35 protein-coding genes and 1 pseudogene are annotated in these 40,388 nt (G+C 68.2%); 24 read left to right on the plus strand and 12 right to left on the minus strand.

Annotated features, from left to right (window positions below; all coding sequences use genetic code 11):
* Window positions 1-283: 283 nt before the first annotated feature.
* Window positions 284-823 carry a DinB family protein gene (locus AB4089_RS21430; RefSeq protein ID WP_441411290.1) on the plus strand — a complete coding sequence of 180 codons (540 nt, stop codon included), beginning with the start codon at window positions 284-286 and terminating at the stop codon, window positions 821-823.
* Window positions 824-1,035: 212 nt separating this feature from the next.
* Here the strand turns inward: AB4089_RS21430 and AB4089_RS21435 are convergent, their stop codons facing one another.
* The 3 genes from AB4089_RS21435 to AB4089_RS21445 form a co-directional block, all read right to left on the minus strand.
* Window positions 1,036-2,754, minus strand: coding sequence for a thiamine pyrophosphate-dependent enzyme (locus AB4089_RS21435; protein ID WP_441411291.1), 1,719 nt, complete (start codon window positions 2,752-2,754; stop codon window positions 1,036-1,038).
* Between the two features lie 230 nt (window positions 2,755-2,984).
* Window positions 2,985-4,604, minus strand: coding sequence for a PucR family transcriptional regulator (locus AB4089_RS21440; protein ID WP_441411292.1), 1,620 nt, complete (start codon window positions 4,602-4,604; stop codon window positions 2,985-2,987).
* Window positions 4,605-4,928: 324 nt separating this feature from the next.
* Complete coding sequence (locus tag AB4089_RS21445; protein WP_441411293.1) at window positions 4,929-5,798, minus strand: hypothetical protein; 870 nt, start codon at window positions 5,796-5,798, stop codon at window positions 4,929-4,931.
* Between the two features lie 219 nt (window positions 5,799-6,017).
* On the opposite strand from AB4089_RS21445, the gene AB4089_RS21450 reads away from it, so the two are divergent.
* Together AB4089_RS21450 and AB4089_RS21455 are read left to right on the plus strand one after the other, a co-directional pair.
* Window positions 6,018-7,430: an MFS transporter gene (locus tag AB4089_RS21450; protein WP_441411294.1), complete on the plus strand. Its 1,413-nt coding sequence runs from the start codon at window positions 6,018-6,020 to the stop codon at window positions 7,428-7,430.
* Window positions 7,431-7,554: 124 nt separating this feature from the next.
* A complete protein-coding gene (locus AB4089_RS21455) occupies window positions 7,555-8,517 on the plus strand; it encodes an MBL fold metallo-hydrolase (protein WP_441411295.1) in 963 nt (320 codons plus the stop codon).
* A gap of 152 nt (window positions 8,518-8,669) precedes the next feature.
* Here AB4089_RS21455 and AB4089_RS21460 read toward each other — a convergent pair whose 3' ends face one another.
* Window positions 8,670-8,903: a hypothetical protein gene (locus tag AB4089_RS21460; RefSeq protein ID WP_441411296.1), complete on the minus strand. Its 234-nt coding sequence runs from the start codon at window positions 8,901-8,903 to the stop codon at window positions 8,670-8,672.
* Between the two features lie 260 nt (window positions 8,904-9,163).
* On the opposite strand from AB4089_RS21460, the gene AB4089_RS21465 reads away from it, so the two are divergent.
* On the plus strand, window positions 9,164-9,757 hold the full coding sequence (locus AB4089_RS21465; RefSeq protein ID WP_441411297.1) for a J-domain-containing protein: 594 nt from the start codon (window positions 9,164-9,166) through the stop codon (window positions 9,755-9,757).
* 41 nt (window positions 9,758-9,798) lie between these two features.
* Here AB4089_RS21465 and AB4089_RS21470 read toward each other — a convergent pair whose 3' ends face one another.
* Window positions 9,799-10,830, minus strand: coding sequence for a LacI family DNA-binding transcriptional regulator (locus AB4089_RS21470; protein WP_441411298.1), 1,032 nt, complete (start codon window positions 10,828-10,830; stop codon window positions 9,799-9,801).
* A 130-nt stretch (window positions 10,831-10,960) separates the two neighbouring features.
* On the opposite strand from AB4089_RS21470, the gene AB4089_RS21475 reads away from it, so the two are divergent.
* The 3 genes from AB4089_RS21475 to AB4089_RS21485 all read left to right on the plus strand — a co-directional run bounded on the left by AB4089_RS21475 (window position 10,961) and on the right by AB4089_RS21485 (window position 14,188).
* Window positions 10,961-12,154 (plus strand): Gfo/Idh/MocA family protein, encoded by a 1,194-nt coding sequence (locus tag AB4089_RS21475; protein ID WP_441411299.1) that lies wholly within the window; start codon window positions 10,961-10,963, stop codon window positions 12,152-12,154.
* A 1-nt stretch (window position 12,155) separates the two neighbouring features.
* Window positions 12,156-13,151, plus strand: coding sequence for a Gfo/Idh/MocA family oxidoreductase (locus AB4089_RS21480; protein WP_441411300.1), 996 nt, complete (start codon window positions 12,156-12,158; stop codon window positions 13,149-13,151).
* A gap of 140 nt (window positions 13,152-13,291) precedes the next feature.
* Window positions 13,292-14,188: an SDR family oxidoreductase gene (locus tag AB4089_RS21485; protein WP_441411301.1), complete on the plus strand. Its 897-nt coding sequence runs from the start codon at window positions 13,292-13,294 to the stop codon at window positions 14,186-14,188.
* Window positions 14,189-14,339: 151 nt separating this feature from the next.
* Here AB4089_RS21485 and arfB read toward each other — a convergent pair whose 3' ends face one another.
* Complete coding sequence (gene arfB / locus AB4089_RS21490; RefSeq protein WP_441411302.1) at window positions 14,340-14,762, minus strand: alternative ribosome rescue aminoacyl-tRNA hydrolase ArfB; 423 nt, start codon at window positions 14,760-14,762, stop codon at window positions 14,340-14,342.
* Window positions 14,763-15,109: 347 nt separating this feature from the next.
* Here arfB and AB4089_RS21495 point away from each other — a divergent pair, with 347 nt between their 5' ends.
* The gene (locus AB4089_RS21495) at window positions 15,110-15,781 is read left to right on the plus strand and encodes a DUF4386 family protein (protein ID WP_441411321.1); all 672 of its coding nucleotides are present in this window, start codon (window positions 15,110-15,112) and stop codon (window positions 15,779-15,781) included.
* On the opposite strand, the gene AB4089_RS21500 is transcribed toward AB4089_RS21495, so the two are convergent.
* The 3 genes from AB4089_RS21500 to AB4089_RS21510 are packed head-to-tail and all read right to left on the minus strand — an operon-like array spanning window position 15,778 to window position 19,248.
* Window positions 15,778-16,740: an aldose 1-epimerase family protein gene (locus AB4089_RS21500; protein WP_441411303.1), complete on the minus strand. Its 963-nt coding sequence runs from the start codon at window positions 16,738-16,740 to the stop codon at window positions 15,778-15,780. The genes AB4089_RS21495 and AB4089_RS21500 overlap by 4 nt on opposite strands.
* A 2-nt stretch (window positions 16,741-16,742) precedes the next feature.
* Window positions 16,743-17,981 carry an ROK family transcriptional regulator gene (locus tag AB4089_RS21505; protein ID WP_441411304.1) on the minus strand — a complete coding sequence of 413 codons (1,239 nt, stop codon included), beginning with the start codon at window positions 17,979-17,981 and terminating at the stop codon, window positions 16,743-16,745.
* Window positions 17,982-17,991: 10 nt separating this feature from the next.
* Entirely contained in the window at window positions 17,992-19,248 is a 1,257-nt protein-coding gene (locus AB4089_RS21510) for an FAD-binding protein (protein ID WP_441411322.1), read from the minus strand.
* 280 nt (window positions 19,249-19,528) lie between these two features.
* Between AB4089_RS21510 and xylA the strand changes: the two genes are divergently transcribed.
* The 3 genes from xylA to AB4089_RS21525 are packed head-to-tail and all read left to right on the plus strand — an operon-like array spanning window position 19,529 to window position 23,409.
* Window positions 19,529-20,719 carry a xylose isomerase gene (xylA, locus tag AB4089_RS21515; RefSeq protein WP_441411305.1) on the plus strand — a complete coding sequence of 397 codons (1,191 nt, stop codon included), beginning with the start codon at window positions 19,529-19,531 and terminating at the stop codon, window positions 20,717-20,719.
* Window positions 20,720-20,738: 19 nt separating this feature from the next.
* A complete protein-coding gene (locus AB4089_RS21520; protein WP_441411306.1) occupies window positions 20,739-22,286 on the plus strand; it encodes a xylulokinase in 1,548 nt (515 codons plus the stop codon).
* Window positions 22,270-23,409 carry a Gfo/Idh/MocA family protein gene (locus AB4089_RS21525; RefSeq protein ID WP_441411307.1) on the plus strand — a complete coding sequence of 380 codons (1,140 nt, stop codon included), beginning with the start codon at window positions 22,270-22,272 and terminating at the stop codon, window positions 23,407-23,409. Before AB4089_RS21520 ends, AB4089_RS21525 begins: the two co-directional genes overlap by 17 nt.
* Here AB4089_RS21525 and AB4089_RS21530 read toward each other — a convergent pair.
* Entirely contained in the window at window positions 23,406-24,476 is a 1,071-nt protein-coding gene (locus tag AB4089_RS21530; RefSeq protein WP_441411323.1) for a LacI family DNA-binding transcriptional regulator, read from the minus strand. The genes AB4089_RS21525 and AB4089_RS21530 overlap by 4 nt on opposite strands.
* A gap of 282 nt (window positions 24,477-24,758) precedes the next feature.
* Here AB4089_RS21530 and AB4089_RS21535 point away from each other — a divergent pair, with 282 nt between their 5' ends.
* From AB4089_RS21535 to AB4089_RS21565, 7 genes are read left to right on the plus strand one after another with little or no spacing between them, the layout of a single operon-like run.
* Entirely contained in the window at window positions 24,759-26,078 is a 1,320-nt protein-coding gene (locus AB4089_RS21535; RefSeq protein WP_441411308.1) for an extracellular solute-binding protein, read from the plus strand.
* 4 nt (window positions 26,079-26,082) lie between these two features.
* Window positions 26,083-26,985, plus strand: a complete 903-nt coding sequence (locus AB4089_RS21540) for a carbohydrate ABC transporter permease (protein WP_441411309.1) — start codon at window positions 26,083-26,085, stop codon at window positions 26,983-26,985.
* On the plus strand, window positions 26,985-27,887 hold the full coding sequence (locus AB4089_RS21545; protein ID WP_441411310.1) for a carbohydrate ABC transporter permease: 903 nt from the start codon (window positions 26,985-26,987) through the stop codon (window positions 27,885-27,887). Before AB4089_RS21540 ends, AB4089_RS21545 begins: the two co-directional genes overlap by 1 nt.
* Window positions 27,888-27,899: 12 nt before the next feature.
* On the plus strand, window positions 27,900-29,096 hold the full coding sequence (locus tag AB4089_RS21550; protein WP_441411311.1) for a Gfo/Idh/MocA family protein: 1,197 nt from the start codon (window positions 27,900-27,902) through the stop codon (window positions 29,094-29,096).
* A gap of 11 nt (window positions 29,097-29,107) precedes the next feature.
* Complete coding sequence (locus AB4089_RS21555) at window positions 29,108-30,112, plus strand: sugar phosphate isomerase/epimerase family protein (RefSeq protein WP_441411312.1); 1,005 nt, start codon at window positions 29,108-29,110, stop codon at window positions 30,110-30,112.
* A 40-nt stretch (window positions 30,113-30,152) separates the two neighbouring features.
* Window positions 30,153-30,854, plus strand: coding sequence for a ThuA domain-containing protein (locus tag AB4089_RS21560; protein ID WP_441411313.1), 702 nt, complete (start codon window positions 30,153-30,155; stop codon window positions 30,852-30,854).
* Window positions 30,855-30,886: 32 nt separating this feature from the next.
* Window positions 30,887-32,014 carry a Gfo/Idh/MocA family protein gene (locus AB4089_RS21565; protein WP_441411324.1) on the plus strand — a complete coding sequence of 376 codons (1,128 nt, stop codon included), beginning with the start codon at window positions 30,887-30,889 and terminating at the stop codon, window positions 32,012-32,014.
* On the opposite strand, the gene AB4089_RS21570 is transcribed toward AB4089_RS21565, so the two are convergent.
* Entirely contained in the window at window positions 31,991-32,836 is an 846-nt protein-coding gene (locus AB4089_RS21570; protein WP_441411314.1) for a FadR/GntR family transcriptional regulator, read from the minus strand. The two genes, AB4089_RS21565 and AB4089_RS21570, sit on opposite strands and share 24 nt — an antisense overlap.
* A gap of 213 nt (window positions 32,837-33,049) precedes the next feature.
* Here AB4089_RS21570 and AB4089_RS21575 point away from each other — a divergent pair, with 213 nt between their 5' ends.
* The 6 genes from AB4089_RS21575 to AB4089_RS21600 all read left to right on the plus strand — a co-directional run bounded on the left by AB4089_RS21575 (window position 33,050) and on the right by AB4089_RS21600 (window position 39,370).
* Window positions 33,050-34,423, plus strand: a complete 1,374-nt coding sequence (locus tag AB4089_RS21575; protein ID WP_441411315.1) for an MFS transporter — start codon at window positions 33,050-33,052, stop codon at window positions 34,421-34,423.
* A gap of 99 nt (window positions 34,424-34,522) precedes the next feature.
* A complete protein-coding gene (locus tag AB4089_RS21580; RefSeq protein WP_441411316.1) occupies window positions 34,523-36,313 on the plus strand; it encodes a dihydroxyacetone kinase family protein in 1,791 nt (596 codons plus the stop codon).
* Window positions 36,310-36,780 (plus strand): ribose-5-phosphate isomerase, encoded by a 471-nt coding sequence (locus AB4089_RS21585; protein ID WP_441411317.1) that lies wholly within the window; start codon window positions 36,310-36,312, stop codon window positions 36,778-36,780. The genes AB4089_RS21580 and AB4089_RS21585 overlap by 4 nt, the downstream gene beginning before the upstream one ends.
* Complete coding sequence (locus AB4089_RS21590) at window positions 36,764-37,636, plus strand: triose-phosphate isomerase family protein (RefSeq protein ID WP_441411318.1); 873 nt, start codon at window positions 36,764-36,766, stop codon at window positions 37,634-37,636. Before AB4089_RS21585 ends, AB4089_RS21590 begins: the two co-directional genes overlap by 17 nt.
* Window positions 37,633-38,505, plus strand: coding sequence for a TIM barrel protein (locus AB4089_RS21595; RefSeq protein ID WP_441411319.1), 873 nt, complete (start codon window positions 37,633-37,635; stop codon window positions 38,503-38,505). Before AB4089_RS21590 ends, AB4089_RS21595 begins: the two co-directional genes overlap by 4 nt.
* A gap of 1 nt (window position 38,506) precedes the next feature.
* Window positions 38,507-39,370 (plus strand): phosphogluconate dehydrogenase C-terminal domain-containing protein, encoded by an 864-nt coding sequence (locus AB4089_RS21600; protein WP_441411320.1) that lies wholly within the window; start codon window positions 38,507-38,509, stop codon window positions 39,368-39,370.
* A 123-nt stretch (window positions 39,371-39,493) separates the two neighbouring features.
* Here the strand turns inward: AB4089_RS21600 and AB4089_RS21605 are convergent.
* Window positions 39,494-40,168: pseudogene (locus AB4089_RS21605) on the minus strand (NADPH-dependent F420 reductase); the annotation flags it as partial.
* Window positions 40,169-40,388: the final 220 nt, after the last annotated feature.

Below are 40,388 nucleotides of genomic sequence, written 5' to 3' on the forward strand. Positions count from 1 at the left end.
TCATCCAGAATCGCGTGCTTCTGGTCGGTAGTGAAGTGCTTCCGGTTCGAAACACGAACAGGCATAACGAAATCCATGATGGACCTTCCCCCGCACTGCACCGGCTCCAGCAACAGGGAACCTGTCACACAACAGCCTGACACACAGGGCTTTTCCGGCGACGCGGAGAGTTTCCGGCGAGTTCGATGCCGAAGCGGGTGGGGCAGGCCGCGGACGGGAGGACAAGTGGACTAGCTCGGCGCGCCACGAGGCCGAGGAAAGCCGCGCCGCTAGACTCACGCGCATGACAATTGTGGACGATCAGGGCCGCCCCGAGCCTCCCCTTGCAGCCGACGAAGCCGCGACCCTCCTGGGTTTCCTGGACTTTCAGCGGGCCACGCTGGCGTGGAAGAGCGCCGGGCTGGACGCGGCCGGGCTCGGGGCGACCACGGCTGCCTCATCGATGACGCTGGGCGGACTGCTGAAGCACATGGCCTATGTGGAGAGCGAGTGGTTTTCCCGTTCCCTGCACGCACGGGATCGGGAGGCGCCGTTCGACACCGTGGACTGGAAGGCCACCCCGGACTGGGAGTGGGACTCCGCGGCGGAGGACACCCCGGACCAGCTGCGCACCCTGTGGCAGGACGCCGTGGACCGGTCCCGGGCCAGTGTCGCGGAGGCACTGGCGGAGGGCGGCCTCGACCAGCTGGCTAGGCGCCCGTGGCCAGATGGCTCAGCGCCGAGCCTGCGCTGGATCGTGTGCCACATGATCGAGGAGTACGCCCGGCACAACGGCCACGCCGACCTCCTCCGCGAAGCAGTGGACGGCCAGAGGGGCGAGTAGGTTCCGCCCGGATCTTGCCGGGGAGCGCCGCCGCCTGAGGACGGCCGCCCGCGCGCCGCTGGCGAAGTAGAGCTGAGGACCGCTGGCGAAGGACGGCGGACGACGACGGCGGGAGGCTCCCGCCGTCGTCGAAGTCGCCGGAAGCGTGCCGGCTCGCCGTCATGTTCCGGCGATCCCGCAGGATTCCGGCGACTTCGGGGCGGGCCGCGCCCCTAGTAGGCCTTGACCCGCTGTTCGACGACGAGGTGGATCAGGGCGAACACCCGGTCCCGGTCAATGGCGGCCAACGCTGCCTCGAGGGCGGCCGGCACGTCCTGGTCCTGGGTGACGGTGATGCCGAAGCCGCCGAAGGCCTGTGCCATCAGGCCGAAGTCGGGGTTCTTCAGCTGCGTGCCCGATACCCGGTCCGGGTAGTGCCGCTCCTGGTGGGTGCGGATGGTGCCGTATTCCTGGTTGTCCATCACGATGATCAGCGGCGTCGCCCCGTACTGCGCGGCCGTGGCGAGCTCCTGGCCGTTCATCAGGAATTCCCCGTCGCCGGCGATGGTGACCACCCGGCGTTCCGGGCTGGCCAGCGAGGCGGCAATGGCCGAGGGCACCGAGTAACCCATGGAGCCGTTCCGGGCACTGATCATCGAGGCGTAGCGCCGGGTGGGGAAGTACCGGTGCGCCCAATTGGTGTGTTCACCGGCCCCGAAGGTCACCAGCGCGTCCTCCGGCAGCAGCGGAACCAGGTTCGCCATCAGGGTGTCCATCTTCGCGGGCCCGTTGCCGGGGGCCGACGGCGGCAGGCTGGCGAAGGACTGCTGCTCGGCGCGCATCCGGGCCGTCCACGCCTTCCATTCCTCCTTGACCGGGAGGTCGATGTTGACCAGGTCCCGGACGAAGGCCTCCGGCTTGGCCAGGATCTGGCGGGAGACCGGGCCGGAGCGGCCGCGCAGCGAGGGATCGATGGTGACCAGGAAGTTCTTCTTGTTCCAGTCCTGCCGGCAGAGAAAGCCGTCCGTGATCACGTCCCCCGGGACCGTCCCGACGAAGACGAGCAGGTCGGTTTCCTCCAGGAGGTCATAGGTGGGGCGGGGCCGGCCGTAGCCGATCGGCCCCACGTAGCTGGGGGAGTCGAAGGAGACCGTCCCCTGCGTGCGCCATTCCGCCGCGGCCGGGATGTTGTGCTTTTCGAGCCACCCGGTGAGCTCCGAGGCCGCTTCCTGGTTCCAGTCGTTCCCGCCGGTGACAAAGAGCGGCTTCTTGGACTGCGCCAGGGCTTCGGTCAGGGCACCGGCATCGGTGCTGCTCATGCCGCCCGCCGCCACCGGGATGGCCGGGTGCAGGGCCGGATCAATCTCGACCCGGATGATGTCCTCCGGCAGGCCCACCACCACAGGGCCGGGACGGCCGCTCATGGCCGCGAACATTGCCTCCGCCACGATTTCGGAGGCCCGCTCGGGATGGTCCAGGACCATCACGCGCTTGGCTCCGGTGTCGAACCACGCCTTGATGTCGAACTCCTGGAACGCCTCGCGGTCACGGTGCGCGAACGGAATCAGTCCGACAAAGAGCAGCATGGGCGTGGAATCCTGCCATGCGGTGTGCAGGCCCACGTGTGCGTTCGCCGCCCCGGGGCCGCGGGTGACCATGGCGACGCCGGGGCGCTGGTTCAGCTTGCCGTCGGCCTCGGCCATGTAGGCGGCGCCGCCCTCGTGCCGGCAGACCACGGTCTCGATCTCAGAGCCGTGCAGCCCGTCGAGGACGTCCAGGAAGCTTTCCCCCGGCACAACGAAGGTGCGCTCGACCCCGTGCGCCACGAGCGAATCGACAATCACGTGGCCCGCGGACTTGAGGGTCCTGCCGAGGGCAGGGGTTCCCGGAACGGTGGCCGGAGCCTGGTTGAGAAGGTCGCCGTCGAACGGCTGCGTGTCAGTTACGGTCATGGTGGATGTGGACTCCGTTGTCATCACTACTGTTTCTGGTGGTTGGAATGGGGCAGTTCCGCCGGTGCGGCGGAGGGTATTTGAGAAGGGCGACCGGGCCCGGACCCCGGGGCTGGGCCGGGCTGCCTAGTCCGTTTCCGGTCCGGTGCAGAAGAAGCAGCCGTCCTCGCAGCCGTCTGCGGTCTGGCTTTCCGACGGCGGGGTGAGGGTGCTCGGTGGGTTTCGGCGGGTCATCGGGCTTCCAGTTCCTTGATGGGGGCGGGTTTCGTGGTTCGGAGGGAGTCGGTCCACTCCTGCACATGCAGGTGCGCGACCAGTGAATGGCGGGGATTGCCGAAGTCCAGTCCGGTGATCCGGCTGGCCTTGCCGATCCTGTAGTAGACGGTGTTCTTATGCAGCTGCATCCGCTTGGCGCAATCGGCCACGTCCAGGGAGGCGTCAAAGAATGCGCGGAGGGTCTCGGCCAGTTCCGCGTCGTCGCGGAGCAGGGCCCAGAGGCTGCGATGCCGGAAGGCCGCCGTCGTAAAGTTCTCCACGGCGTCGTGGAAGAGGATCTCGGCTTCGAAGTCGTCCACGGTGGCCACCGAGGCCCCGGCGGAGCGGCGCATGCAGCCCAGCAGTGCTTCGGATATTCCGGTCACGGAATGGATCGAGACCAGATCAGGAACCGTGGGTCCGACGGCGGCGTAGGGACTGATGCCGAGGTGCTTGCCGGCGTCTTTGACGATTGCCTCGGCCAGGCTCCGCAGCCCGGCCCCTGCGTTGGCGGACTGGAGCCCTGGAAGGATCACTGCGGTGTCGCCGTGAAACTGTCCCACAATGGCCGAGGGCTTGTAGGCGGCCGCATGGATGGACGCGAGGTTGGCCAGCTCGCCGTGTTTGAGCGCGGCATCGTCCATTTGGGCTTCGGCGGCCGACAAGCCAATCAGGATCAGGGCCGCGGGACGGTCTGCGGGGATCTTCTCGCTGTGCGCGCTCGCCGCTGCTTCCGCCGGACCCGACAACAGCCGCGCAATCCGGTCCTCGCGCATATGCACAGACTGCTGGTTCCGGTACCGGATCAGCTCGGCGGACGCCCGTGCGGCGGAGCCGGTGAGCACGTAGTCGACGTCGTCGCCGAAGCCGGCACCGGTTTCCTGAAGCCAGATGTAGCCCATGATGCGCTCGCCGGCGAACAGGCTGATGGCGACCCGCTCCCGCAGTCCGTCCTGGGGCCGGGCGGGAACCCGGACCGGCAGGCGAGTGCGATGCAACTCGCGGTAGGCGCCGAGGTCCTTGAGTAGGAGTTCGTACTTGCGCGGACCCCGCCGCGCCAGGATCGAGGCCTTGCGGAGCTCGTCGATGGCGTTGGTGACCGTGGAGTACGCAAGGACCTTGTTGGCGGCGTCCTCGATCACCACGTGGCTGGAGGTCAGCCGGGCAGTGGTCTGGGCGATGGCGAAGAGGTCTTCTTCGAGCAGGGTCAGGACTTCGCTCTGGTAGCTGCGCGGCTGGATCCGGTCCTTGGCGATGGACAGCAGCCGGTCCCAGTCAGCCGCCGGGTCCACCAGCAGCAGCCCGGTCCCGGCGGCGCGAAGCAGCTCTTCGGCCTCGGCCAGTTCCTCCTGGCTGCCCTTGACGGCCAGGACCAGGGGAGGGTTTTTGAGGAGCCGCCGCACTGCCGGCAAGGCAGAGCGTCCGCGGACGCCAATCAGCAGGACGAACGCGGACCCGCCGTCGGAGGTCTCGTCGTCGGCGTCAACGATCAGGAAGCGTTCGATCGCCGCGTCCGTGCGGTCCGGCCGGAGAATAAGGCTGGCGAAACCGAGCGGGAGATCCGCGAGGATGTCATCCACTGTAGCTGCGGCCATGGGCTTCCTTCTGACATCGGCACCCGCCCGGACTCCACTGTCCGGACACCCCATGCTATCCAGCGCCCACCGCCAAAAATATGGAAAAGCTCCTAAGTTACGCGGCCCGTTTTAGGTCTGCGGACCAAGGCACGCCGGCCCCCAAGTGCGCGCTACGTGGCGGCGAGCCGGCACCTTGAGTTCGACAACAGCGCCGCGGCCGCCGACGTCACCGTGTTTGCCGCGGCACTGGCGGCGGACGAAACCCCATCCATTGCTCCATAAGTGCCGTTATGGCTCCTCAAAAGGGCGTCTGCGGAGCAATCGATGGGGTCTTTGCCGGGGTCAGGAGCTTTCGATATCCCCGGGCGGTTCCTGCCAGGGCTCCGGGCCGGGGCCTGGACTGGGGCTGGCCCCGTCCAGGAGTTGCTGCTCGCCGCGCACCACCTGGTTGATGTAGAGGGTGAGGAAGTCCGCCTCGGTGCGGTAGTTGGCAGGGTCGGCCAGGGGCATCGTTGCCTGGACAAACAAGGTCCCGTTCTTGGCCGCCACGCGGAGGAAGTGGGCAGGGGGTCGACCCTTGAGGAAGATGGTGGCGATCACGGCGTAGCTTTGGTCAGCCTCGGTAAACGCCGAGGCCCGCTGGTAGGTCGCCGTGAACGTACCGTTCTCCATCGTCAGTCTGGCGGGGGAACAGTCCGGCAGTTTCCTCACGGAGGAGAACGCCAGCGCGAGCACCGCATCACGGTCCGCGGTCACCGCGACGAACACCGGCTCGGCGTCGGTTCCGCTGAAAGTCCCTGCCGCCGGCAATTCCCCGGACATCAGCATGGCCCACGCCAGCACTCCCGAGCACTTGGCCGGGCTCACCTGCGCCGACCCCGCGCCGAAGTGCAGGGATTGGTTTTCGTCCCATAACGGACCGCCGGTCAGGACCTCGCCGGTAACTCCGCCGGGCCCTGCCACGACGCCGGCCAGGGACTCCACCTCAGCCTGGGAGAACAGGCGGGCCGCTTTCGCGGGAGCCGACGGTGGGCTGCCGCCGTCCGGGGCCGCGGCGTCCCGGCTGGCTTCAATACCGGCGGCCGGCCCGGGCGACGCCGGCATGGACCGTGCGAAGGGACCACCGGCAGGCGAGAACGGAGCGCACGCAGTGAGCAGGCCCAGCGCGAGCACCGCCGCCCACGGGCGGCGACGTTTGTTTCCGAGTGCCATCGTGGTTCCCCCAACCTCGACCTGATGTGAGCACATCCTATGCCGCCGCGGCGGAACAGTCGCCAACACCACCCCATCCATTGCTCCATAGGTGCCGTTTTGGCCGGTCAGAACGGCACCTTTGGAGCAATCGACGGGGTTTTGGCGGTGCCGGTCAACAGGGGTACTGACAGTCACTCCCGGGCCGTCGCGGTCGCGCTTAGCCTAGAGGACGTGGGCGTGGCCAGTGGGCCGACGCCCACGCCCACGCCCAAGCCCACGCCGACGCCTGCGCCGACGCCACGTCTGCGGTGCGGCGACGCCGAGGGCGGGCATTTAGCACTCGGGACCGGCACGGGCACCACCTCCGGCACCGGCGACCTGACAGGAGACCACTACATGCACACGCGTCAGCGGCGAACGGGCGCTCCCAGCGCGGCCGGCCATCCCAGGGAAACAACGCGGGCCGTGCGGCGGCCGCGCCTGCTGGTATCGTCGGCGGCCCTGCTCTGGGGGCTGCAGTTCGCCTTCCTCAACCCTGCGCTGGCGCTCCTGCTGGTGGCGCTCTATGACGCAACCCCGGCAGATGTGGGGTGGGTCCTTGCCGTGTACAACGCCGGCGGATTCGTCGCGGCCCTGCTGGTGCCGGCCTATGCCGACCGCGTGAACAACTATCTGCGGCCACTCCTGGTCTGCGCCGCCCTGACCCTCGCCCTCGCCGGCGTGCTCGCCGGAACCACCTCGCTGCCGGTCGCCGTCGTCGGCCTGGTCGCCCTCGGCGGCCCGGCGGGAGTCGGTGTGTCGCTGCTCTTCGCGCACCTCAAGCATTCCGGTGCACCCCAATCGGACGTCATGAAGACCCGTGCCGTGGTCTCGGTCGCCTGGGTGGCCGGGCCGCCGCTGGCGACGCTTATTATGGGCACGCTCGGCAACCGGGCCATCCTGCTCGCCCTCGCCGCTGTGGCCCTGCTCAACATCGGCACGACGGCCGCCATGCTCCGCCGGAGACCGCCCGCGGACGGCGCCCCGCCAACCGCGACCAGCCACGACGACGGTCCGGCGCTGTCCCGGGCGGGCGTCGCCGCCGTCGTCCTCGCCTTCATCGCCCTGCAGGCAAGCAACAGCGCCGCGGTGTCGATCATGGGGCTGTTCGTGACTGGCCGGCTCGGGCTCGACGTCCTCTGGGCCGGCGTTRCCCTCGGCGTCTCTGCGGCCCTGGAGATTCCCGCACTGCTCCTGATTGGCAGGCTGAGCGCCCGTTTCTCCAGCCAGGCGCTGATCACCTCAGGCTGTGTAGCCGGGATTGCGTACTACACCGCCATGGCCTTCGTCGCGGACCCCATCGGCCTCATCGCCCTCCAGATCCTCAATGCGTGGTTCTTTGCGATTGTCGCCGGGATAGGCCTGACCCTGTTCCAGCAGATCATTCCCCGGCCGGGGCTGGCCTCGGGCCTGTTTGTGAACACCCGGCGCGTCGGCGCGATCGTGTCCGGCCCCATCATCGCCTTCGGATCGATGACAGCGCTCGGATACCAGGGAGTCTTCGCGGCCTGCGCCGGGCTCGCCGTCGTGGCCCTGGCAGCCATTTTGCTGACGCCGAGGTTGAAGCCCGCCGTTCCGGATCCGGACCGAGCCCGGAGCATGGCCGCCTAGGCGGGGTACGGCGCGTGGCGTGCACCGCCGACGTCGGGACCGGTCATCATGGAGTGTTGGTGCGTCGTAGCGGAACCCGACTTCCGCCGCACCCCCACTAATGCCACCGCACACAGGAGAACGCATGGACACGCCCCCGGAGCTGATCGACTTCACGACGGGAAGCCCACGTTCCGCCGATCTGGACGTGGCGTGGATCCACGGATCAGAGTCCGCAAAGCACAATACCGACCCGGACATCCAGGTCCATGCCTGCGACGAGCACACGTTCATCCTGCGCCAGAACATGGCCGTCAACTACGAGGCGCCGTTCATGTTCCTGCTGTTCGGCAACGACCGGGCCGTGCTCATCGACACCGGCGCCACCGCGTCCGCGGACTTCTTCCCCCTGCGCCGCGTTGTCGACGGCCTGGTGGACCGGTGGCTGGCCGCTCATCCCCGCGACGAATACCGGCTCCTGGTCCTCCATACGCATCCGCACGGGGACCATGTTGCCGGTGACGCCCAGTTCGCCGGCCGGCCCGACACCGTTCTGGTGGACGCGGGCCGGGAGAGCGCATGGGAATACTTCGGGTTTTCCGGCGACGGCGACGGCAGCAGCGACGACGACGGCGGCGGCGGCAGCAGCGGCGACGGCGGCGGCAGCAGCGACGACGGCGGCGGCGCCGCCGTTCAGACGGCGCACGTGGATCTGGGCGGACGCGTCCTGGAATGCTGGCCCAGCCCGGGGCACCACAATGCGGCGGTCACGTTCTACGATCCCCACACCGGGTTCCTGCTCACCGGAGACACGGTCTATCCCGGCCGGCTGTACATCCAGGACTGGTCCGCGTTTAGCCGCACCATCTGCCGGCTGATCCGGTTCAGTGGCATGCACCCCGTCACGCAGATCCTGGGCTGCCACATCGAAATGTCGAGGGAGCCCGGCGTCGACTATCCGATCTTCACCACCTACCAGCCCGAGGAACCACCACTGCAGATGACAGTGGACCAGCTCCGGGAGATCCGCCGGGCCATCGACGAAGTGGGCGGCCGTCCCGGCCGGCACGTGTTCCCCGGCTTCGTCCTCTGCATCGAAGGGGACTGAACCGGCCAGCCCACTCGGCGGGCAGTCCCTCGGCGAGTGGGCACTTCGCGGCAATGTTCGTGACAAACATTGCCGCGAAGTGCCATCTCGGCCAGACGCCGGGGGGGCCGCCGGAATCCTTGCGCAAACCTGCGGTTGCGGTGCGCTGCTGCCTAGCGCAGTGCGGCGTTTTCCGCGTCCTCGGGCTCGACGAAATTGCATGAGCCAGGGTGGCGCACGGGCAACGTGCAGGTGCGCCCGGTGGGCAGGTGGACGTTGCCGCACCATCCCGCCATGGCCACGTCTTCGCGGACATGTGTGACGTGCGTGCTGCCCTGATCCTGCGGCGCTTCCTCGCGGCTGGTGGGTTGGGGGCTTCCGGACGCACTCTGGTTTTGGCTGTTCACGGCTGCAACTCCTCGGGACCTGCTGTGCAGAAGGGATGGGAAGGATGCTTAGTTTTATCCGAAGCCACCAGCTTCGCACGGGTGGGTTAACACCGAGTTACGGGCATGTAAGGATCTGCCCAGCCTGGGCGCGGGACCCAGTGCGGGAACCCTGAGCGAAATCTCCGGGCAGGCCTTTTGCCACCACCGGGCCGTTACTCATACTGGAAAGGCAGATCCGCGATTCCGGGCGAGGACGGTGGTGGCTGATGAGCAGCGGCGTGAGTGGTTCCAGCAGTGCGTTCCGGCGCCGGGTGGAGCGTGCCGCGGAACTCCGGGCGGTGCGGGCCTCGGGCAGCACTGCCCAGGAGAATGACGCGGTCCACGCCGCCGAGGAGGAACTCCGGCAAAAGCGCGCCAGGATCGACGACGCCGCCAAGGCCGAATACCTGATCCGCGACGCCATGGCACAGGGCAAGTTCGACAACCTCAAGTACGCCGGCAAACCCATTCCGGGCCTGGGCGAGGCGTATGACCCGGACTGGTGGGTCAAGGGCCTGATCCAGCGGGAGAACATCTCCGGCCTGGGCCCGAAAGCGATCCTGCTCCGCACCGAGGACGCCGAGCTGGATGCCCGGCTCGACGCCCAGTTCAGCGAAAAGCAGGTGCGCGAGATCGTGGCGGACTTCAACGCCCGGGTCATCGACGCCCGGCGGCAGCTCCAGGGCGGGCCGCCCGTGGTCACCAAGACGCGCGACGTCGACGTCGAACTGGACCGCTGGCGGGGGCGCCGGGCTGCCGCGGCCGCCGCTGCCCCGCCCGAGCCGGCACCGAAGCAGTCTTGGTGGCGGCAGCTTTGGAGCGGGACGGGTTAAGCGATGGCGGGCTAAATGCCGGCCGGCGAAGTGACGGCGGGTTAAGCGCCGGCCGGGGCGTGCCCGCTGGAGCCGCGCACCACCAGTTGCGTCGGAACGAGGTGCAGACGCTGCGGAAGATCCCTGTGTTCCCGCCGTTCCAGGATGAATCTGCCCGCTTGCAGGCCCACGGCGAAGTTGCCGTTGTCCACTGAGGTCAGGGACAGGTGGCGGATCCGGGCGAGATACGTGTTGTCGTAGCCGACCAGCGAGAGATCGCCCGGCACGGACAGGCCCTGGTCGGCGGCGGCCGAGAGCGCGCCGATGCAGGCGAGGTCGTTGAAGGCAAAGATCGCGGTGGGCCGCTGCGGTCCCGCGAGCAGGCGGCGCGCGGCGTCGTACCCGCTTTCCTCACTCATTCCGCCGGCCACCACCCACGGGGCAAGCCCGGCGTTCCGCATCGCATCCTCGTAGCCTTCGCGCCGCAGCCGGCCGATCTCGCCGGGACCCTGAAGGTGGGCGACGCGCCGGTGGCCAAGGGCAATGAGGTGCTCGGCGGCCTGGCGGGCGCCGGAGACGTCGTCGTCCACCACGATGTCGGCGCCGGGCAGCGCGGGCTCCCGGGTGCCGGCCAGGACCACCGGCACGCTGGCGATGGCGGCCTCCAGGGCCGCCTCTTCCGGGGTGGTGCCGACGACGACGAGGCCGTCGATGCGCTGCTCGAGCAGGGTGTCCACGGAGCGGCGGCCCACCCGGTGGTCGGTGTAGGAATCGACGAGGACGGGGGAGACGCCCGCCGCGTGCAGCGTCGCGCTCAGGCCCTCGAGGAGTTCGACAAACCAGGGATTCCGGAGGTCGTTCAGCAGCACGCCGACGGTCCCGCTGCGCGGGCTGGACAGCCCGCGGGCCAGCTGGTTGGGCTTGTAGTCGAGTTCGGCCATCGCGTCCAGGACGGCCTGGCGGCGTCCGGCGCCGACGTTGGAGGACCCGCCAAGCACCAGGGAAACGAGGGACTTGGACACTCCGGCGCGCTCGGCGACGTCGCGGATTGTGGGCCGGCGGGGCGGTGGGCCGGGGGCCGGCGGGTGGTTCATGACGCTCCTCCTGTGGATGCCGTCCCAGCATAAGGGGTTGACGAGGGATCCCGACACCGTCCATTATGGACCGGTCCAAGTCTTTGTCCAAGTAGTCATCCAAGCAGATGTCCAGCAGTGAGGAATAGTTATGAGTGCACCAAAGTCCGGGCGGCTCATCGCCGGGATGGTCGGCGGCGGCGCGGGCGCCGACATCGGCAAGACGCATCGGTACGCGATGCGGCTGGACGGGCAGTTCGAGCTCCTGGCCGGCGTGTTCGGCCGGGACCGCGGCCGCTCGGCCGCCCTCGCCGCGGAATTAGGCATTCCGGAAGACCGCGCCTACGCCAGCTACGGCGAGATGGCGCGGGCCGAGACAGCCCGCGGGGATGGCGTCGACGTCGTGGCCGTAGCCACCCCCAACGACAGCCACTTTGAGATCGCCCGCGCCTTCCTGGAAGCCGGGATCTCGGTGGTCTGCGAAAAACCCCTGACGCAGGATTCCGCCACCGCCGCGGAACTGGTGCGGATCGCCGCTGAGCACGACGCCGTGCTCGCCGTCCCGCACTGCTACTCCGCCTACGCCATGGTCCGGCACGCGGCCCGGCTGGTGCGCGACGGCCGGCTCGGCGCGGTCACGTTTGTCGACGTCGAACACGCCTCCGGCTGGGCCGCGACGCCGCTGGAACTGCTGGGGCACAAGCAGGCGTCCTGGCGCACCGATCCCGACGTCGCCGGCTTCCCCAGCGTGGTAGGTGACCTCGGCACCCACGCCTACCACCTGCTGCGCTACATCACCGGGCTCGACGCCGAGCGGCTCTCCGCACGGCTGAAAACCCTCGTGCCCCAGCGCCGCGTCTTCGACCACGCCACGGTGGAAATGGACCTCTCCGGCGGCGTCCCGGCACGGCTGTGGGCCAGCATGGCCGCCACCGGCCACAACCACGGCCTGCGCATCCGGGTCTTCGGCGAAAAGGGCAGCCTCGAGTGGCAGCACGAGGACCCGCACCACCTCACGCTGCAGGACCTCGACGGCACCACCACCATCCTCACCCAGGGGCTCAGCACGCTCTCCGAGGACGCCACACGCCTCACCCGGGTGGGCCTGGGCCACCCCGAGGGCTTCCTCGAGGCCTTCGCCAACTTCTATGTCGACCTCGCCGAGGTGCTCCTCGCCCGCCGCGACGGCACAAGACTCTCGCCCCGCGAACTGAGCTTCCCCACCGGCCGCGACGGCCTAATCGGCGTCCAGTTCGTCGAAGCGGTGGCCGCCTCGCACACCAACGACGCCGGCTGGATCACGCCGAAGTCGGCCCTCTACGAACTCCACGAGACAGGACGCTGACATGCTGCGCTTCGCCCTCCTTGGGGCCGGTTTCATCGGCTCCGTCCACGCCGCCAACCTCGCCGCCCATCCCGGCGTCGACTTTTCCCGGGTCTATGACATCGACCAAAACCGGGCCAAGACCCTGGCCTACACGCACGGAGCCCGCGCCGCCGCGGACCTGGACGAGGTGTTCGATCCCGAACACATTGACGCGGTGTTCATCGCCTCCTCAACTGACACCCACGCCCAGCACCTGGTCCGCGCCGCCGACGCCGGTCTGGCCGTGCTGTGCGAAAAACCGATTGACCTGGACCTTGACCGGGCCCGAGAGGCGGCCGCCCACGCCGCCGGGCGCGCCGTGCCGGTCATGGTCGACTTCAACCGCCGCTTCGACCGCGACTATGCCGAACTCAAGCGGATCATCGACGCCGGCGGGATCGGCGACGTCGAACTCCTCCAGCTCACCACCCGCGGGCCGTCCATCCCGCCGCTGTCCTACATCGCCACCTCCGGCGGCCAGATGCGGGACCAGACCGTGCACTTCTTCGACCTCGCCCGCTGGCTTACCGGGCTGGACCCGGTGGAAGTCTTCGCTGTGGGATCCGCCCTGGCCGATCCCCGCCTGGCCGAGTACGACGACGTGGACACCTCCGCGGTCACGCTGCGGCTGCCCACCGGGGCGCTGGTCCAGATCGACAGCGCCCGGCGCACGGGCTACGGCTACGACGAGCGGATCGAGGTCATGGGTTCCGCCGGCCTGGTCGAGGCCGGCCGCCGCCGCACCGGAGCCGTGTCACGCTACAGCGCCGGCCAGGTGGTGGACGACGGGCTGCACCCCGGGTGGTTCGAGCGCGTCCAGCCCACCTACGCGGCGGCCCTGGACCACTTCGTTGCCGCGGTAGCGGGCGGAACTGCCCTGGCGCCGTCGCTCGATGACGGGCTCAGGGCCCAGGCCATCGCGGAGGCCGCCACACGCTCCCTGCGCACGGGCCGGTCCGAGCCGATCGAGTATTAGGACCGTCTTCGCACGGCGGGACCGGCGTGGCCGGCTCCGCCGTGCTCACCGATCAAAGGCTGCCCCCTAGCTTCTTCGGCGGCACGGACTACCCTGCTCTTAGCTGGGTCTTTCCGCGAAGAGAGTAGCTAGGAGCACCAATGTCTGAACAGGAACCTGTCCTGGTGGTCGGCGCAACGGGACATCTCGGCGGCCAGGTGGTCGACCGGCTTCTCGCCAACGGCAAGAAAGTGCGCGCGCTCGTCCGCCCGGCCTCGGACGCAGGAAAACTCCAGGCCAAAGGCGTCGAGATAGCCCGCGGCGACATGCTCGACCTCGAATCGCTCGTCTCCGCCATGACCGGCACCGCCGCGGTCATCACGACGGCGGCCGGCTACACCGGGAAGAACAAGAACGCCCACGAGATCGACACGCGTGGCAACACCAATCTCGCCCTCGCCGCCAGCAAAGCCGGGGTGCCGCGCTTCGTGCTCACCAGCATCCTCACCAGTGACCAGACACCCGGCGTGCCGCATTTCTGGCACAAGAAGCTCACCGAGGACAAACTCGAAGAACTCGGGGTCCCCTTCGTCGCGCTGCGGCCGGGAGCATTTTTCGACCAGGTCGCCCTGATGGGCGGTGACCCGTTCGAGAAGGGCCGCATCATCTGGCTCGGCTCCAAAAACGTCCCGCTGACGTTCGTGCTGGCCAGCGACCTCGCGGCTTACCTCGCCGCGGCCGTCGACGCGCACGTCGCCGATGGGGAGCGCATCGATATCGGCTGGACTCGCCCGATCAGCATGCGGGAAGGCGCCGCCCTGGCGTCCAAACGGGCGGACAAGAAGATCAGGGTCCTGTCCATGCCCGCCGGAGTGCTTCGCACCGTGGGCAAGGTTGCGGGAAAGTCCGCCCCGCTCATGAGCGACATGGGAGCCATGGCGGCCTGGTTCGATACCGGACGCTACGTGGCGAATACGAGCCGCCAGGCAGAGGTTTTCGGTCCCGTGCCAACCCCGGAAGACGCCATCGCCCGCTTCGCAGCCCGGCTGGGCCACTGAGGAGCGACGCCCTGGTGGTGCCCACCGACGCCGCGCCCGGACAGGAGACGCCCGGATCAGGGACGACGGCGGAGGGAGGCCCCGCCGTCGTCGTCGTCCAACGCGCCTTCCGGTGACCGGATGCGGGCCCGCCCAAAATTTCTGGGCGGCGCTACTCGGCGATGGGCCGCTGCCGTTGCCGCTTCGTCGCCGACCGCTGTTCCTTGGCGGCGAGGCGCCGGCGGTTCGAGCCCCGGGTGGGCTTGGTAGGCCGGCGTGGGGCGGCTCCGGGACCAAGGCCTTCTGCCACGAGGTCCGCGAGCTTGGCCAGGGCGAGCTCGCGGTTCCGTAGCTGGGAACGCCGCTCCGAGGCGGTCACGGTGATCACCCCGGCGATCAGGCGTGGTCCGAGGCGGGCGATCAGCATCAGCCGCTGGCTCTCCGAAAGAACCGCCGAGCTGGCCACGTTCCACGAGAGCTCGGCCCGGCTGTCCGTGGTGTTGACGTGCTGGCCGCCCGGCCCGGACGAACGCGAGAACCGCCAGCCGAGTTCCGACGCGGGAATCGTGAGCGCGGGCGATACCTCCAAGTCCATGCACCAAGCGTTGCACGATTTTGGCGCGCACGGCCGAAGTCGCCGGAAAGCTGCCCGTTCGCCGGAAAATTCCGGCGAATTCGCAGGTTTCCGGCGACTTCGCCGGGCTCGAGGCTCAGGGCTCAGGGCTCGAGGCTCAGGGCACGGGGCGGCAGACCATGGCTTCGCGGGCACGACCGGCGTAGCCTGCGCATAGGCGCACGCATCGCGCCCTGCACGCCAGCACGAAGCAGGCGATTCCCACGGAAAAGTTTGGCACAGCAGACAGTCCGAGCCCGCGGCCGGCGGCGTCGGACGAACCAGGGCGCCTGCCGCCGTCGCGCGGGCCGCTGCGCCTCGCGGCCACGCTGGCGTTTGCCGGCTTCGCGGTGTCCGTCGTCGCCGGGCTGCTCCATGCCGACACGGCCAATGCCAACGACCACGCGGCGACGTTCGCCGAATACGCCCGCAGCGGCATCTGGACCGCCGTCCACCTGGGCCAGTTCGCCGGCATGACGCTGCTCATCTCAGGGCTGCTGGTCCTGCTGGTGGTCCTGAAAGCGCCGGACGGCGCCATGGCCTGGACGGCCCGCTTCGGCGCCGTGGCGGCCGTCGTCGCGCTGGCCCTGTATGCAGCGCTCCAAGCCGTGGACGGGGTTGCCCTCAAGCACGCCGTAGACGCCTGGGCCGCCGCCGCGGAACCGGAGAAAACCGCCCGGTTCGCGACCGCCGAGGGCATCCGCTGGCTGGAGTGGGGCATGCGCAGCTACCAGAGCTTCGTGCTGGGCGCGGCCCTGCTCCTGACCGGCACCGTGGTTGTCGGGGCGCGACGCGTCGCCCGGCTGATCGGCTACCTCATGGCGCTCTCCGGACTGGCGTACCTTGCCCAGGGCTGGATCATCGGTGCCGAAGGCTTCTCCCCGGCCAACACCATCCCGACACTTGCCGGGATTGTCCTGATCCTTGTGTGGACCCTGTGGCTTCTGGCCAGCGCATGGTTCGGCGGGGGTGCGAACCGGGGCCTCCGGATCCGGGCTTAGGACTGCTGGTAGCGGATACCCCAGCTGAGGTGCCACGTCTCGCCGGGGCCCAGCCAGCGCAGCCCCTCGCCGCTGTTGAGGGCATTGGCCGGAGCCGTCATCGGTTCCACGGCGACGGCAGTGACGAGGCCGCCGCTGTCGCCGGGGAAGATCCGGGTGGTGAAGGACTGCACATAGCCAAAGGACGCATCCATGAACAGCTGCACCTGGCGGCCGTCCGGGGCTTCGAGATAGTGCCGCGAGCTGCCATCCGGTTCCCGGCGGACGTCGCCCCACGCGTCATCGAGGTCGACGGCGCCGACGCGTTGCCCTGCCCGGAAGTCATGCCGGGTCCCGCCGACGGCTGTGGTGGCGCCGGTCGGGTTCAGCCGTTCGTCGACTTCGATGTGCGTGTCGGCATTGATGAACAGTTTCAGGTCTTCGGTCGGGACGGTGCCCAGCTTGAGGAAGGGATGGGCACCGACGGCGACCGGGGCGGACCGGCTGCCCGTATTGGTCAGGCCGTGCGTGACGAGGAGCCCGTCTACGGTGAGCTGGTAGCGGACCGTTGTCCCGAGTTCAAAAGGGTAGCCCGGTGCGGGGGTGACATCGGCGGCCAGCGTGATGCTGTCCGCCGTCCGGCCCGCGACGCTGTACGCGGCACCGGACAGCAGACCGTGCAGGGCGTTGCCGTTGGCCGGTTCCGTGATCGCCAACTGCTGCGGGGCGCCGTCGTGGGTCCACTTTCCGCCCGCCACGCGGTTGGGCCACGGCACCAGGACCCAGCCCGCGCACGACGGCGGTGCGGACGCGGCAGGGTAATCCTGCAGGAGGGCGACGCCGTCGACCTCCAGGGCGCGCAGGCTCGCGGCGATTTCCGTCACGACCGCTCGTTGGCGGCGGCCGCCCAGCGCTGCCAGAAGTTCGTAGTGCTCGCCCATGGGCGAGATGACCTGCTTCTGCACTGCTTGGTTCTGCATGGTCAGCCTGTCTGTGACGCGGGTGCGTGTCCGGGTGATGGCGCGGTGGCGGTTCCGATGCCCGCGGGATCGGCAAGGAATTGTGCGAAGGCCAGCTCCGCGGCTCCGATCATCATCAGATTCGAACCGAGCGCCGCCCGGTAGATCTTGACCTGGCCCGCGGGGCCGTCCAGGGCCTGGGAGAGCAGCGCTTGGTTCAACGACGTCGGGGCGAGCGCATGCAGCGTCCCCAGGAAACCGCCCAGGACGATGGCCTCCGGGTTGAAAATGTTCACGGCATTGCGGAGCGCGATGCCCAGATACAGAAGCTGGCGCGCCACTTCGTCGTCCACCCTGGCGGTGTTGCTGCTGGCCAGCGCCTCTTCGAGGTCGGCGGCGTCGCCGCTGCCCAAGCCGGCCAGTTCGCGGAGCCGGGACTGGGACACTTCGGTTTCCAGGCAGCCCGTGGCGCCGCAGTGGCACGTGGTGCCTCCGGAGCGGACAAAGGTGTGGCCGAGTTCCCCGGCGTAGCCGGACGCGCCCCTGAGCAGTTGCCCGTCGGAGATGATCCCGCCGCCAATGCCGCTGGCGCCGCCGTTGAGGTAGATCAGGTTCCCCTGCCCGGCGCCGGCCCCGAAAATCATCTCGGCCTCGGCGCCCAGGGAGGCGTCGTTGGCGGCCTGGCACGGGTAACCCGTGGCCTCACCCAGCATCCGGGCGACCGGTTCATTGCGCCAGCCCAGATGCGGTGCATGCCGCACGACGCCGTCGTCGCGGTTAACCAGCCCGGGCACGGCCATGCCGATGCCGGTGATCCGGTAGGAGGCATCCAATTCGGAGCGCATCCCGGCGATCACAGCCGAGGCGATGTTCACCGCTTCCCGGGCGCTGGGGATCCGTTCGGTTGGGAAGCGGATCTTCTTTTGCACTTTCCCGCCGAGGCTGACCAGGCCGATGGTGACGGCGTCGATTTCCGGATTGACGGCCAGCGCCGCAACCGACGGGCTGGGATGGACCTCCGGACTGGGCCGGCCCACCTGCCCCTCACCGGCCGGCGCCGTTTCATAGACCAGGCCCAGGGCCACGAGCTGGCCGATCAGCGTGCCGACAGTCGAGCGGTTCAGCCCCGTCTGCCGCGTCAGCTGGGCGCGGCTGAGGACGCCGTGGTGATGGACAAGGGAGGTCAGCAGCGACAAATTATTGCGGCGCGACGGGTCCGGCTCGCTGGCAGCGGCGGAAACGGGGGTACGTGGAGGCATCATCGTGACACTATCAGCGGCCGAACACCGTGCGGTCCAGGAAGGCGTTGCGGAATTTTCCGTCCGGATCCAGGCGGCCGGCCAGCGCGGTGAACTCGGCAAAGCGGGGATACAGCGGGGCGAGCCCGGCGGCGCCGGCGTGGAACAGTTTGCCCCAGTGCGGCCTGGCGTCGAACGGGGCCAGTTCCGCTTCGAGGAGCGGCAGGATTGCCCTGACCGCCGGTTCGTCCTGGCGCCAGGTGAAGTGCAGGCCGATCCCGTCCCGGCCGTAGTTGGGGCTGAGCCACAGCTCGTCCGCCGCGATGGTCCGGATTTCCCCGACCAGCAGCAGGGGAGTGACCACGTCGGAGAGCTTGCGCATCGTGCGGAGGGCCTCCACGGCGTGCTCGCGCGGGATCAGGTATTCGCTCTGCAGCTCGTCGCCCTTGCTGGGCGTGAACTCCATCCGGAAATGCGCGAGCCTGTCGGCCCACGGTCCGGGGATACCGAGTTGCTGGGTGCAGTTGCTTCCGGACACGCCGGGCAGCGGGTGACGGGCCTGGGTGGCCGGCGTACCGCAGAAGAATTCCGGCAACCCGGCGGGCAGCACGGCCCGGTCCGTACGGTTCTTGAGCCACGCCTGGCCCACCGCCGGCCCGCTCCAGTCGGTGAACAGGCTCACGCTGTAGGCCGAAGAGGTCAGGGTGTCGAAACTCTCCAGGACCTGGTCCCAGTCGAGGCCTTCAAAGACGCTCTGGGCAATCTCGAAACTCGGCTCAATGTCCAGGGTAAGCCGGCTGACAATGCCCAGGGCGCCCAGTCCCACCACCATGCCGGCGAAGTCGGGATCGCCGCGGCGGGCCGAGACCACCGTGCCGTCGGCAGTAACCAGCTCGAGCGCCGCCACGGCCGTGGCGAGGTTCCCGTTGCCGTCGCCGGAACCATGTGTGGCGGTGGCAACGGCTCCCGCCACCGAGATGTGCGGCAGGGAGGCGAGATTGTGCAGGGCGAAGCCGTGGCGCTGGAGCTCCGCCGCGAGCGTCCCGTAGCGCGTGCCGCCGCTGACGCTGACGGTCATGGCCTGGGCATCGATGCTGATGCCGGCGTCGAGCCTGTCCAGCACCACCAGGGTCCCGGAGGTGTCCGCGATGTCATTGAACGAGTGGCGGGACCCCAGCGCGCGGACCTTTCCGGCGCCGGCCACGACTTCCTGCAGCTCGGCGACGCTGGCCGGATGGGACATTTTCGCCGCCTGGTAGCCGTAGTTTCCTGCCCAGTTGCGCTCGGTCACCAGCTGGTCGATCACGGTTGAATCCTTCACTCCGGGCCCCTTTGGCTATGTGCATCCCTGTTCGTGCCTCATCGGCGGCACTATTTGCTGTTGTTCACAACATAACAGCCGTTTCCGCATAATGCTACGGAAATCCGCTGTGAATAGTCGCAGTGGGGCGGGCCGGTTTGTGGAAGTTTTCATCAGCGTGTGGTTGACACCACAGAAATTCATAATATGTTTGTGTGTAGAACAATTCATTCTGAACCCCCGGCAACACATCTACCCCTCGGAGAAGTCAATGACGATTCAGCCCACCCGCGATGACAAGTTTTCCTTCGGCCTCTGGACGGTCGGCTGGGAGGCCCAAGACCAGTTCGGCTCCGCCACCCGCCCGCCGCTGGACACGGTCGAAGCCGTCAACCGGCTCAGCGACCTCGGCGCCTACGGCATCACCTTCCACGACAACGACCTCTTTCCCTTCGGCTGCTCCGCCTCCGACCGCCAGCGCGAAATCGACCGGCTGAYGGGCGCGCTGAAGGCCACCGGAATGATCGTGCCGATGGTCACCACCAACCTGTTCAGTCACCCGGTCTTCAAGGACGGCGGCTTCACCAGCAATGACCGCGGCGTCCGGCGCTTCGCCCTGCGCAAGGTGCTGGACAACATCGACCTCGCCGCCGAGCTCGGCGCCGAAACCTTCGTCATGTGGGGCGGCCGCGAGGGCAGCGAGTACGACGCCGCGAAGGACATCCGCGGCGCCCTGGAACGCTACCGCGAAGCCGTGAACCTGCTGGGCGACTACGTCACGGACAAGGGCTACAACATCCGGTTCGCCATCGAGCCCAAGCCCAACGAACCCCGCGGCGACATTCTGCTGCCCACCCTGGGCCACGCCCTGGCCTTCATCGAAACGCTCGAGCGCCCCGAACTGGTGGGCGTCAACCCCGAAACCGGGCACGAGCAGATGGCCGGCCTGAACTTCACGCACGGGATCGCCCAGGCGCTCTACCAGGGCAAGCTGTTCCACATAGACCTCAACGGCCAGCGCAGCATCAAGTTCGACCAGGACCTGGTGTTCGGCCATGGCGACCTGCAGAACGCGTTCTCCCTGGTGGACCTGCTGGAAAACGGCGGTCCCGACGGCGGTCCGGCTTACACCGGCCCGCGCCACTTCGACTACAAGCCCAGCCGCACCGAGGACATCGACGGCGTGTGGGACTCCGCCGCCGCCAACATGCAGACCTACCTGCTGCTCAAGGAGCGCGCCAAGGCCTTCCGCGCCGACCCCGAGGTCCAGGCGGCGCTGCAGGCCTCGCGTGTGGCCGAAATCAACGAACCCACGCTGAACCCGGGCGAGGGCTACGAGCAGCTGCGCGCCGACCGCGCTTCCTACGAGGACTTCGACGCCGATGCCTACTTCGGCGGCAAGGGCTTCGGCTTCGTGAAGCTGCAGCAGCTCTTCATCGAGCACCTGCTCGGCGCCCGCTGATCCCGTGACGGACGCTCCCATGACACTCGTTGCCGGCGTCGACTCCTCCACCCAAAGCTGCAAGGTGGTGGTGCTGGACGCCGGCACGGGCGCGCTGGTCCGCGAAGGCCGTGCCGCCCACCCGGACGGCACCGAAGTGCACCCCGAACACTGGTGGCGGGCTTTGTCCGCAGCGTTCGACGACGCCGGCGGGCTGGCGGACGTCAGCGCGCTCTCCGTGGGGGGCCAGCAGCACGGCATGGTGCTGCTGGACCACGCCGGAGAGGTGCTGCGGCCGGCGCTGCTGTGGAACGACACGCGATCGGCGGGGGCCGCGGCCGCGCTTACCGACGAAGTGGGGGCGGAGGACTTTGCCCGAAGGACCGGGCTGGTCCCGGTGGCCTCCTTCACCATCACGAAGGTCCGCTGGGTCCGGGACCACGAACCCGACTTCGCGGACCGGGTGGCGGCCGTCGCACTGCCCCATGACTGGCTGACCTGGCGGCTCCGCGGCTACGGCCCGGCAGCCTCCAGCCCGCTGGGCCCGGACCTGGAACAGCTCACGACGGACCGCTCGGATGCCAGCGGAACAGGCTACTGGAGCCCCTCGGCCGGGGAGTACGACCTTGACCTGTTCAAGCTGGCCTTCGGCCGGGACGCCAGGGAAGCCGCCGGCAACGCCGGGCCGGGGGAACCGGGAACCGTAGTCCTGCCCCGGGTTCTTGGCCCCGGCGACTCCGCCGGAGCGATCCACCCCGGCTGCTTCGGACGCGAAGCGGCGGACCGGCCCGGAACGGCGGAACTGTCCGGCGCTGAGGGATCCGGCACGGCAGCGTCAGGGCACCGGATCCTGCTCGGCGCCGGCGCCGGGGACAATGCCGCCGCCGCCCTGGGACTCGGGGCGCAGCCGGGGGACGTGGTGGTGTCCGTGGGCACCAGCGGCACGGTGTTCTCGGTGGCGTCCCGCGCCGTCGCCGATCCCAGCGGAACGGTGGCGGGATTCGCGGACGCCAGCGGCGAGTACCTGCCCATCGCCGTCACGCTCAACGCCGCACGGGTGCTCAGCTCCGTGGCCGGCATCCTGGGCGTGGACTTCGACGAACTTTCGCGCCTTGCCCTGGACGCCGAACCCGGCGCCGGGGGCGTCGTGCTGGTGCCGTACTTCGAAGGTGAGCGCACGCCCAACCTGCCCCACGCCAAGGCCAGCTTCCACGGGCTCAGCATTGCCTCCAGCACGCGGAGCAACCTTGCCCGGGCAGCGATTGAAGGCATGCTGAGCGGCCTGTCCGGCGGGCTGGATTCCCTGCGGGCGCAAGGCGGCGCCGCAACACGCCTCCTGTTGATCGGCGGCGCCGTGCAGAACCCGGCGGTGCAGGCCATCGCCGCCCAGGTCTTCGACCTGCCCGTTGTGGTCCCCAGCCCGGGGGAGTACGTCGCCCGGGGCGCCGCTGTCCAGGCCGCGTGGGCCCACCACGGCAGCCGTCCGGAGTGGCCGGTCGCCGTGGATGCCGTGCCGGCCCCGGACTTCCACCCGGCCATCCGGCAGAACTACCTGAGGGCGTGCGGCCACATTGACCCCGGCAACTGAGCCGCTGCTGGCCGGCACGCCGCTGCTTGCCTCCAGCCACCGGGATCCGCTCCGCGCCTCGGGCAATCCCGTCCGCTGGGGCGTGGTTGCCACCGGCAGGATCGCGTCCATTGTCACCAGCGATCTCGCCCTGTTGCCGGATGCCGTCCTGCACGCCGTCAGTTCAAGGTCCCGTGCCGGCGCGGAGGAGTTCGCCGCCCGGCACGGCTTCCGCCGAGCCTACGCAGACGACGACGGCGGCCTTCCGGGGTACGTGCAGCTGATCCAGGATCCCGACGTCGACATCGTGTACATCGCTACGCCGCACGCCAGCCACTTCTCCGTGGCCAAGGCGGCGCTCGAGGCCGGCAAGCACGTGCTGTGCGAGAAGCCGATCACCCTCAACGCGCGGGACGCAGCGGTCCTGGCCGGGCTGGCCCGACGCAAAGGGCTGTTCCTGATGGAGGCCGTCTGGACCCGGTTCCTTCCCAGCATGCAGCGGGCGGCGGAAATCATCGCCTCCGGTGAACTGGGTGAGGTCCGGTCGGTCCAGGCGGATCTTGGCTTCCCCGCGCCCCGCTACCCGGGGGCCCGGCTGTGGCAGCGGGCGGCAGGGGGCGGCGCGCTGCTGGACGTCGGCGTCTATCCGCTGACCTGGGCACTCATCGCGTTGGGGGCGCCCCAGTCCCTGACGGCCGCGGCCCACGTCAATGGCGACGGCGTGGATGCCGAAACCGCTGTTACCCTCTCCTATTCCTCGGGGGCCTTCGCCCAGTTCCTCGTGTCGCTGACCACCGTGTCGACGCAGACAGCCACGGTGTCCGGCACGAACGGCATGCTGCGGTGCAACGCGCCGCTGTTCAACCCGACGGAACTGGCCCTGACCTTCGGCTCGGGGGAGACCCGGGTGGAGACCTTTGTGCATGCGGGACACGGGTACATCTACCAGCTGCGCGAGGTGATCCGCTGCCTTCAACTCGGACTGACGGAGAGCCCCACCATGCCGCTGGACGACACGCTGACGGCCATGTCGCTGCTCGATGAAGTCCGGCGGCAGGCCGGCATCACGTACCCGTCCGACTCGCCAGGGGCCACAGACCGGCTCGCGGCTCAGGCGGGCGGCAGTGCGTGCCGCGAGTACTAGTGCGGCGGCGTGCCCGGCTCCGGGTTCCCGGCGGCGGGAGCGGCCGTCGACTCCCGGACCACCAGGTGGGTGGCGAGTTCGACCCGCCGCGAGTCAAGCTCCTCGTTGTTGGCCAGCCGGAGGACGGCGCGCAGTGCGGCGCGGCCCATCTCCTGCAGCGGCTGCGTCACGGTAGTCAGGGCGGGGATGGACTGCTCCGCCTGGTACGTGCCGTCGAAGCCCACCACGCTCAGGTCTTCGGGGATCCGCAGCCCGTGCCGCCGGGCTTCGGCCAGGACGCCGAGGCCAATGCTGTCACTCCCCGCGAAGATGGCGGTGGGGGGCTCGGGGAGGGCCAAGAGCGCCTTGAGCGAGCGGATTCCGTGTTCGGGACGGAATTTGTCCAGCATGACGTAGTCGGGCCGGACCTGGACTCCGTCGGCCATGAGCGCCGCCATGTAGCCATGGAGGCGGGCCTGGTTGCATTCGGCCGATTCCGGTCCGCCAACGTAGGCGATCCGCCGGTGGCCGAGGCCCAGCAGGTGCTCCGTGGCTTCCTTGCCGCCCGCCCAGTTGGTGGCCCCCACGCTGACAACCTCCGACGGCGGCGGGTTGAGCGGATCAATCACCACCACCGGGATGTGGCGCCGGCGGAAGGCGCTCAACTGGGCCGTACTGAAGCCGGACGTCACCACAATCAAACCGAGCCGGCCTTCATCCAGGATGCGCTGGGCCCGCCGCTCCGGACTGAGCGTCATGGCCGCCGGGTGCCCGGTCACATCGACCAGGACCTGGACGTCAATGGACGCGGCCTGCTCCAGCACTCCGTTCAGGACCTCGACGGAATACGCGGAGTACAGCGAGTCGAAAACCACTTCAACGATCCCGGTCCGACCCTCGGCATGTTTGCGCTGGTGCGTGGACTGGTAGCCCAGCTGTTCAAGTGCCGCCAGGACCTTGGTGCGCGTGCTCTCGGCAACGTCCTCCCGCCCGTTGATGACCTTGGAGACCGTGGGTGAGGAAACGCCGGCCTCCCGGGCGACCGCCGCCAGCGTTGGCCTGCCGGAACCCTGGACTATTGACACGATGACTCCTGTACTTTCGAAATATTTCGACAGGAAGAAGTCTCGTCTTGTTTGTCTGGTGCGTCAAGCCTATTTGGTGCACATGAACCAAGGTTTCCAAATTCGCCCTTGACTGTGACTGTTGTCACCACTACTTTAGTTTCAGAAGTCGCAAACTTTTACGAAACTTTTCGAAGCTTAGCTTCACCCCCAGCAAGCGGCAGCGCAGCCTTCCCAGGAGGGCAGAGCTGCCACTCCCACAACCGGGCCATCAGCGCAGACCCCGGAGGACGAATGGAATCCCAGATGAAAAATCGTACGTTTCGCAGTGCCGCAATGGCCCTCTCGGCCGCCGCAGTTTCGATCAGCCTTGCCGCCTGCGGCTCCAGCGGACCGGCGGGAACTGCCGCCAGCGCCGATTCGGCCACAATGTGGGGGCTGACGGGCGGCAATCAGCCCGTCCTGCAGCAGTCCGTCACGGACTGGAACTCCGCCCACCCGGGCTCGTCCATCAAGCTGGATTTCTTCGCGAACGACGCCTACAAGACCAAGGTGCGGACCGCCGTCGGTGCCGGCCAGGGCCCCACCTTCATCTACGGCTGGGGCGGCGGCGTGCTGAAGTCCTACGTGGATGCCGCACAGGTGGATGACCTCTCCGGGTTCCTGGCGGACAACCCCGAGGTCAAGGACCGCTACCTCCCGGCGGTGCTCAAGAACGGCGTCATCGACGGCAAGACCTACGCCTTGCCCAACAACAATGTGCAGCCTGTGGTGCTCTACTTCAACAAGGACGTTTTCGACAAGGTGGGTGCCCAGGCCCCCAAGACCTGGGATGAACTGATGGCGCTGGTGCCGAAGTTCAAGGAAGCCGGCATCGCACCGTTCTCACTCGGCGGCCAGTCCAGGTGGCCGGACCTGATGTGGCTTGAATACCTCGTGGAACGCATCGGCGGCCCGGAGGTCTTCGCCAACATCGCAGCCAACAAACCGGACGCCTGGTCCGACCCCGCAGTCACCGAGGCGCTGACCAAGATCCAGCAGCTCGTGGACGCCGGCGGCTTCGCCAACGGTTTCTCCTCCATCGCAGCGGACAGCAACGCCGACCAGGCACTGCTGTACACCGGCAAGGCGGCCATGATCCTGCAGGGCGGCTGGATCTACCAGGGCATGAAGAAGGACGCGGCCGACTTCGTCAAGAGCGGCAAGCTCGGTTACACCACGTTCCCCACGGTCTCCGGCGGCAAGGGAGATCCCACCAACGTGGTGGGCAACCCCTCCAACTTCTGGTCCGTCTCCTCCAAGGCCACCGACGGCCAGAAGAAGGCCGCCCTCGACTACGTGAAGTCCGGCATGTTCTCTGACAGCAACATCCAGGCCCTCATCGACTCCGGCGCCGTGCCCGTGGTCAAGGGCATCGAAAGCAAGCTCGCCGCATCCCCGGACAAGGACTTCCTGACCTACGTCTACGGCATGGCCAAGAACGCCCCGAGCTTCACACTCTCCTGGGACCAGGCTCTGAGCCCGGCGCAGGGTGACGCCATGCTGGCCAACCTGGACCAGATCTTCCTGAAGAAGATCACCCCTGAGCAGTTCGTCGCCACGATGAACGCGACGATCGGAAAGTAATCCAGTGTCCACCACATCCGGTTCCTCCCGGCGGGCCCTTCAAGCGGGCCCGTCGGGGTGGCTGGCCGCGCCAGCCCTTGCCTTCTTCCTGCTCTTCGCCATCATTCCGCTGCTCGGCGTCTTGTTCCTGAGCTTCACTTCGTGGGACGGCCTGGGCGAGATCAAGCTGGAGGGGCTCTCTAGCTGGACAACCGTCCTGACCGACCCCGTCACCGGCAACGCGCTGCTGGTGACGGCGAAGATCATGTTCTTCTCCTTCATCATCCAGGCCCCGATCAGCCTGCTCCTGGGGGTCTTCACCGCCGCGGGCCAGAAGTACCGCGCCGCGTTGGCAGTCCTGTACTTTGTGCCGCTGCTGTTGTCCTCGGCCGCCGTCGCCATCGCGTTCAAGGCCCTGCTGGACCCCAACTTCGGCCTGGGCGCAGGGCTCGGCCTGCCGATCCTGGCCCAGGACTGGCTGGGTAATTCGGACCTGGTGCTGTTCGTCGTCGTCTTCGTCATCGCCTGGCAGTTCGTCCCGTTCCACACGCTGATCTACCAAGGCGGCGTGCGCCAGATCCCCGCGTCGCTGTATGAGGCCGCGCAGATCGACGGCGCCGGACGGGTCCAGCAGTTCTTCAACATCACGCTGCCCCAGCTGAAGTACACCATCATCACCTCCTCCACCCTTATGGTGGTCGGCTCCCTGGCGTACTTTGACCTCGTCTTCGTCCTCACCGGCGGCGGTCCCGGCTACGCCACGCGGCTGCTCCCGCTGCACATGTACCTCACCGGGTTCAAAGCCAATGACATGGGCGCCGCCAGTGCCCTCGGCGTCATCCTCGTCGCGATCGGCCTGGCTCTCGCCCTGCTGCTGCAGCGGCTGGGCGGCAAGAACCGCAACGCAAGTCAATTGGAAGGTGCCTGATGGCTTCCATTACCCAGATCCCCGTCCCGCCCTCGGCCCCCGCCCGCCCTGCCGTCAGGCCCCGCCCGCGGACCAAGGGACCGGGACGGACCCGCCCGAACTTCCTTGGCGGCCTCGGCGGCTGGCTCTGGCTGGCCATCATCATCGTCCCCGTCTACTACGTGGTGGTGACAAGCCTGAAAAACCAGGCCGGGTTCTTCACGACCAACCCGATGATGCCGCCGTCTGAGCCCACCCTGGACAACTACAAACTGGTGGTGGAGAACGACTTCGCCAGGTATTTTGCCAACAGCCTCATCGTCACGGTGGGCAGCGTGGTGCCGGCACTCCTGGTTTCCTTCATGGCCGCCTACGCGATTGTCCGCGGCAAGAGCAGGTTCCTCAGCTGGACCAACAACCTGTTCCTGCTGGGCCTGGCCATCCCGCTGCACGCGACCATCATCCCCATCTACTGGATGATCACCCGTGCCCACATGTACGACACCCTGCTGGCCCTGATCCTGCCCTCCATTGCCTTCGCCATCCCGATCTCCGTGCTGATCCTGTCCAACTTCATGCGGGACGTGCCCAACGAACTCTTCGAATCAATGCGGCTGGATGGCTGCTCCGACTGGGCCATGATGTGGCGCCTGGCGCTGCCCATGACCCGGCCCGCTGTGGTGACCGTAGGGATCTACAACGCGCTCGGAGTCTGGAACGGCTTCCTGTTCCCGCTGATCCTGACCCAGAGCCCCGAAACCCGCGTGCTGCCGCTGTCACTGTGGACCTTCCAGGGCGAGTTCAGCGTCAACATCCCGGCGGTGCTGGCCGCCGTCGTGCTCGCTACTCTGCCGCTGCTGGTGGTCTACGTGATCGCCCGGCGTCAGCTGCTCAGTGGCCTCACGGCCGGCTTCAGCAAATAGAGAGGACTTGTTGTGTTTGAACCGAAACCCTTGCGGGTGGGGATGGTGGGCTACGCCTTCATGGGCGCCGCGCACTCCCACGCCTGGCGGACCGCGCCGCGGTTCTTCGACCTCCCGCTCGCTCCCGAGCTGGCGGCCGTTGCCGGCCGGAATTCGGCGGGCGTGCGGGCGGCGGCGGCCAAGTACGGCTGGGACTCCGTGGAGACCGACTGGCGGGCGCTGATCGAGCGGGACGACATCGACCTGATCGACATCTGCACTCCCGGCAACACGCACGCCGAGATCGCGATCGCCGCGCTCGAGGCCGGCAAGCACGTCCTGTGCGAGAAACCGCTGGCGAATTCCGTGGCCGAGGCCGAGCGGATGACCGCGGCCGCGGAAGCGGCGGCGGGCCGGGGCGTGTACTCCATGTGCGGGTTCAGCTACCGCCGCACCCCGGCTTTGGCCCTGGCCAGGAGGATGGTGGCCGAAGGCCGGCTCGGGCAGATCCGGCACGTGCGGGCCCAGTACCTGCAGGACTGGCTAAGCGACGCCGACGCGCCCCTGAGCTGGCGGCTGGACAAGACCAAGTCCGGGTCCGGTGCGCTCGGGGACATCGGGGCGCACAGCATCGACGCCGCCCAGTGGATCACCGGACGGAACATCACCGGAGTCTCGGCGCTGATGGAAACCTTCGTCACCGAACGCCCCCTGGCCRGGGACCTGGTGGGCCTGGGCGGGCACGGCGCCGCCGACGCAGAGCGCGGGCCGGTCACCGTGGACGACGCCGCCCTCTTCACCGCCCGTTTTGAAGGAACGCCCGACGACGGTGCCGCCTCCGGCCCGATCGGCATCTTTGAAGCCACCCGCTTTGCCCTGGGCAGGAAGAACGCCATGCGCCTGGAACTGAACGGCACTTTGGGCTCCCTGGCCTTTGACTTCGAGGACATGAACGCCTTGTCCGTCTACGACGCCGCCGACGGCCCCGACGCCGGGTTCCGCAAGATCCTCGTCACCGAACCCGAACACCCCTACGCCGGGAACTGGTGGCCCACCGGCCACGGCCTGGGCTATGAACATGTCTTCACCCACCAGGCGGTCGACCTCATCCACGCCATCGCCGACAACCGGCCACCGTCACCCTCCTTCGCCGACGCCCTCCAGGTCCAAAAAGTCCTCGCCGCCATCGAAACCAGCGCCGGCAACAACAGCCACTGGCACACCCTCTGAGAGGAAAGACCATGACACGACCCATCACCCTCTTCACCGGCCAGTGGGCCGACCTGCCCTTCGAAGAGGTGGCGCGGCTCGCCGGCGAGTGGGGTTTCGACGGCCTGGAGATCGCCTGCTGGGGCGACCACCTGGACCCCCAGCGCGCCGTCGAGGACGACGCCTACCTCCAGGGCCGGCTGGACATCCTGGACAAGCACCAGCTCAAGGTGCACGCGATCGCCAACCACCTCACCGGACAGGCCGTCTGCGACGACCCGATCGACGAGCGCCACGAGGGCATTCTTCCCGCCGGCGTGTGGGGCGACGGCGACGCCGAAGGGGTCCGTGCCCGCGCCGCCGAGGCCATGAAGACCACGGCCCGCGCGGCCGCCAGGCTGGGCGTGCAGACGGTCACCGGGTTCACCGGATCCTCGATCTGGAAATGCGTTGCCATGTTCCCGCCCGCCTCGGACGCCATGATCGAACGCGGCTACCAGGACTTCGCCGACCGCTGGAACCCGATCCTCGACGTCTTCGAGGAGGAAGGGGTCCGTTTCGCCCTCGAGGTCCACCCGTCCGAAATCGCCTACGACTACTGGACCGCCAAGCGCACCTTGGAAGCCATCGGCCACCGGGAGAGCTTCGGCCTGAACTTCGACCCGTCCCACTTCGTGTGGCAGGACCTGGACCCCGTGATGTTCCTGCAGGACTTCGCCGAGAAGATCTTCCACGTCCACATCAAGGAATCCGTCCGCCAGCTCAACGGCCGCAACGGCCGGCTCGGCTCCCACCTGCCGTGGGCCGACCCCCGCCGCGGATGGGACTTCGTCACTGCCGGCCACGGCGACGTCAACTGGGAACCGATATTCCGGACCCTGAACGCGATCGGATATCAGGGACCCACCAGCGTCGAATGGGAGGACGCCGGCATGGACCGCCTGGTCGGCGCACCGCAGGCCCTCGTCCTGGTCAAGGAACTTGCCACCATCACACCGCCCGCGGCCGCATTCGATGCCGCCTTCGCCGCCCGCTGAACCGGCCACGGCCACAACAAACCAACAACAGAGGAACCCCATGACAAACCATCAGAAAACCGCGCTCGTTGTGCGCGGCGGCTGGGACGGGCACCAGCCCGTTGAGGCCACCGAGGAATTCATCCCGTACCTGAAAGCCAACGGCTACGAGGTCCGGGTGGAGGAATCGCCCAAGATCTACGCCGATGCCGACTACATGGCCGACGTGGACCTGATCATGCAGTGCATGACCATGTCCACCATCGAAAAGGATGAGTTCGAGGGGCTGCGCGCCGCCGTCGAAAACGGCACGGGCCTGGCCGGCTGGCACGGCGGCATCGCGGATTCCTACCGCAACACCTCGGACTACCTGCACCTGATCGGCGGCCAGTTTGCCTGCCACCCGGGCAAACACCCGGATGAGCGCACGGGCGGGCAGCCCGACAACTACGTCCCGTACACGGTCAACATGCTCCCGGCCGCGGCCGGGCATCCGATCACGGCCGGCCTCGGCGACTTCGACCTCGTCACCGAACAGTACTGGGTCCTCGCCGACGACTACATCGACGTCCTGGCCACCACCACCCAGAAGGTCCGCGAATGGGACCCTTGGCACCGGGAAGTCACCTCGCCCGCCATCTGGACCCGGCAGTGGGGCAAGGGCAGGATTTTCGTCTGCACCCCGGGACACCGCGTCGAAATCCTCCAGGACAGCAATGTCCGCACCATCATCGAAAGGGGCCTGCTGTGGGCAAGCCGATAGACCTGAACCAGCCAATCAACACAGACCAGCCAATAGACACAGACCAGCCAACAAACGTTGGAATCATCGGCTGTGGAGCCATCATCGCCCAGTACCTGGTGAACTTCCGCCGACTTCAGGACAATGACCTCATCAACCTCGTCGCCGTCGCGGACCTTGACCCGGCCCGGGCGCAGGCAGTTGCCGACTCGTACGACGGCGTCCGGGCGCTCACGGTCGACGCGCTCCTGGCCGCCGACGACGTCGAACTCGTACTGAACCTGACCATCCCCGCGGCGCACGCCGAGATCGCCCTTCGTGCGATTGCCGCCGGCAAATCCGTCTACGGCGAGAAGCCGCTGGCGGCAACCACCGCGGAGGCCCGCCAGGTGCTCGACGCTGCGCGGGCAGCCGGCGTCGTGGTCGGCTGCGCCCCGGACACCGTGCTCGGCACCGGGATCCAGACCGCCCGGAAGGCGATCGACGACGGACTGATCGGCCGGCCCATCTCCGCGACCGCCACCATGGTTACGCCCGGGCATGAGCGCTGGCACCCGAACCCGGACTTCTATTACCAGCCCGGCGGCGGACCGCTGCTGGACATGGGACCGTACTACGTCTCGGCCCTGGTCACCCTGCTCGGACCCGTGGTCTCGGTGATCGGTGCCGCCAGCCACACCCGCGACGAGCGGACCATCGGCTCGGGCGCACGCGCTGGCCAGAGCGTGCCCGTGGCGATCGACACCCACGTCACCGGCGTCCTGGTCCATGCCTCGGGCGCCTTGTCCACGCTGGTGATGAGCTTCGACGCCGTGAAGACCAAGAGCCCCAACATCGAAATCCACGGCGAGCACGGCTCCCTCGTGGTCCCGGATCCCAACCACTTCGACGGCGACGTGCAGCTCTTCGCCCTCGGCGCCGAGGACTGGCAGAGCCTTCCGGTCTCCGCCGGCTATGAGGATTCGGGGCGCGGCTTCGGCGTCGCGGACCTTATCCGCACCCCTGCCGGCCAGGAGCCGCGGGCAGGGGGAGTCCTGGCCTTCCACGCCCTGGAAGTGATGGAGTCCGTGCTGGAGTCGGCCCACACGGGCTCGCCGGTCCGGATCGCCAGCACGGCACCGCGGCCTGCCCCGGTCGAACTGGCCGCCATCGCGCTGTCACCCGTGGCGGCCGGTTCCTAGGGCCGGCCCAGCCCTACCTCCCACCGCTCCACCCCTGCCCTCTAACCCACTGCCTTCCAACCCACTGCCCGGCYGAAGTCGCCGGAAACCTGCGGGCTCGCCGGAACGTTCCGGCGAGGCCGTGTCCATGTGGGAGCGCATGGCCCCCGTCACGGCGGCCTCGTCCCGCGATTCGAGCGCGCGGAAGATTTCTCGGTGCTCGGCCAGGGCCGCCGCTGCGTGCCCCTCATCCGTCAGGGCGCGGTCCACCCAGATGCGCAGCAGCGACCGGATGCTCTGCAGCAGTTCCTGCAGCACCTGGTTGCCGGACGCGGCGGCTATTTCGCGGTGGAAGGCGGCGTCGGCCTCCACGAACGTTGCCAGGTCCCCGAGGTTGAGCTCCATGGTGGCCAGATTTTCGCCCATCCGGTCCAGGGCGTCGTCGGTAATGCGCTGGGCGGCGAGCTGGCAGGCCTGAACCTCGAGTCCGCTGCGCAGCTCCACGAGTTCGCGTGTGCGCGGGGCGCCCAGCATGAGGCCCCAGCTCAGCGTGCGGGGGAGGAGCTCGGAGATGCCGTCGCGAAGGTAGGTTCCGGAACCCGGCCGGACAATGACAATCCCCAGGATCTCCAACGCCGCGAGGGCTTCACGGACCGCCGAGCGTCCGACCCCCAGCGAGGCGGCGAGCTGGCGCTCGGCCGGCAGGCGGGTCCCGACGGCGATCTCGCCGCTCGTGAAGTACCCAAGCAGGCGTTCCGCGACCTCGGAGACAACCGAGCCTTGCTCCATGGAACCGAGTGCGGCACTTATTTTGGCCGTTGAAGCGGCGGAATTTACGGACACCTTCAAAGCGTAACAACCCGGACCAGCCGCGCCATGCAGACTTCCGTCTGTGAAATAAACATGTCAACCGGTTGACCAATTTGGGATGGACGCCGTATGGTTTTTATCACACGCTTAGTTGGGCCTGGCCAGCTCTCCAGAACTACGCGATGAGACCAATCCCCATGCTTCCAGCGCAGGAGGCGGCCGGGACATCAACATCTAGGAGTCAATGTGGACACCACGCAATCAGTGGTCGAAAGATCTGCAATCAAGAAGGTGGCAGTGCGGCTCGTGCCGTTTGTCGCCCTCATGTTCTTCATCAACTATCTGGACCGCACGGCCATCTCCTTCGCCGGCCCCAACGGCATGAATACCGACCTCGCCCTCTCGGCGGCCCAGTTCGGCTTCGCCTCCGGCGTCTTCTTCATTGGCTACATCCTGCTGGAAGTCCCCAGCAACCTCGCCCTGCACAAATTCGGCGCCCGCCGCTGGCTGGCCCGCATCATGGTCAGCTGGGGCATTGTCTCCCTGCTCTTCACCTGGGTGGGCAACGTGGAGCAGCTCTACGTCCTGCGCTTCATCCTGGGCGTAGCCGAGGCCGGATTCTTCCCCGGCGCCATCCTCTTCCTCAGCCTGTGGGTCCCGTCGCGGCACCGCAGCAAGATCCTCGCCCTGTTCTACCTGGCCCAGCCGCTGACCACTGTCATCGGAGCCCCGCTGGCCGCCCTCCTGATCCAGCAGCATGGCCTCTTCGGCCTCGAAGGCTGGCGCGTCATGTACTTCGGTGTCGCCATCCCCGCCATCCTGATCGGCGTCGCCGCATGGTTCTACCTCGCGGATTCCCCGGCCAAGGCCAAGTGGCTGACCGCCGAAGAGAAGACCTGGCTGACCGGAGCGCTGGAGCAGGAAAAGAACGCAACCGCCGCGGGCAACAAGCACGTCAGTGTCCGCACGGTCTTCGGCAACGGCCGCGTCTGGATGCTCGCCCTGATCTACTTCGGCTTCATCTACGGCCTGTATGCGCTCGGATTCTTCCTGCCGACCATCATCTCCGGCTTCGAGGGCCTGTACGGCACCAAGTTCGACATCTTCCAGAAGGGCCTGATCACGGCCATCCCGTACCTGCCGGCAGCCTTTGCCCTGTACTTCTGGTCCAAGGACGCCACCAAGCGCGGTGTGAAGACCTGGCACATCGCAGTCCCGGCCCTCATCGGCGGCCTGAGCATTCCGCTGGCCCTCTTCGCGGGATCGCCGGCAGCCACGATCGCGGTCATCACCCTCACGGCGATGTCCATCTTCGCAGCCCTGCCGAACTTCTGGACGGTCCCCACCCAGTTCCTCACCGGAGCCGCGGCCGCCGCCGGGATCGCCCTGATCAACACCGTGGGCAACCTCGCAGGATTCAGCGCCGGCTACGTCACCGGCTGGCTCAAGGACTGGACCGGCAGCTACAACGTGCCCATGTTCGTGGTGGGTGGCTTCATGATCCTTTCGGCCATCCTCATGGTGGTGCTTGCCCGCAGGGGCACTGCCAACGCGACGAACACGGACCTCTCAGCCACAGCAGGGGAGCCCGAGGCCGCGGAGTCAGCCGCCGCCCGCTAACGGACGCAGCCCCGCTCCCACCAAACCGGTGCCCGCCGCGTGCCACCCGGCCGCGGCGGGCACCCACCAAGCAGCATTCCCTCTTCCAGGAGTACCCCCATGACCCGCCTGTTCAATGACCCCGCAGCCTTCGCTGACGAAATGATCGAAGGCTTCGTCGCCTCCCACAGCCGCTGGGTCAGGCGCGTCTCCGGCGGGGTAGTCCGCAACACGCGCAGCACCCCCAGCACCGTGGCGCTCGTGATCGGCGGCGGCTCCGGCCACTACCCCGCCTTTGCAGGACTAGTCGGCCAGGGCCTCGCCCACGGCGCCGCAATGGGCAACCTCTTTGCCTCCCCGTCCGCGCAGCAGATCTACAACGTTGCGAAGGCCGCCGACAACGGCGGCGGCGTCCTCCTGGGCTACGGCAACTACGCCGGCGATGTCCTGCACTTCAACCAGGCGCAGGCCCGGCTCCGCGCCGAAGGCATCGACTGCCGCAGCATCGCCGTCACCGACGACGTCTCCTCCGCCCCGCTCACCGAGCGGGCCAAGCGCCGCGGGATCGCCGGCGACCTCACCGTCTTCAAGGTGGCCGCCGCCGCTGCCGAGGCCGGCTACAGCCTGGACCAGACCCTCGAGATCGCCGAGCGCGCCAACCACCGCACCCGTTCCTTCGGCGTCGCGTTCACCGGCTGCACGCTGCCGGGTGCGGACCACCCGCTGTTTTCCGTCCCCGAGGGCCGGATGGCCGTCGGCATGGGCATCCACGGCGAGCCCGGCATCGGCGAGACGGGCATCCCGACGGCGGACGGACTCGCCGAGCTGCTGGTCGCCAAGCTCCTCACCGAAATCCCCGGAAACCTGTCCGAGGTGGCCGCCGACGGCGCTGCTGCCCGGCCGCGCGTGGTTCCCATCCTCAACGGCCTGGGCAGCGTCAAATACGAGGAACTCTTCGTGGTCTACCGCCGCGTCGCCCAGCTGCTGGCCGAAGCCGGCCTGGACGCAGTCGACCCACAGGTGGGCGAACTCGTCACGAGCTTCGACATGGCCGGCACCTCCCTCACGCTGTTCTGGCTCGACGAGGAACTCGAGACCCTCTGGCACGCGCCCGCCGACGCCCCGGCCTTCCGCCGCGGCGCCGTCACCGCGGCCGCCCTCGAGCCCGCCGACTTCACCGACCCGTCCGAGATCGAAGCGTCCATCCCGGAGGCTACCGACGAATCCCGCGCCAGCGCCATACGGGTCCTGGCTGCGCTCGGCGCCGCGAAGAACGTGGTGGACGCCAACGCCGAGGAGCTCGGTCGGATCGACGCGGTGGCCGGCGACGGTGACCACGGCATCGGCATGGAACGCGGCGTCCGCGCCGCCGTCGACGCCGCGGCAGCCGCCGTCGCCCGCGGAGCCGGGGCAGCCACCACCCTCCACCTCGCCGGCGACGCCTGGGCAGACAAAGCCGGCGGCACCTCCGGCGCCCTCTGGGGCATGGCCTTGCGGGCCGTCGGGGATGCGCTCGGAAACACCAACGCCCCCGACGCCGGCGCTGTCGCCGCCGGAGTCGCCGGCGCCGCGGCCGCCATCATGGACTTCGGCAAGGCCGCGCCTGGCGACAAGACCCTCGTGGACGTCCTGGTCCCGTTCCGCGACACCCTCGCCGGCCGCGTGGACGCCGGGCAGTCCCTCACACAGGCCTGGGGAGCCGCCGCCACCGTTGCGCAGCAGGCCGCGGAAGACACCGCGCAGCTCCTGCCCCTCATGGGCCGGGCCCGCCCGCACGCCGAGAAGAGCCTCGGCACCCCGGACGCGGGCGCGGTGTCCATGGCACTGATCGTCCGGGCAATCCATAACACTCTTCTCGAAAAAACAGTCGAAAAATCAGTCGAGGGAAAAACAGTCAAGGAGAACGCATGAGCGCCAAACTGCGCCTGGTTATCGGATGCGATGACGCCGGATTCGAATACAAGGAAGCCCTGAAGGCGGACCTTGAAGCCAACGGGCTGGTCGAGTCCGTCCGCGATGTCGGCGTCGACGCCACCAGCCACACCCCTTACCCCTCCGTGGCCATCGCGGCCGCCGAACTCATCGCCGCCGGCGAGGCGGACCGCGCCCTGCTGGTCTGCGGCACGGGCCTCGGCGTGGCCATCGCCGCCAACAAGGTCCCCGGGGTCCGCGCCGTCACTGCGCACGACAGCTTCTCGGTGGAACGCTCCGTCCTGAGCAACAACGCCCAGGTCCTCACGTTCGGCCAGCGCGTCGTCGGTCTGGAACTGGCCCGCCGGCTGGCCCGCGAGTGGCTGACCTACACGTTCGACGAAACCTCGGCCTCGGCCGAGAAAGTCACACTGATTAAGGACTACGAGGGTGTCACTTCCTGCTAACTCCGCCGCAGGCGGAACAGCCGCTGGCCGCGCCGGGGCCACAACGCAGCCCGGGGCCACAGCGCAGCCCGGTGCCATCATCGGCGTCAGCCTGAAAATGTACTTCGGCTACCAGCGCACGCTGGACTACTGCCGCGAGGTCGCCGCGATCGCCCTGACACACCCCGCCGTGCAGAGCGGCGAGATTGAACTGTTTGTCCTGCCCGCGCTGCCGGCACTGCCGGAGGCAGCCCGGATCCTCGGCGTGGCCGGGGCGGGCGCCGGCGCGCAGGACATCTTCTGGGAGGACGAGGGCGCCTACACCGGCGAGGTTTCGGGCCGGACCGTGTCCGAGCTCGGCGGACGCTACGCCGAAGTGGGCCACGCCGAGCGCCGCCGGATCTTCGGCGAGGATGACCGGACCATCGGGCTCAAGACCGCCGCCGCCTACCGCAACCGGCTCACCCCGGTGCTCTGCGTCGGGGAGCTGCAGCCCGGCTCGGTGGAGGAAGCCATCCGGCACTGCACCGCGGACATCGACGCCGCGCTCAACCGGGCACGGTCCCTCGGACCGGCTGCCCGGACCATCGTGGCCTACGAACCGCAGTGGGCCATCGGGGCCCCGGAACCGGCCACCCCGGAGTACATCAGCGCCGTCATCGCCGGACTGGACGCGCACTTGCGCGCACTGCCCGGCCAGGCCGACAGTCGGGTCATTTACGGCGGAAGCGCCGGGCCGGGCCTGATCGGCCGGCTCGATCCCGCCGTCGCCGGGCTGTTCCTGGGCCGCTTCGCCCACGACCCGCAGGCGCTCAGGACCATCCTGGACGAAACCGCCGCACGCCTGGGACTCCTGTCCGGAACGGCGGCAGCATGAGCGCCACGACCGGCCAAGACCCCCGCATCGGATCTGGTTCAAGAATTGGCCCGGGTTCAAGAATTGGCCAGGGTTCAAAAATCGGCCTGAGCAGTTACGCCTTCTTCTGGCAGCTCTCGGACCGGGTCTCCGCGCCGCTTGACCTCCACGAAGCGCTGGCCGAGACCGCGGCCCTGGGCGTGGACCTCTTCCAGATCTGCGACTACGCCCCGCTGGAGGCCATGACCGACGCCGACCTGGCCTCCGTCCGGGCCACGGCCGACTCGCTGGGCATCGCCCTGGAGCTCGGCACCAAGGGCATCCGGCCGGACCATCTCCGGAAGTTCCTGCACATCGCCGGGGTCCTGAGTGCACCGCTGCTGCGGACCATGTTCAACGTCCCGGGCCACACCCCGGACGCGGACCAGGCCGTGGCCGCCTTCACCGAGGTCCTGCCCGAGTTCGAGGCCGCCGGCGTGAAGATCGCCGTGGAAACCTACGAACAGGTCCCCACCTCCCGCGTCCTGGACGTCATCGCCCGGGTGGGCAGCCCGTACCTGGGCATCTGCAGCGATCCCGCGAACACCGTGGCGGCGCTGGAATCCCCGCGCGAGGTGATTGACGCCGTCGCGCCGTATGTCCTCAACATGCACATCAAAGACTTTGCGTTCAGCCGCAAGGAGGGGTGGGTCGGGTTCACGTACTCCGGCGCTCCCCTCGGCGAAGGCCTCCTGGACTATGCCTACATGGCCGGGAAGCTGCAGCCCAAAGAAAGAAATATCAACCAGATCATCGAGCACTGGCTGCCGTGGCAGGCCTCCGAAGAAGAGACCATCCGCCTCGAAAAGCAGTGGACCCAGCAAAGCCTCGATTTCCTAAGGAGTAACTGAAATGTCAGCAGAACAATTGACCGTCGCCGTCATCGGAGCCGGAGGCAAAATGGGGCTGCGTGTTTCAGCCAACCTCCAGAAGAGCGCCCACACCGTCTACTACAGCGAAAACTCACCGGCAGGCCAGGAACGCGTCCGCGCCGAGGGCCGGGAGATCAGCACCACCGAGGACGCCATCAAGGACGCCGACGTCGTGATCCTCGCCGTCCCGGACACCGTCCTGGGCGTCGTGTCCCACGGCGTGGTCCCGCAGATGAAGTCCGGCGCCATCCTGCTCACCCTTGACCCGGCCGCGGCCTACGCCGGCCTGCTGGCCAAGCGCGAGGACGTCGTCCAGGCCGTGGCGCACCCCTGCCACCCCTCGGTATTCCTGGAGCGCACCACCAAGGAAGAATGGGCCGACACCTTCGGCGGCCAGGGCGCCCCGCAGAACGTGGTTGCCGCGATCGACGTGGACGCTACCGAAGCAGCGCGTGCCGCCGCCGAGGCCACCATCAAGGTCATCTACGCCCCCGTGATCGACGTCCACTGGGTCACCGTGAAGCAGCTCGCCATCCTCGAGCCCACCCTCGTCGAGACCGTTGCCTGCATGATCGGCACCCTGCTCAAGGAAGCCCTGCACGAGACCGTGCACACCGCCGGCGTCCCGGAGGAGGCTGCCAAGGCCATGCTGTTCGGCCACGTCCAGATCGCCCTGACCAACGCCCTGCGCGGCTCCAACCCGTTCTCGGAGGCCTGCGAAATCGCCATCCAGTACGGCAAGGACACCATCATCAAGGACGACTGGAAGAAGATCTTCGACGACTCCGAGCTCGACTACGTCATCGCCAAGATGCTCAAGCTCGAGCCCGCCGTCCAGGCCTGACCCGACGCACTACTCCGGGGCCCGTGCCCTTCGCGAATTCGCCGGAAAGCTGCCCGGTCGCCGGAAATTTACGGCGACTTCGCAGGCTTCCGGCGAATTCGCGCGCCGAAGCCCGAGGAACCGTCAGATGGTCCGCGGGGCCTTGGCCAGGTTCTCGGCCAGCTCGGCCGCGTTCTGCCGGATCACGTAGGCCGGGCGGTCCCGCTCCGCGCGCCAGCTTTCGGTCAGTGGGCCCATGTTGACGGTGTCGAATCCGAATTCGTCATAGAGCCGCGTGACAAGCTCCGCCGCTTCCGGGAAATCACTTGCCGTGGCCAGGGCCCGGCGGTTGGGTGTGCCGGCCGAGGTGCCGTCAGTGGTGATCTGGGAGAACAAGATGTGGTTGAAGGCCTTGGCCACCTTGGACTGGGGAAGGTGCTCCTGCAGCAGGCCGGAGGTGGTGGCCTCGCCGGCATCCAGGGCCGGGAAATGCCCGTCGCGTTCCCAGTAGTAATTGTTGGTGTCGAGGACGATCTTGCCCGCCAGCGGCTCCACGGGCACGTCCGCGAGGCTCCTGAGCGGCACGGTCACGACGGCGAAGTCGCCGGCCGCCGCGGCCTCGGCCGGCGTTGCCGCCCGGGCTTTGGGCCCCAGGTCCGCAACGAGCCCCGCCAGGGATTCCGGCCCCCGGGAGTTGCTGATCACGACGTCGTAGCCGAGTTCCACGGCCTTGCGGGCGATCTGGCCGCCGATGTGTCCTGCACCGATGATTCCGATTGTTGTCATGTCCGGACCAACACCCGGACGGCCACGGATATTTCGCCAGCTACCGGGTGTGCGCCCGGGACTGTCAGCCCACTGGCCGGCCTAGTCGCCGGAAACCTGCGAGTTCGCCGGAAAGTCGGAATGAATCAAGCTGTTTGTGACAGCGGGTTGGTTTTGTGGTTGATGCCGGCGTGGGCCGGGGCGGCTGGTGCGGTGGGTTTGTTCCGGTAGCGGTGAGGGTGCCGGGCGTGGCAGGCGTTGAGGGTTGCCTGGC

Source organism: Arthrobacter sp. 2MCAF15, assembly GCF_052115605.1.
Lineage (GTDB): Bacteria > Actinomycetota > Actinomycetes > Actinomycetales > Micrococcaceae > Arthrobacter.

What these genes read in the sequence shown, in the direction of transcription:
- AB4089_RS21435 (WP_441411291.1), bottom strand. Translation starts at nt 2,754, where the DNA reads ATGACCGTAACTGACACGCAGCCGTTCGACGGCGACCTTCTCAACCAG.
- AB4089_RS21440 (WP_441411292.1), bottom strand. Translation starts at nt 4,604, where the DNA reads ATGGCCGCAGCTACAGTGGATGACATCCTCGCGGATCTCCCGCTCGGT.
- AB4089_RS21455 (WP_441411295.1), top strand. Translation starts at nt 7,555, where the DNA reads ATGGACACGCCCCCGGAGCTGATCGACTTCACGACGGGAAGCCCACGT.
- AB4089_RS21600 (WP_441411320.1), top strand. Translation starts at nt 38,507, where the DNA reads ATGTCAGCAGAACAATTGACCGTCGCCGTCATCGGAGCCGGAGGCAAA.
- arfB (WP_441411302.1), bottom strand. Translation starts at nt 14,762, where the DNA reads ATGGACTTGGAGGTATCGCCCGCGCTCACGATTCCCGCGTCGGAACTC.
- AB4089_RS21585 (WP_441411317.1), top strand. Translation starts at nt 36,310, where the DNA reads ATGAGCGCCAAACTGCGCCTGGTTATCGGATGCGATGACGCCGGATTC.
- AB4089_RS21470 (WP_441411298.1), bottom strand. Translation starts at nt 10,830, where the DNA reads ATGAACCACCCGCCGGCCCCCGGCCCACCGCCCCGCCGGCCCACAATC.
- AB4089_RS21475 (WP_441411299.1), top strand. Translation starts at nt 10,961, where the DNA reads ATGAGTGCACCAAAGTCCGGGCGGCTCATCGCCGGGATGGTCGGCGGC.
- AB4089_RS21555 (WP_441411312.1), top strand. Translation starts at nt 29,108, where the DNA reads ATGACACGACCCATCACCCTCTTCACCGGCCAGTGGGCCGACCTGCCC.
- AB4089_RS21520 (WP_441411306.1), top strand. Translation starts at nt 20,739, where the DNA reads ATGACACTCGTTGCCGGCGTCGACTCCTCCACCCAAAGCTGCAAGGTG.
- AB4089_RS21430 (WP_441411290.1), top strand. Translation starts at nt 284, where the DNA reads ATGACAATTGTGGACGATCAGGGCCGCCCCGAGCCTCCCCTTGCAGCC.
- AB4089_RS21485 (WP_441411301.1), top strand. Translation starts at nt 13,292, where the DNA reads ATGTCTGAACAGGAACCTGTCCTGGTGGTCGGCGCAACGGGACATCTC.
- AB4089_RS21560 (WP_441411313.1), top strand. Translation starts at nt 30,153, where the DNA reads ATGACAAACCATCAGAAAACCGCGCTCGTTGTGCGCGGCGGCTGGGAC.
- AB4089_RS21580 (WP_441411316.1), top strand. Translation starts at nt 34,523, where the DNA reads ATGACCCGCCTGTTCAATGACCCCGCAGCCTTCGCTGACGAAATGATC.
- AB4089_RS21500 (WP_441411303.1), bottom strand. Translation starts at nt 16,740, where the DNA reads ATGCAGAACCAAGCAGTGCAGAAGCAGGTCATCTCGCCCATGGGCGAG.
- AB4089_RS21545 (WP_441411310.1), top strand. Translation starts at nt 26,985, where the DNA reads ATGGCTTCCATTACCCAGATCCCCGTCCCGCCCTCGGCCCCCGCCCGC.
- AB4089_RS21480 (WP_441411300.1), top strand. Translation starts at nt 12,156, where the DNA reads ATGCTGCGCTTCGCCCTCCTTGGGGCCGGTTTCATCGGCTCCGTCCAC.
- AB4089_RS21535 (WP_441411308.1), top strand. Translation starts at nt 24,759, where the DNA reads ATGAAAAATCGTACGTTTCGCAGTGCCGCAATGGCCCTCTCGGCCGCC.
- AB4089_RS21595 (WP_441411319.1), top strand. Translation starts at nt 37,633, where the DNA reads ATGAGCGCCACGACCGGCCAAGACCCCCGCATCGGATCTGGTTCAAGA.
- AB4089_RS21505 (WP_441411304.1), bottom strand. Translation starts at nt 17,981, where the DNA reads ATGATGCCTCCACGTACCCCCGTTTCCGCCGCTGCCAGCGAGCCGGAC.
- AB4089_RS21445 (WP_441411293.1), bottom strand. Translation starts at nt 5,798, where the DNA reads ATGGCACTCGGAAACAAACGTCGCCGCCCGTGGGCGGCGGTGCTCGCG.